The organism is Mesorhizobium sp. dw_380 (genome assembly GCF_018588885.1).
In the GTDB taxonomy this organism is placed as follows: Bacteria; Pseudomonadota; Alphaproteobacteria; order Rhizobiales; family Rhizobiaceae; genus Mesorhizobium.
In genome coordinates this window covers 1-43,520 of the sequence record NZ_JAFFIW010000048.1, presented here as the reverse complement: position 1 = coordinate 43,520, position 43,520 = coordinate 1, and the positions used below count along the sequence as shown (strand labels likewise).

The 43,520-nt window shown below is 63.6% G+C and carries 44 protein-coding genes and 3 pseudogenes; 25 read left to right on the top strand and 22 right to left on the bottom strand.

What is annotated here, in order from left to right; genetic code table 11:
• A pseudogene (locus JT360_RS33830) lies at positions 1-355 on the bottom strand (hypothetical protein); the annotation flags it as partial.
• A gap of 115 nt (positions 356-470) precedes the next feature.
• On the opposite strand from JT360_RS33830, the gene JT360_RS29185 reads away from it, so the two are divergent.
• The 8 genes and pseudogenes from JT360_RS29185 to JT360_RS29150 all read left to right on the top strand — a co-directional run bounded on the left by JT360_RS29185 (position 471) and on the right by JT360_RS29150 (position 6,624).
• Positions 471-1,349, top strand: coding sequence for a methylated-DNA--[protein]-cysteine S-methyltransferase (locus JT360_RS29185; protein WP_214476221.1), 879 nt, complete (start codon positions 471-473; stop codon positions 1,347-1,349).
• A 222-nt stretch (positions 1,350-1,571) separates the two neighbouring features.
• Positions 1,572-2,042: a hypothetical protein gene (locus tag JT360_RS29180; RefSeq protein WP_214476219.1), complete on the top strand. Its 471-nt coding sequence runs from the start codon at positions 1,572-1,574 to the stop codon at positions 2,040-2,042.
• Between the two features lie 92 nt (positions 2,043-2,134).
• Positions 2,135-2,455, top strand: coding sequence for a hypothetical protein (locus tag JT360_RS29175; protein WP_250889154.1), 321 nt, complete (start codon positions 2,135-2,137; stop codon positions 2,453-2,455).
• Positions 2,422-2,940 (top strand): annotated as a pseudogene (locus JT360_RS29170) (hypothetical protein). Before JT360_RS29175 ends, JT360_RS29170 begins: the two are co-directional and overlap by 34 nt.
• Positions 2,915-3,397 (top strand): hypothetical protein, encoded by a 483-nt coding sequence (locus tag JT360_RS29165; protein WP_214476215.1) that lies wholly within the window; start codon positions 2,915-2,917, stop codon positions 3,395-3,397. The pseudogene JT360_RS29170 and the gene JT360_RS29165 overlap by 26 nt, the downstream one beginning before the upstream one ends.
• A gap of 152 nt (positions 3,398-3,549) precedes the next feature.
• On the top strand, positions 3,550-4,455 hold the full coding sequence (locus JT360_RS29160) for a ribokinase (RefSeq protein WP_214476214.1): 906 nt from the start codon (positions 3,550-3,552) through the stop codon (positions 4,453-4,455).
• A 1-nt stretch (position 4,456) separates the two neighbouring features.
• The gene (locus tag JT360_RS29155) at positions 4,457-5,902 is read left to right on the top strand and encodes an amidase (protein WP_214476212.1); all 1,446 of its coding nucleotides are present in this window, start codon (positions 4,457-4,459) and stop codon (positions 5,900-5,902) included.
• 107 nt (positions 5,903-6,009) lie between these two features.
• Positions 6,010-6,624, top strand: a complete 615-nt coding sequence (locus JT360_RS29150; protein WP_214476210.1) for a LysE family translocator — start codon at positions 6,010-6,012, stop codon at positions 6,622-6,624.
• A gap of 168 nt (positions 6,625-6,792) precedes the next feature.
• On the opposite strand, the gene JT360_RS29145 is transcribed toward JT360_RS29150, so the two are convergent.
• A complete protein-coding gene (locus JT360_RS29145) occupies positions 6,793-7,734 on the bottom strand; it encodes a nucleoside hydrolase (RefSeq protein WP_214476207.1) in 942 nt (313 codons plus the stop codon).
• Between the two features lie 303 nt (positions 7,735-8,037).
• Here JT360_RS29145 and JT360_RS29140 point away from each other — a divergent pair, with 303 nt between their 5' ends.
• Together JT360_RS29140 and JT360_RS29135 are read left to right on the top strand one after the other, a co-directional pair.
• A complete protein-coding gene (locus tag JT360_RS29140) occupies positions 8,038-8,463 on the top strand; it encodes an Hsp20 family protein (protein WP_013893014.1) in 426 nt (141 codons plus the stop codon).
• 76 nt (positions 8,464-8,539) lie between these two features.
• The gene (locus JT360_RS29135; RefSeq protein WP_214476206.1) at positions 8,540-8,794 is read left to right on the top strand and encodes a BQ00720 family protein; all 255 of its coding nucleotides are present in this window, start codon (positions 8,540-8,542) and stop codon (positions 8,792-8,794) included.
• Positions 8,795-8,861: 67 nt separating this feature from the next.
• Here the strand turns inward: JT360_RS29135 and ptsN are convergent, their stop codons facing one another.
• The 6 genes from ptsN to lptC form a co-directional block, all read right to left on the bottom strand.
• The gene (gene ptsN, locus JT360_RS29130) at positions 8,862-9,326 is read right to left on the bottom strand and encodes a PTS IIA-like nitrogen regulatory protein PtsN (RefSeq protein ID WP_010911486.1); all 465 of its coding nucleotides are present in this window, start codon (positions 9,324-9,326) and stop codon (positions 8,862-8,864) included.
• A gap of 57 nt (positions 9,327-9,383) precedes the next feature.
• Positions 9,384-9,968 (bottom strand): ribosome hibernation-promoting factor, HPF/YfiA family, encoded by a 585-nt coding sequence (hpf, locus tag JT360_RS29125; protein WP_214476204.1) that lies wholly within the window; start codon positions 9,966-9,968, stop codon positions 9,384-9,386.
• A gap of 265 nt (positions 9,969-10,233) precedes the next feature.
• The gene (rpoN, locus tag JT360_RS29120) at positions 10,234-11,760 is read right to left on the bottom strand and encodes an RNA polymerase factor sigma-54 (RefSeq protein ID WP_214476202.1); all 1,527 of its coding nucleotides are present in this window, start codon (positions 11,758-11,760) and stop codon (positions 10,234-10,236) included.
• Positions 11,761-12,036: 276 nt separating this feature from the next.
• Positions 12,037-12,855 carry an LPS export ABC transporter ATP-binding protein gene (gene lptB, locus JT360_RS29115; protein WP_214476200.1) on the bottom strand — a complete coding sequence of 273 codons (819 nt, stop codon included), beginning with the start codon at positions 12,853-12,855 and terminating at the stop codon, positions 12,037-12,039.
• Complete coding sequence (locus JT360_RS29110) at positions 12,855-13,448, bottom strand: LptA/OstA family protein (RefSeq protein ID WP_214476198.1); 594 nt, start codon at positions 13,446-13,448, stop codon at positions 12,855-12,857. The genes lptB and JT360_RS29110 overlap by 1 nt, the downstream gene beginning before the upstream one ends.
• A complete protein-coding gene (lptC, locus tag JT360_RS29105) occupies positions 13,435-14,148 on the bottom strand; it encodes an LPS export ABC transporter periplasmic protein LptC (RefSeq protein ID WP_214476197.1) in 714 nt (237 codons plus the stop codon). The genes JT360_RS29110 and lptC overlap by 14 nt, the downstream gene beginning before the upstream one ends.
• A 359-nt stretch (positions 14,149-14,507) precedes the next feature.
• On the opposite strand from lptC, the gene sppA reads away from it, so the two are divergent.
• The 4 genes from sppA (at position 14,508) to lhpI (ending at position 17,242) form a co-directional block, all read left to right on the top strand.
• Entirely contained in the window at positions 14,508-15,464 is a 957-nt protein-coding gene (gene sppA / locus JT360_RS29100) for a signal peptide peptidase SppA (protein WP_214476193.1), read from the top strand.
• Positions 15,465-15,543: 79 nt separating this feature from the next.
• Positions 15,544-15,828: an integration host factor subunit beta gene (locus tag JT360_RS29095; RefSeq protein WP_006200394.1), complete on the top strand. Its 285-nt coding sequence runs from the start codon at positions 15,544-15,546 to the stop codon at positions 15,826-15,828.
• 54 nt (positions 15,829-15,882) lie between these two features.
• On the top strand, positions 15,883-16,239 hold the full coding sequence (locus tag JT360_RS29090) for a DUF1049 domain-containing protein (RefSeq protein ID WP_214476192.1): 357 nt from the start codon (positions 15,883-15,885) through the stop codon (positions 16,237-16,239).
• 37 nt (positions 16,240-16,276) lie between these two features.
• Positions 16,277-17,242, top strand: coding sequence for a bifunctional Delta(1)-pyrroline-2-carboxylate/Delta(1)-piperideine-2-carboxylate reductase (gene lhpI / locus JT360_RS29085; RefSeq protein WP_214476190.1), 966 nt, complete (start codon positions 16,277-16,279; stop codon positions 17,240-17,242).
• Here lhpI and JT360_RS29080 read toward each other — a convergent pair.
• The 3 genes from JT360_RS29080 to JT360_RS29070 all read right to left on the bottom strand — a co-directional run bounded on the left by JT360_RS29080 (position 17,232) and on the right by JT360_RS29070 (position 18,832).
• Entirely contained in the window at positions 17,232-17,675 is a 444-nt protein-coding gene (locus tag JT360_RS29080) for an EVE domain-containing protein (RefSeq protein ID WP_214476188.1), read from the bottom strand. The genes lhpI and JT360_RS29080 overlap by 11 nt on opposite strands.
• Complete coding sequence (locus JT360_RS29075; protein WP_214476186.1) at positions 17,672-18,067, bottom strand: VOC family protein; 396 nt, start codon at positions 18,065-18,067, stop codon at positions 17,672-17,674. Before JT360_RS29075 ends, JT360_RS29080 begins: the two co-directional genes overlap by 4 nt.
• A gap of 75 nt (positions 18,068-18,142) precedes the next feature.
• Positions 18,143-18,832, bottom strand: coding sequence for a helix-turn-helix transcriptional regulator (locus JT360_RS29070; RefSeq protein WP_214476184.1), 690 nt, complete (start codon positions 18,830-18,832; stop codon positions 18,143-18,145).
• Positions 18,833-18,967: 135 nt separating this feature from the next.
• Between JT360_RS29070 and JT360_RS29065 the strand changes: the two genes are divergently transcribed.
• From JT360_RS29065 to olsB, 6 genes are all read left to right on the top strand, one after another.
• Entirely contained in the window at positions 18,968-20,053 is a 1,086-nt protein-coding gene (locus JT360_RS29065; protein WP_214476181.1) for an RsmD family RNA methyltransferase, read from the top strand.
• A 17-nt stretch (positions 20,054-20,070) separates the two neighbouring features.
• A complete protein-coding gene (locus tag JT360_RS29060; protein ID WP_214476179.1) occupies positions 20,071-20,928 on the top strand; it encodes a TrmH family RNA methyltransferase in 858 nt (285 codons plus the stop codon).
• A gap of 13 nt (positions 20,929-20,941) precedes the next feature.
• Complete coding sequence (gene lspA / locus JT360_RS29055; RefSeq protein WP_214476177.1) at positions 20,942-21,424, top strand: signal peptidase II; 483 nt, start codon at positions 20,942-20,944, stop codon at positions 21,422-21,424.
• A gap of 55 nt (positions 21,425-21,479) precedes the next feature.
• Positions 21,480-22,469 carry an acrylyl-CoA reductase (NADPH) gene (gene acuI, locus JT360_RS29050; RefSeq protein ID WP_214476175.1) on the top strand — a complete coding sequence of 330 codons (990 nt, stop codon included), beginning with the start codon at positions 21,480-21,482 and terminating at the stop codon, positions 22,467-22,469.
• A gap of 145 nt (positions 22,470-22,614) precedes the next feature.
• Positions 22,615-24,903: a hybrid sensor histidine kinase/response regulator gene (locus tag JT360_RS29045; RefSeq protein WP_214476173.1), complete on the top strand. Its 2,289-nt coding sequence runs from the start codon at positions 22,615-22,617 to the stop codon at positions 24,901-24,903.
• A gap of 287 nt (positions 24,904-25,190) precedes the next feature.
• Positions 25,191-26,066 carry a l-ornithine N(alpha)-acyltransferase gene (olsB, locus tag JT360_RS29040; RefSeq protein ID WP_250889153.1) on the top strand — a complete coding sequence of 292 codons (876 nt, stop codon included), beginning with the start codon at positions 25,191-25,193 and terminating at the stop codon, positions 26,064-26,066.
• A 144-nt stretch (positions 26,067-26,210) separates the two neighbouring features.
• On the opposite strand, the pseudogene JT360_RS29035 reads toward olsB, so the two are convergent.
• Positions 26,211-26,845 (bottom strand): annotated as a pseudogene (locus JT360_RS29035) (trimeric intracellular cation channel family protein).
• 104 nt (positions 26,846-26,949) lie between these two features.
• Complete coding sequence (grpE, locus tag JT360_RS29030; RefSeq protein WP_214476169.1) at positions 26,950-27,582, bottom strand: nucleotide exchange factor GrpE; 633 nt, start codon at positions 27,580-27,582, stop codon at positions 26,950-26,952.
• 238 nt (positions 27,583-27,820) lie between these two features.
• On the opposite strand from grpE, the gene JT360_RS29025 reads away from it, so the two are divergent.
• Both JT360_RS29025 and JT360_RS29020 read left to right on the top strand, forming a co-directional pair.
• Entirely contained in the window at positions 27,821-28,021 is a 201-nt protein-coding gene (locus JT360_RS29025; protein ID WP_214476167.1) for a NepR family anti-sigma factor, read from the top strand.
• Positions 28,022-28,119: 98 nt separating this feature from the next.
• Entirely contained in the window at positions 28,120-29,142 is a 1,023-nt protein-coding gene (locus JT360_RS29020; RefSeq protein WP_214476165.1) for a fatty acid desaturase, read from the top strand.
• Positions 29,143-29,276: 134 nt separating this feature from the next.
• Here the strand turns inward: JT360_RS29020 and JT360_RS29015 are convergent, their stop codons facing one another.
• From JT360_RS29015 to cysG, 6 genes are all read right to left on the bottom strand, one after another.
• On the bottom strand, positions 29,277-29,897 hold the full coding sequence (locus JT360_RS29015) for a DJ-1/PfpI family protein (RefSeq protein WP_140772059.1): 621 nt from the start codon (positions 29,895-29,897) through the stop codon (positions 29,277-29,279).
• Positions 29,898-30,192: 295 nt separating this feature from the next.
• Complete coding sequence (locus JT360_RS29010) at positions 30,193-30,726, bottom strand: DUF934 domain-containing protein (RefSeq protein WP_214476163.1); 534 nt, start codon at positions 30,724-30,726, stop codon at positions 30,193-30,195.
• Between the two features lie 111 nt (positions 30,727-30,837).
• Positions 30,838-31,602: a phosphoadenylyl-sulfate reductase gene (locus JT360_RS29005; RefSeq protein WP_214476161.1), complete on the bottom strand. Its 765-nt coding sequence runs from the start codon at positions 31,600-31,602 to the stop codon at positions 30,838-30,840.
• A complete protein-coding gene (locus JT360_RS29000; protein WP_214476159.1) occupies positions 31,577-33,247 on the bottom strand; it encodes a nitrite/sulfite reductase in 1,671 nt (556 codons plus the stop codon). Before JT360_RS29000 ends, JT360_RS29005 begins: the two co-directional genes overlap by 26 nt.
• Positions 33,248-33,293: 46 nt before the next feature.
• Positions 33,294-33,587, bottom strand: coding sequence for a DUF2849 domain-containing protein (locus JT360_RS28995; RefSeq protein WP_214476157.1), 294 nt, complete (start codon positions 33,585-33,587; stop codon positions 33,294-33,296).
• Complete coding sequence (cysG, locus tag JT360_RS28990) at positions 33,584-35,050, bottom strand: siroheme synthase CysG (protein WP_214476154.1); 1,467 nt, start codon at positions 35,048-35,050, stop codon at positions 33,584-33,586. The genes JT360_RS28995 and cysG overlap by 4 nt, the downstream gene beginning before the upstream one ends.
• A 383-nt stretch (positions 35,051-35,433) precedes the next feature.
• On the opposite strand from cysG, the gene JT360_RS28985 reads away from it, so the two are divergent.
• Together JT360_RS28985 and JT360_RS28980 are read left to right on the top strand one after the other, a co-directional pair.
• Positions 35,434-35,901, top strand: a complete 468-nt coding sequence (locus tag JT360_RS28985; protein ID WP_250889151.1) for a baeRF12 domain-containing protein — start codon at positions 35,434-35,436, stop codon at positions 35,899-35,901.
• 208 nt (positions 35,902-36,109) lie between these two features.
• The gene (locus JT360_RS28980) at positions 36,110-37,906 is read left to right on the top strand and encodes a cation:proton antiporter domain-containing protein (protein WP_214476152.1); all 1,797 of its coding nucleotides are present in this window, start codon (positions 36,110-36,112) and stop codon (positions 37,904-37,906) included.
• A 68-nt stretch (positions 37,907-37,974) separates the two neighbouring features.
• Here the strand turns inward: JT360_RS28980 and JT360_RS28975 are convergent, their stop codons facing one another.
• On the bottom strand, positions 37,975-38,784 hold the full coding sequence (locus tag JT360_RS28975) for an AraC family transcriptional regulator (RefSeq protein WP_214476149.1): 810 nt from the start codon (positions 38,782-38,784) through the stop codon (positions 37,975-37,977).
• 169 nt (positions 38,785-38,953) lie between these two features.
• Here JT360_RS28975 and JT360_RS28970 point away from each other — a divergent pair, with 169 nt between their 5' ends.
• Entirely contained in the window at positions 38,954-39,883 is a 930-nt protein-coding gene (locus JT360_RS28970) for a zinc-binding dehydrogenase (protein ID WP_214476147.1), read from the top strand.
• A gap of 21 nt (positions 39,884-39,904) precedes the next feature.
• On the opposite strand, the gene JT360_RS28965 is transcribed toward JT360_RS28970, so the two are convergent.
• Together JT360_RS28965 and JT360_RS28960 are read right to left on the bottom strand one after the other, a co-directional pair.
• Complete coding sequence (locus JT360_RS28965; protein WP_214476145.1) at positions 39,905-40,657, bottom strand: SDR family NAD(P)-dependent oxidoreductase; 753 nt, start codon at positions 40,655-40,657, stop codon at positions 39,905-39,907.
• Positions 40,658-40,727: 70 nt separating this feature from the next.
• A complete protein-coding gene (locus JT360_RS28960) occupies positions 40,728-43,007 on the bottom strand; it encodes a transglycosylase domain-containing protein (RefSeq protein ID WP_214476143.1) in 2,280 nt (759 codons plus the stop codon).
• Positions 43,008-43,520: the final 513 nt, after the last annotated feature.

The window sequence follows — 43,520 nt, the reverse complement described above, 5'->3', positions numbered from 1 at the left end:
GGCGGCCGCCTCCACAGGACCTCCCTGGTTTTCGTGGGGGTGCACCGGCAGCAGCCAGCGCACCTAGACTCACATGGTGAACGAAGGCTAGAGCAATTCCAGGAAAAGGTGTGAACGGTTTTCCGCCCGGAATTGCGTCAAAACAAAGAGTTAGAGCAGTTCGCCGTTTCCGTGAAACGGTGAACTGCTCTAGGTCAAGCCCGCAGCCAGATGCAGCACGATCGCGCCGGGATTTCTCGAGCGTCTTTGCCCTGATCGCCAGGCCGATGCCGAGATTATCGTCGACCTTGAGCGCCTTGCCGTAGAGGGTCAAGGTCTCTTTTGCCCCGCTCAGATGCACCTTCTCCCCAGCCATCAGCGACTCCTCGGCTCGAAACGCGAATCTATCTGGGCTTGCGCCGCAGGAAGGCAAGTTTCGGGTGGCGATCGGCGCCCCGAGGGGCGATATTCCTGGCCAAGGAGACGGTTCGATGAGCACACAGACAGCAGTCCTCAAGAAGGATATCACGCCGCAGGGCAGCGATTATGAGATCGTGCGCCGCGCCATCGAGAAGATCAGCCTCGACTACCGCGACCAGCCATCGCTCGAGGAACTTGCGGAAGAGGTCGGCGAGACGCCGACCGGCCTGCAAAAACTTTTCACCCGCTGGGCAGGCCTGTCGCCAAAAGCGTTCCTGCAGGCGGTGACGCTCGACCATGCGCGCCGGCTGCTCGATTCTGGCATGCCGCTGCTCGAAACCTCGTTCGAACTGGGCATGTCGGGTCCCGGCCGGCTGCATGACCTGTTCGTCACCCACGAGGCGATGTCGCCGGGCGACTACAAGACGCGCGGCGCCGGGCTCACCATCCGCTACGGCTACCATCCCTCGCCATTCGGCACCGCGTTGATCATGGCCACCGATCGCGGGCTTGCCGGCCTTGCCTTCAGCGATCCCGGCGAGGAGCGCGCCGCCTTCACCGACATGTCCAGCCGCTGGCCGAACGCCATCTATGTCGAGGACATGGCCGCGACGGGGCCTTATGCCGTACGGATCTTCGATCCGACGCTGTGGCGCCCCGATCAGCCGCTGCATGTCGTCATGATCGGCACCGACTTCCAGGTTCGCGTCTGGGAGGCGCTGCTCCAGATTCCGATGGGCAAGGCCCGCACCTATTCCTCGATCGCCGCCAGCATTGGCGCGCCAAGCGCCAGCCGCGCGGTCGGTGCCGCCAACGGCGCCAACCCGCTCTCTTTCGTGGTGCCATGCCATCGCGCCATCGGTAAGTCCGGCGACCTCACCGGCTACCACTGGGGCCTGACCCGCAAGCGCGCCATCCTGGGTTGGGAGGCGGGGCAGATTTCGTCCTGAAATGTCGAGTTTTCTATTTCTGCTGAAGAAATGTGTGAATATTCGTTTCAGAAAGTATTCGTACGATTTCTTGGTCAGAATTTCTGGATACAACCAGGGACAACCATCGGTTTCTTCATGGCTGTTATTGCTCCATGATATTTAAGTTTACGCTAAATTAACCACGATAAAGCGATGGTGACTCCTATTAATTCGGGCGATCCGACTTAATAGGAGGTCCCTATGAAGTGGTTACGCACCAGTTTTGGTGCAGCCTTGCTGGCCGCGTGCCTGGATCAGGCCGCAATGGCCACAACGCAGAATGTGATTTTCAATGGCACGGTGACCGCGACCTGCACGCTTGTTGTCGCCACCAACGGCACGATGATGGTGAGCCCCGACCTTCAGTCGCTGAGCTCGCACAACAGCGGCGGCTCCGCGGGAACGGTCACGCTCACCACCACGGGAGGCGTGGCGCTCAGCGTCGATCCGGTGACCACCACCACCGCCCCGGCGGCCGACGCCACGGCCACCACATGGACGCCGACCTATTCGGCCAGCGGCGCCCACACGATCGTCGAAACAGGCTCCGCCACCAATCTGACCGTTCCGGGCGCCTCGCTCGTTTCGGTCAATCTCGCCGGCACCAAGGGCGGCAGCAACCGCTTCGCCTCCGGAAATTATCAGGCGACGGTGACGCTGCGCTGCGAATAGCCCTCGGGAAGGAGGCCTCCGTGACACTTTTTGGAACCCTGGCGGCGGCACTGGCCGTCGGCCTGATCCCTGTTGCCGCCAGCGCTCAGTCGATGTCGCCGATGCGAGGTGAGGTCAACAGCTTCACCGACGCCTTCGCCGTCCGCGTTTTCCCCGCCAATCCCTACGACCAGAAGATCAAGGTCGAAATCCATGTCTATGACCAGGACTTTCAGCCGGTGGACGCCAGGATCTCTCCCGGTGTCTTTCAGCTCGCTTCCCAAGCTTCCCGTCCTGTCCTTGTGGTCGTGCCCTTCGGCGGCGCCGCCGAGCGTAAAGTGCGTATCTGTACCGAGAGCATTCCCTTTCCCAATCAACAGACGCAGATAAAGGCACAGATATGCGGAAAGTTTTTTGGGCACCGCAAGTCCTGACAATCGCGCTTGCGGCGATGTCGACGGGGATCTCGCCGGTTCTCGCCGAGGACGTCTATAATCTCAATCAGAATGAGAGCGGTTTCAACCTGCCCGGTGTGACCTTGCCTCAGGGCCAGGACGAGGTGCACGCTTCCGATGGCACCACCTGCCGTTCCGCGGTATCGGGCAGCGGCGCTTATTTCGACCTCGGCGTCATCAGAGGCAACAACCGATCGAACAATGACGTCGCCACCTACGGCCGCGTGGTGATCCCGATCGGGCGCACGCCCAAGCGCGTCGATTGCAGCCGCCTCTATGAGCTTGAGGTCGAGCGCCTGCAGCTGGAGCTGAAACTCCTCAAGATGGGCCTCAATGTCGACGGCGGCCAGACGGGGAGCGTGGCCGCAGCTTCAGCTCCCGCATCCGCCTCACCCGGATGAGCCAACGAAGGCTGGAGCATCAGGACCGGAATTGGCGATGGCAAGAAAAAGAAGAGGAAATAATCGCGCGCTGCTTGCGATGGCAGCGCTTGCCGGCTTCTGTCTTCCGGCGCAAGCGGCGATCATCAGCACCTGCACGATCATGGTCGGCGCGTCCGGAACGATGACCGCAAATCCCAGCATCGGGGTACTGAGCTCCAGACAGGCAGGCGGGTCGAGCGCCAGCGTCACCGTCGTGGCAAGCTCGCTCCTGTGCTCCGTGCTCAATCTGCTGGACTGTTATTCCGTCTCGGCGCCGGCGCCCGCCGCATTCTCCTCCGCGCCGAGCGGTGGCGGCACCAACGTGACCTTCGCCTCGGTCTTCCGCCTCGATGGCTCGGGGGCCGACAACAACGGAAGCGTGCCGCAAAGGGTCGGCAACGGCACCCATGCCATCCAGGTCGACCTTACCGCGACCAAATCGGCGGGCATCTTTCCTACCGGCAGCTATCAGGGCACGGTCACAATACGCTGCGAATAGGCCATGATACGACAAATCGAGCTGGACCATTCGCGTGGTCTGGCAAGCCGCGGCCTTACAGGTTAGCTTCCCGCGCGAATGGGCGAGGGTGCGTTCGCCGGATGGCTAAGGACGCTCCCGCACCTTGAATTCGTGCAGGCAGGAGGCCTTGTTTGATAATCGTCATCGGCTCGATCAACCTCGACCTTATCGCCAATGTCGACCGCTTGCCGAGTCCCGGCGAAACTGTGAGCGGCTCCGGCTTCGTTACCGCGCCCGGCGGCAAGGGTGCCAACCAGGCGCTGGCAGCCGCGCGCGCCGGCGCCTCGGTGCGCATGGTGGGCGCTGTCGGCAAGGACAGCTTCGCCGCCGAGGCGTTGGCGTTGCTGCGCGACGGCAAGGTCGACCTGTCCGGTGTCGCCGAGACCTTTGCCTCGACCGGTACGGCGCTGATCATGGTCGGCGACGACGGCGAGAACATCATTGCCGTCGTGTCGGGCGCCAATGCCTCGGTCCTGCCCGGCGACCTCGCCAAGGCCCTTCTGGAAAAAGGCGATGTCGTGCTGCTGCAGCACGAGATCCCGCTTGCGACCGTCGATGCCGCACTCGACCAGGTAAGGGCGGCAGGTGCCATCACCGTGCTCAACACCGCGCCCTTCCAGAGCGACGCGGCGGCCTTCCTCGGCAAGGCCGACTACGTCGTCGCCAACGAGACGGAGTTCGACCTCTACGGCGAGGCACTGGCGCTGAGCGGCCGCGACCGTGCAGCGCGCATGCGCGACTTCGCGGCGAAAACCGGCCGCACCATCGTCGTCACGCTCGGCGGCGACGGCGTCATGGCGGCAACACCGACCGATTTCCTGACCATTCCGGCAATGAAGATCACGCCTGTCGACACGGTCGGCGCCGGCGACACCTTCTGCGGTTATTTCGCCGCCGGCCTGTCGTCCGGCCTCGCGCTCGACAAGGCACTGGAGCGCGCCGGTGTGGCCGGCTCGCTGGCCTGCCTGAAGCCCGGCGCCCAGCCGGCAATCCCACAGGCCGCCGATGTCGACAAGGCATTAAAGGAAAAGCGCTGAGATGATGCGCCCCCGCACCAAGCACGCCATACCACCGGCCGGCGATATCTGCCGCCTGACCGCTGTCGAACTGGCCGACGCGATCCGCCGCAAGACGCTTTCCGTGCGCGAGGTGGTGATGGCCTTCCTCGACCGCATCGAGGCGGTCAATCCGTTGGTCAACGCCATCGTCTCGTTGCGCGATCGCAACGACATCCTGCGCGAGGCCGACGCCGCCGATAGCCGGCAGGCGAGCGAAGCCGGGACGCTCTTCGGCCTGCCGATCGCCATCAAGGACCTTGCCTCGACCACAGGGCTCAGGACCTCCTTCGGCTCGCCGATCTTTGCCGATTTCGTGCCGCAGGAAGATGATTTCTTCGTCGAACGCATCCGCGACGCCGGCGCCATCATCATCGGCAAGACCAATGTCCCGGAATTCGGCCTCGGCTCCAACACCTACAACAATGTCTTCGGGCCGACGCTCAACGCCTTCGATCCGGCACTCGCCGCCGGCGGCTCAAGCGGCGGTGCGGCGGTGGCGCTGGCGCTCGACATGGTGCCCGTCGCCGACGGCAGCGACTTCGGCGGCTCGCTGCGCAACCCGGCCGCCTGGAACAATGTCTACGGTTTCCGGCCGTCGCAGGGACTTGTTCCCGGCGGGCCGGATATCGAGGTCTTTCATGCGCAGATGGGGGTCGAGGGGCCGATGGGCCGCAACGTCGCCGACATGGCGCTGCTGCTCGACGTGCAGGCGGGCTATCACCCGCATGCGCCCTTATCCTATGACAAGCCGGGTTCGTTCCTCGAGGGACTTGGAATAGCCGCCGCCGGCGGGCGCGTCGCCTGGTTCGGCGACCTCGGCGGACATCTGCCGGTCGAACCGGGCATCCTCGAGCTGTGCGAGGCCGCGCTGAGCCGGTTTGCCGCTGCTTCCTTCCTGACCGAGCCCTTGCTGCCGGATTTCGACTTCGAAGCGCTGTGGCAAGCCTTCGTGACGCTGCGCCAGGCCAGCAGTGGCTGTGCCCTCAAAATCCACTACGACGACCCCGCGAAGCGCGGCTTGCTGAAGCCGGAAGCCATCTGGGAGGTGGAAAACGCGATGCGGCTTACGGCGCCGCAGATCCGCGCCGCCTCGGTCATCCGCACCTCCTGGCATCGCACGCTGCTGTCGATCTTCGATCGTTTCGATCTCATCGCGCTGCCGACCGCGCAGGTCTTTCCCTTCGATGTTCGCACCCACTGGCCACATGAGGTCGCCGGACGAGCGATGGACAGCTATCATCGCTGGATGCAGGTTTCCGCCCTCGCCACGCTGGGCGGCTGTCCGGCGGTCAACGTGCCTGTCGGCTTCGACGACAGGGGCCGGCCGATGGGCATGCAGCTGATCGGCCGGCCGCGCGGGGACCTCGCGGTGCTGAGGGCGGCGGCAGCCTATGAGGCGACATTGCCCTGGCAGGCGGGCGCTTGAAGCCGGCGCATCGGCACAGCGCTTCGCGCACGGCTTGCGCAGAGATTGTTGCCATGCATTGATTATCCCGTTCGCGCCGCATCGGCGGCATTCCAAGGGAAAAATCCATGTCGCTGGAACTCTACGCCGCCTATGTCCTCGCCTGCATCGTCATCATCCTGGTGCCCGGCCCGACGGTCACGCTGATCATCGCCAACAGCATCCGCCATGGCTCACGCGCCGGTCTCGCCAATGTCGCCGGCACGCAGGCCGGCCTTGCCATCATGATCGCCATCGTCGGCATCGGCCTCAACACGCTGATCTCGGGCATGGGCCACTGGTTCGAATGGGTCAGGCTGATCGGCGCCGCCTACCTGATCTGGATGGGCGTGCAGATGTTCCGTTCCAAGGGCGCGCTGAATGCCGACGGCACGGCGCGGAAGCCGCGCGGCGGCTTTTTCCTGCAGGGCCTGCTGGTGGCGCTCAGCAATCCCAAGACGCTGGTGTTCTTCGGCGCTTTCTTCCCGCAGTTCATCGCACCGCAAGGCAACTATTCGCTGCAGATCGTCGTCATGGGCCTCACCGCCATGATCTTCGCGGCCATGTCGGATTCGACCTATGCGCTCGCCGCCAGCCGCGCCGGGCGTCTGCTGTCGGCCAGCCGCATCAAGCTCATGTCGAGGATCAGCGGCAGCTTCCTGGTCGGCGGCGGCCTGTGGCTGGCGTTTTCTCGGTCGAAGTGAGGCGCCCCTTGCCTTCTCCCCTTTGTGGGAGAAGGTGGATCGGCGCGCAGCGCCGAGACGGTTGAGGGGTGTTCCAGCGGAGTGAGACGTTTGCGTTCCCTGGAACACCCCTCATCCGTCGCCTTCGGCGACACCTTCTCCCGCAAGGGGAGAAGGCCAAAAGTGGCCCTAAAGCCGCCCCAGCCTTTCCACCAGCAGCGCGAAGAAGCCGTCGTGATCGATGTCGCGTATCACCATGGCGTTCTTTTCCCGCTTGGTCACGCCCCACCAGTCGATCACGGTCATGCCCATGGTCAGTTCCGAGGCGGTTTCCACGCTGACGTTGCAGTTGCGGCCCCTGAACAGCTCCGGCTTCAACAGATAGGCGATGACGCAGGGGTCGTGCAGCGGCCCGCCGTCGGTGCCGTATTTGCCCTCGTCGTAGCGCTCGAAGAACTCCAGCATCTCGGCGGCCGCGATGCCGACCTTGGTGCCGAGCGCGCGGAAGGCTTGGATGCGCTTGGCGGTGGTCAGCGCCTTGTGGGTGACGTCGAGCGGCATCATCACGATCGGGATGCCTGACTTGAACACCAGATCGGCGGCCTGCGGATCGACATAGATGTTGAATTCGGCCGCCGGGGTGACGTTGCCGCCCTCGAAGAAGCCACCGCCCATCAGCACGATTTCCTTGATGCGCGGCGCGATCCGCGGCTCGCGGATCAGTGCCAGCGCGATGTTGGTGAGCGGCCCGAGCGGGCAGAGCGTGATGGTGCCGCTCTCTTCCTTCATCAGCGTCTCGACGATGAAGTCGACCGCATACTGCTCCTGCAGCTTCATGGTCGGCTCGGGCAATTGCGGGCCGTTGAGACCGGTCTTGCCGTGCACTTCCTCGGCGGTGACCAGTTCGCGCGCCAGAGGACGGATGGCTCCTGCATAGACCTTGATATCGGGCCGGCCGGCCAGTTCGCAGATCTTGCGGGCATTCTTTTCGGTAAGCTTCAGCGGCACGTTGCCGGCAACGGCTGATATGCCGACTATATCCAGCTCGCTGCTGCCAAGCGCCAGCAGAATGGCGACGGCGTCGTCCTGGCCGGGGTCGGTGTCGATGATGATCTTGCGTGGTTGAGGCATTTCAATTCCTTGTTTAGCTGGCCGTGAACTCACCGGGCAGATCGCACGCCGCAAGGACGCCAAACCGGCTGCAAACTGCCGAACCGCTCGACCGGGGAACGATCCCGGCCCAGCGCTTCTCCTTGCATCCGCGCATCGTTTCAAGCGCCATGTCGATTATTCCTGTGAGTCCACGGCCGGGTCTTTTTGGGCGGGTCTTTTGACGGCTTGAACTTGGTCGTGGGGCGGACCATATCAAGAGCATCGGGAAAAATGCCATCTGGGTTTTTCCAGTTTATGTCGCTCTTGAGAGGACAGTGTAACATGAGCCGAATGACGCCTTTCTCCAGCCCGCTTCTCCTGGGCTTCGACGCCATGGAAAAGACCTTGGAACGTCTGGCGAAATCCGGTGACAGCTACCCTCCCTATAACATCGAGCGCCTCAGCGGCGCCGACGGCAAGGCCGAAAGGCTGCGCATCACGCTCGCCGTCGCCGGTTTCGCCGAAAGCGATCTCGATGTGACAACGGAGGAAAACCAGCTGGTCGTGCGCGGCCGTCAGACTGACGATACCGAGCGCGAATTCCTTCATCGCGGTATAGCCGCGCGCCAGTTCCAGCGCTGTTTCGTGCTGGCCGACGGCATGCGGGTGATCGCGGCGGAGCTGAAGAACGGTCTTTTGTCGATCGACCTCGATCGGCCGGAGTCCGAACGGCTGGTACGGAAAATAAACATATCGGTGAAAGACTGATCTTTACCGATGGCTCTCATGCGGGATGGCCTATTGCCCCGGAAAGGGCGGCGTCCTTGCGCCAAGGAGGCTTGAAATGACCAGAACTGAAAATATCACCATGAGCAATGGCGAGTTCGCCCATCTCGGCGAGGGCTCCGTCGCTTATCTGCGCAAGGTCTCGAGCGATGAACTGCTCGGCCGCTTCCCCAACATCGGTGAAATCGCGCCCGGCCTGGAGCTGTGGGCTTTGTTTGCCGCCAACGGCCAGCCGATCCTGCTTTCCGATGCGCGTGACCGCGCACTGGCCGGCGCCATGGAAAACGATCTGACCACCGTCGCCATTCATTAAGGGCGATCGGCAGGCTGAACGAAAAGGGCCGTCAGGGCCCTTGGGGCGATTAGCTTAAAAAGATGCTTCAGGCCGCGTGCGAGGCCTGCGTGTCCGACAAAAGCGCGTGGATAGCCGTGGCATCGCGCGTGCCCCTGATCTTGGCCACCGTGTCGGCATCGCGCAGCACGCGCGCGATGCGCGACAGCGCCTTCAGATGATCGGCGCCCGCGCCTTCCGGCGCCAGCAGCAGAAACACCAGATCGACAGGCTGGTCGTCCAGCGACTCGAAATCGACCGGCGTCTCCAGCCGGGCGAAAACGCCGGCAATGCGCTTCACGCCGGCGAGCTTGCCGTGCGGAATGGCGATGCCATTGCCGACGCCGGTCGAACCCAGCCGCTCGCGCTGCAGGATGGTATCGAACACTTCCCTCTCCGGAATGCCCGAAATCGCTGCTGCCCGTTCGGACAGCAGTTGCAGAAGCTGCTTCTTGGAGTTCGCCTTCAACGCCGGCAAAATCGCCGGAACGCTGATAAGATCGCTCAGATCCATGCTTGAAATCCCTTGTTCGCCTGCCGTAACCAGTCCCCACCCCTCGTGCGGCTGGCTTTATCCCTGTGCGACCTTGGTCGTGGACGGGTCGATCCAGCCAATGTTTCCGTCGGGCCGGCGATAGACGATATTGAGATGGTCGGTTCCGGCGTTGCGGAAAACGAACACCGGACTGTCCTTGGTATCGAGTTCGATGACCGCCGAGGCCACCGACATAGTCTTCAGCGTCATGGTCGATTCGGCGATGATGGCGGGCGCGAAATCCTCGGCGATCTCCTCTTCATCATCGGCAAGCGGCGCCATCACCGTATAGGCGATGTCGGTCAACTCGCCGTTGCCGCCGCCCGAATTGTGCGATTTGAGGCGGCGCTTGTAGCGCCGAAGCCGGGTCTCCAGCCGATCGGCGGCGGCCTCGAAGGCGAGCGTCGGATCCTGGGCATCGCCGGTGGCCTGCAGCGAAGCGCCGGAATCCAGCCGGATCATGCAATCCGCCGAATAGCGCGAGCCCGATTTGATGACCGTGACGTGTCCCGCAAAGCCACGATCGAAATATTTGCCGATCGCTTCGCCGACACGATCGTTGATGCGTGTGCGGAACGCATCGCCGATGTCCATGTGTTTTCCCGATATGCGCAGATTCATCTGAAAACTGACCTTCCTTGCTCAGGCTTCAAACTGGCCCGAGTTTATACTCGTGATCCGTGCGCACAAGCTTTGCGGCGTCACTCGCGCCGATTTAAATCCGAACTTTCCGGTTGATCACAAGCCGCCTTTTTGACCGTCCCGAGGCCATTGTCGTGACGGACCATCCGCTAGCGGGCATCGGGCCCGTCTCATGCGGGCGGGCTTCTAGCCACTTCACCGCAGCTTGTCAATGAAGCTCGAAAGTTGTGGAAAATCGCAAGTGCTAGCGGCCGGCGCTTGCCAGCGCCCGCTTCTCGCGCCGGCGCTGCACCGAAGATGGAATATTCATGCCTTCCCGGTACTTGGCGACCGTGCGCCGGGCGATATCGACGCCGCTATCCCTGAGCATGTCGACGATCGCATCGTCCGACAGCACATCGACAGGTTTCTCCTCGTCGATCAGTTGCTTGATGCGGTCACGCACCGCTTCCGAGGAATGCGCGTCGCCGCCGCCCGATGACGCGATCGAGGCGGTGAAGAAATAGCGCAGCTCGAACACGCCGCGCGGGGTCAGCATGTATTTGTTCGCGGTGACGCGGCTGACGGTCGATTCGTGCATGCCGATGGCGTCGGCCACCGTGCGCAGGTTGAGCGGCTTCAGATGGCGCACGCCATGGACCAGGAACGCATCCTGCTGGCGCACGATTTCAGAGGCCACCTTGAGGATCGTCTTTGCCCGCTGGTCGAGGCTGCGCGTCAGCCAGTTGGCGTTTTGCAGGCACTCGGCCAGAAAATCCTTTTCCGCCTGGTTCTTCGCGTGCGGCGAGACCTGGGCGAAATAGATATGGTCGACCAGCACGCGCGGCAGCGTTTCGGCATTGAGCTCGACGGTCCAGCTGCCGTCATTGGCCGCACGCACCTCGACATCGGCGACGACGGCGTCGCTGGCGCCGCCCGAAAACGCCATGCCCGGGCGCGGATCGAGTGCCCGGATCTCGGCCAGCATGTCGAGCAAATCCTCTTCGTCGACGCCGCAGATCCGCTTCAGCGCCTGGAAATCGCGCCGCGCCAGAAGCTCCAGATTGGCCACCAGCGCCTTCATCGCCGGATCGAGGCGGTCGCGCACGGCAAGCTGCAGCGACAGGCATTCGGCAAGATCGCGGGCGAACAGGCCGGCCGGCTCGAAGGTCTGGCACACCGCCAGCACCTTGGCCACGGCCGCAACGACGGTGCCCAGACGCGTGGCGATCTCGGTGAAATCGGCGCGCACATAGCCGGTCTCGTCCAGAGCATCGGCGAGTTCCCCGGCGATCAGCCGCGCCGCGGGATCAGCGAAGGCGAGTGCGACCTGCTCGCCGACATGGTCGCGCAACGTGATGGCGCTCGCCGCCATGTCGCCGGCGTCCAGCCCCTCGGACGAGGAGCCGCCGCCGCTGCCCGAAGCCGACTTCCATTGCGCCGTCAGGTCGGGCCCGAGCCGCTCGCTGGTGCCGGGATCGTCGGGGAACAGGTTCTCCAGCGACGTATCGAGTTTTTCCGAGATCGCCTCCGCGCTCCACCCCGCCTCGTTCTCGAACCAGTCGCCCTCGACGGCTGCTTGCGGCTCCGCTTCGGTCTTCTGCGCATGGTCGCTCGCGGCGTCATCCTGCGGCTCGGCACGCTCCAAAAGCGGGTTGCGCTCGATCTCCTCGTCGATGAAGTGCTCGAGTTCGACATGGGTGAACTGCAGCAGCCGAATCGACTGCATCAGCTGCGGCGTCATCACCAGCGACTGCGATTGTCGAAGCTGTAGTTTCGCCGCCAACGCCATGGTTCGGTTTCAAACGCCTCCTCTACGCGTCCGGGCTTCCGGAATGAATTTCGCGGCCGGCCATAGAAACTGGCCCGGCTTTTGCCTGTCAAGGCAAAGCTAGCAAAAGTCGCTTACCGGAGCGTTATCCCGGATCAAAATCGCGGAAAAACATCCCTGAACGCGCAAAAAATCGTGTTAGGAAACAAATTTCACGCTTGGGAGCAATTTTAGGAAAAGTGTGAAGCGGCGTTCCGTCCGGAATTGCGTCGGCGTTTTCGTGAAACGGTGAACCACCTAAAGGGTAAAACCCTCGCCGAGATAAAGCCGCCGCACATCCGCGTTCGCCACCACTTCGTCGGCGCGGCCATGGGTCAGAACCTGGCCTGCATGGATGATGTAGGCGCGGTCGATCAGACCAAGCGTCTCGCGCACATTGTGGTCGGTGATCAGCACGCCGATGCCGCGTGCCGTCAGATGGCGGACCAATTGCTGGATATCGGCGACGGCGATCGGATCGATGCCGGCAAAGGGCTCGTCGAGCAGCATGTAGGCCGGGCGCGTCGCCAGCGCGCGCGCGATTTCCAGGCGCCTCCGCTCGCCGCCGGAGAGCGACATTGACGGCGCCTTGCGCAGATGGCTGATGTGAAACTCCTCGAGCAGTTCGTCGAGGCTGCGCTCGCGCGCCTTGCGGTCCTTTTCGACCACTTCGAGCACGGCGCGGATATTCTGCTCGACATTGAGGCCGCGGAAGATCGAGGCCTCCTGCGGCAGATAGCCGATGCCGAGCCGCGCACGGCGGTACATCGGCATCGAGGTGACGTCGAAGCCGTCGATCTCGATCGTGCCTTCATCCACCGGCACCAGGCCGGTGACCATGTAGAAACAGGTGGTCTTGCCGGCGCCGTTGGGACCGAGCAGCCCGACCGCCTCACCGGCACGCACGCCGAGCGTAACGCCGCTGACGACCTTGCGGCCCTTGTAGCTCTTGGTCAGGCCCTTGGCGATCAAGGTTCCCTTGAACTTCGCCTTGTCGGCGGTGAGCGTGGCCGGAGCCGAAAGCTTAGCTGCGGCCCGTCCCGGAAGACGCGCCGTCAGCGACGACAAGCTGGCCATCAGGGGTTCGTCGCTCCCGATTTCGGCGGCGGGGTGATCGACATCTGGACACGCTGCCCCGCGCATGGATCGACCTGGGCCAATCCGCTTTTCATCTGCACGGTGAGCTTGCAGCCGACCAGGACGTTGTCGTTTTGCGACAGGACGACCTTTTTGCCCGAAAGCACCAGCACCTGGCTCTTCATATCGAAACTGCCCTGGTCGCCGGTCGCGACCTGCTGATCCGACTTGATGTAAACCTTCTCGGAGATCTCCAGGTGGTCGATGTTGGCCGAACCGGTCATGGCTGCCGCCCCGGCGGCTTCCGTGCCCTTGGCGCCTGCGTTCGGATCCTTGACGTAATAGACCAGCATCTTGCCGGCCTTCATCAGCGTCGGCCCCTGGACGACGGTGACATTGCCCGTGAAGATGGCGACACTCTCGGCCTGCCGGACTTCCAGCTTGTCGCTTTCGATCTGGATCGGCTTGTCGCCGGCGAGCTTGAGGCCTGACACCTGGCTGGCGGCACCGGACTGCGCCAGCGACGGCGCCAGGCCCATCAGGAGAAGCGCCGAAGTCGCGGCCATCAGCCGTGTCGAACTATTGAGCCACATTCGCTTCTTCGCCCTTTGCCTCAGCCGCCTTCAGAACGGCGGGATCGATGTTGACGCGCACTTTGTTCTCGAACACCAGGATCCTGCCATTGTCCTGGACCGACATCGAATCCGCCGTGATCTGCGACCCGCCACGGCTGACATCGACGGGATCATCCGTCTTCATAGTGCCTTTGCCCATGTCGAGGAAGACCGATTTGAACTTGGCTTGCAAGCCGTCGGTCGTAGTGATCGTGACGTCGCTGTTCAGTTTCATCGTATTGCCGTCGCGATCGTAGGTGCCGTGCGAGGCTTTGACCGCCGCGACATTGTCGGGCGCGATCGGCACCTTGGCGTCTATGCCTTCGAGTTCGATGATGCCTTGCGTGCTGACGTCCTGTATCGCCCGCAGGGCCGTCATCGAATAGGGCTGCTTCAGCTTTGTGAAACCGTTGAGCTTGGGATTGGCCATCACCAGCTTGCCATTCGAAAAGGCGGTACCTTCCGCCTGCACCGCGACGGAGACGGGTGCGGCCAGATAGGAATAGACCGGGAAGGCGACGGCGATCAACGCGGCAGCCAGGGGCACTGCGAATTTGAGCACGCGCACGCGGCGCGAATGACGCTGGGCACGGTCGAACGCATCGCTCCGCGTCGCGCCACCCGCCGGGGGAGCCAGCTCCGTCTCCGGGCTGGTCGGTTCATTCGGTCGCGCTAACATGACTGCTTTCTTCTAAAACCCGCCCCCAGGGAGCACCGCCTATAGGTGGGGGGCCGGTGCCCTCAAGCAAGCACAAGCCCACGAAAACCGCAAAAATGTGACAACTGTCGTTGTACAAACGAAAACGAGGTCAGCACAACAGCCGGTACTTCATAGCAGAAATGGACGTGTTTGCGCCGTTTTTTCATCACCGCCGTTGCGCCCACTTATCTTGCGTCCATTGCGCAGGCCAGTCACAAAAACGGACAGCGCTGGGATGGCCGCGAGCGGATTGCCGCGCCATATGGGAGACGGAACTGCTTCCCGATGGGGAGATCATGGTCTAAAAGCGTTTTTTCCCGCCGACTGTGAGGCTGACCATGGCATTGAGAGCCGACGACCTGATCGACCGCCGCCGTCTGCGGCGCAAGCTGACATTCTGGCGTGTTGCGGCCTTCTGCATCGTGGCACTCGGGGTGGTTGCGCTGTCGGCCTGGTTCTATCGCGACGATCTCGGCGGCTCGGCTGTCGATCATATCGCCAAGGTCAGGATCGAAGGTACGATCACCGAGGACGAGGAACTGATCAAGCGGCTGGAGAGCATCCGCAAGTCATCGAAGGTCAAAGGCGTGATCCTTGCGATCGATTCACCCGGCGGCACCACTGTCGGCGGTGAATCGATCTATGACGAGGTGCGCAAGGTGGCCGCCGACAAACCGGTCGTGGCGGAGGTCGGCACGCTCGCCGCATCGGCGGGTTATATGATCGCGAGTGCCGCCGATCACATAGTCGCCCGCAAAACCTCGATCGTCGGCTCGATCGGCGTGCTGATCCAGTACCCCGACGTCAGCGGCCTCATGGACAAGCTCGGCGTCAAGCTCGAGGAGGTGAAATCCTCGCCGCTCAAGGCCTCGCCCTCTCCCTTCAAGCCGACCAATGACGACGAGCGCGCCATGGTCCGTAAGCTCATCCTCGACAGCTACGACTGGTTCGTCGGCATCGTCGCGGAGCGCCGTAAGATGACCCACGAACAGGCGCTGGCGCTCGCCGACGGTTCGATCTTCACCGGCCGCCAGGGTGTCGCCAACGGGCTGATCGATGCCGTCGGCGGCGAGACCGAGGCGATCGACTGGCTGGCGACCAAGGGTGTCGACGACAAACTCAAGGTTGTCGAATGGAAGGACACGGAACGGCGCGGAAGCTTCCTGTGGTCGAAAACCATGGTGAAAACGATCGGCAGCGCGCTCGGCCTGCCGGACTACAGCGGCGATGTCATCCACGAACTTGGCGCCGACCGCTTGTTTCTTGACGGTCTCGTTTCCGTCTGGCACCCTTGAGCGCCGTTTGGGACAGCTGAAAAGCAAATAAAATCATCCTCATAATTCTGACCGCACCGCTTTCAAGGGGACCCGTCTGATGATCAAGTCCGAACTTGTGCAGATTATTGCCACGCGCAATCCGCATCTTTTCCTGCGCGACGTCGAAAACATTGTCGGCGCGATCTTCGATGAGATCACCGACGCGCTGGCCGAAGGCAACCGCGTCGAGCTGCGCGGCTTCGGGGCTTTTTCGGTGAAAAACCGCCCCGCCCGCACCGGCCGCAATCCGCGCACCGGCGAATCCGTCGAGGTCGAGGAGAAATGGGTGCCGTTCTTCAAGACCGGCAAGGAACTGCGCGAAAGGCTGAACGGCGGCAAGTAGGCGCGGCGTCAGCGCCAGACGGCCTTATCCGGCCCGCTTGCGACGGAAGAAATCATGCTCAATCGTTTCATGCTCATCGTGATCTTCGTGCCCCTGGCGATCATCCTGATCGCCTTGGCCGTCGCCAACCGCGAACTCGTCGCCTTCACGCTGGACCCGTTCAATCCCGGCAATCCGAAGCTGACGCTCACCTTGCCGCTGTTCATTTTCCTGTTCCTGGCGCTTGCCATCGGCATGATCGTCGGCAGCCTGGCGACCTGGGTCAAGCAGGGCCGCTACCGCAAGCTGGCGCGCCAGCGCGGCGTCGAGGCGGAAAACCTGCGCCAGGCCGTCAGCCGCGCGCCATCGGCGCCACAGGGGCCGGTTCAAGGGTCAGCCCAAGGGCCGGTATTGCCGAAGCCGACCAGTTGAGCAGCGAGCGCGCGCCTTTCTTTCCACGGAGCTTTCCATGCTGACCATTTCGGCCGCCGAGGTCGATCGTGCGCTGACCTTTCTTGGACTGGTCGAGACGTTGCGCACGGCGTTTCTCGAGGGTGCGGTGCAGCCCGTCAGGCATCATCACGCGGTCGAGCGGCCTGATGGTGCGGCCTCGACCTTGCTGCTGATGCCGGCATGGACCGATTTCAAAGCTGCCGGCACCTCGGCCGGCGGTCACATCGGCGTCAAGATCGTCACCGTCTCGCCCGACAACAACGCCATCGGCAAGCCGGCGGTGATGGGGCTCTATCTCCTGCTCAATGGCAGCACCGGCGAACCCGAGGCCCTGATCGACGGCCAACGGCTGACCCAGTGGCGCACGGCCTGCGCCTCGGCGCTCGCGGCGTCCTATCTCGCCCGCGACGATGCCTCGCGGCTGCTCGTGGTCGGCGCCGGCGCATTGTCGCCCTTCCTGGCCAGGGCGCATTGCGCGGTGCGGCCGATCAAAACCATCCGTATCTGGAACCGCACCCCGGCCAATGCCGAAAAGGTCGCGGCCGATTTGCGCGCCGAGGGCTTCGCCGCCAGCGCCGCGACCGATCTCGATGCCGAGCTTGGCCAGGCCGACATCGTCTCCTCGGCGACGATCACCACCACGCCGCTTATCAAGGGAGCGCTGTTGCGGCCGGGAACCCATGTCGACCTGGTCGGCGGCTTTACCCCGACGATGCGCGAAAGCGATGACGACGCGATCGCGCGCGCCCGCGTCTATGTCGACACCCGTGCCGGCGCCACCAAGGAAGCCGGCGATATCGTCCAGCCATTGGCCTCCGGCCTGCTGAAGCCGGAGGCCATCGTCGCCGATTTGCACGAACTGACGCGCGGCCAGAAGAAGGGCCGCGGCAGCCCTGACGAGATCACGCTGTTCAAGTCGGTCGGTGCCGCGCTCGAGGATCTTGCCGCGGGCATTGCCGTCTACAAGGCGCTCAAGCCGTAGCGCCTGCAAACTTCGTCGCGGCACCCATCGCCTCGGCGATCAGACGAAAATCGTGATCGTTGATTTCGAAAAGACCAAAGCGAAGCTGGTACCCCCAGTTCGACTTGCCTGCGGTGAAGTCCAGCCGGTCGAGCAGCAGCTTGATCGGCGTTTCTTCAGCCGCCATCCACTCGACATCGCGACGGAACGGCGTGAAGCCGCCGCCCATGTCGCCCTGATAGGGCTCGCCTTCCCGCACGGTGCCGATTGCCGTGAACGCCTGCAGGCCATCCTTTTCGCCCAGAACGGTCGTAGGCGAATAATAGATGATGCCGTCGCCAGGCTTGACGCGACGCAAAGGTGCCGCCTTGCCGTGGTTGACCTGCATGAAGCCTTCCTTGCGGCCGCGCCGGACATGTTGCACCGACGCAACCGCGATCCAACACGCGCTCATTTCCGTTCTCCATTGGCCTGTTCTGCGTCGGACAGCCAATAGACACGCAGGCGGTGATCGTCGGGATCGAGCGCAACGAAAGTGCGGCCGAAATCCATGTCGGTCGGGGCCTGCAGGATCTTCAGGCCGCGTCCGGACCAGTCGGCATGGGTGGCGTCGACCGCATCGGGCGTCTCCAGCGCGAACACGATCTCGGCACCGCCACCCGCCGCTTCTGCCGCCGGTTCCACCGTATGCCGCGACCAGAGGCCGAGCTTGAAGCCATTGTCGAGCACGAACAGCACGAAGGTCGGTGCGCTTTCGACCGGCTCGCGCCCCAGCAGCGCACTGTAGAAGGCGCCGCTCCGCAGCGGTTGGTCGACATAGAGGATAACGAAATTTGGGGTGGTCATGATCGGCACTCCAGGGTTCGGCGTTTCGATGTGCCTGATATAGAACAGCCTACTGTCAGATTCTGGCAGTAGCCGTCATGATCCGCGTGGCTTCTCGATGGTCGCCCGCCATTCCCTAAGCATTGCCTGACGGCGTCGGGGATAGCGTGTATCGATGGCGTTGAGCTCAGCGATGCGATCGGCGCGAAAATGGCGGAAATCCTGCCGCATCTCGCACCACGCCACCACCACCCGCACCTTGTCGAAGAAGCCGAGCGCAAACGGCCAGACGATGCGTTGCGACGCGGCGCCGCCGGCGTCGCGATAGAGAAAGGCGAGCTTGCGTTCGTTGCGGATGGCCTGCCGCACGACGCCGAGGTCGATGCCCTCGATGGCTGCAGCGGGCGGCCCGACCAGCAGCGTCGAAGCATCGAGTTCCTCGCGCAGATCGTCTGGCAGCACAGCTGCGATCTTGGCCAGTGCATTGGCGGCAGCGGCCGAGAGACGCCGGTCCGGCTGCTTGGCGACCCAGCGCGAGCCGAGCACGATGGCTTCGATCTCCTCGTCGCTGAACATCAGCGGCGGCAGCATGAAGCCGGGCTTGAGCACATAGCCCAACCCCGCCTCGCCCTCGATCGGCGCGCCCTGCCCCTGCAGCGTGGCGATGTCGCGGTAGAGCGTACGGATCGAAATCCCAAGCTCATTGGCCAGCGTCTGCCCGCTCACCGGCCGGCGGTGCCGGCGCAGGCACTGGATCAGGTCGAGCAGGCGTTCGGAGCGGGACATGCAGCAGATTTGCCTGTTTCTTTGACATTGGTCCATCGCTGACCGACATGAACAGGAGAGGCGGTCACGGCAGACTTGGTTGCGAAGCCGGTTGCCCTATGCCAAAAGCGGCACGCCGCTCGGAGATGCGCCTGCTTGAAGTCTTTTCGCGACAAACGCCGCGACAACCGCCCGCCCGCGAAAAGCGGAACCGGAGAGGCGCGCCCGCACGAGATGCGTGGAGCGGCACGGCCGGACGCCAGGCCGCGCGAACCGCGTGACTTGAAACCGGAAAACCAGCCCACACCGAAATCCGTGCCGCGCGTCCTCGCCCGTCGCGACGGCGCCCTGCCCGCGGAGCAGCTTCCGCTGATCCTCGAAGTGGCGCCCAATGCCGATTATGCACTGCTCGACAGCGGCGCCGGCCAAAAACTGGAACAGTACGGCCCCTACCGCATCGTGCGGCCCGAGGGCCAGGCAATCTGGCGGAAGGCCTTGCCGGCGAAGGACTGGGAGCGAGCCGACGCTATCTTCACCGGCGACACCGACGAGGAGGGCCTCGGCCGCTGGCGTTTTCCGAAAACGCCGCTCGGCGAGACCTGGCCGATGAAGCATGACGGCATCGACTATCTCGGCCGTTTCACCTCGTTTCGCCATGTCGGCGTCTTTCCCGAACAGGCCTCGCACTGGGACCACATGGCGGGCCTGATCGCGGCGGCCAAACGGCCGGTCAAGGTGCTCAACCTGTTCGGCTATACCGGGCTCGCGTCTCTGGTGGCAGCCCGCGCGGGCGCCGAGGTCACCCATGTCGACGCCTCGAAGAAGGCGATCGGCTGGGCTCGTGAAAACCAGGAGATGGCCGGGCTCGGCGGCAAGCCGATCCGCTGGATCGTCGACGACGCCGTGAAGTTCGCCGAGCGCGAGGAGCGCCGCGGCAGCTGCTACGACATCATCCTGTTCGACCCGCCGGCCTATGGCCGCGGCCCCAAGGGCGAGGTCTGGCAATTGTTCGAGGACCTGCCTGATTTGACTGACCTTTGCCGCGCGATCCTGACGCCGAAACCGCTTGCCGTGGTGCTGACCGCCTATTCGATCCGCGCCTCCTTCTTCGCCATCCATGCCTTGATGCGCGACACCTTCGCCGGCATGGGCGGCAGGGTTGAATCGGGTGAGCTGATCATTCGCGAAAAGTCCGCCGGCAGGGCGCTTTCGACCTCACTGTTTTCGCGTTGGGTGGCCTGAATGCCCGGGAGTCCTGAATGAACGAGCGGCAGGCAGGCGCTCCCGGCCAGGTGAAGGAAGTCACCAGCCTCGCCAATCCACTGGTCAAGGACATCAAGGCACTTGCCTTGAAGAAATTCCGCGACCAGCAGAACGCCTTCATGGCCGAGGGGCTGAAGCTGGTCATCGATGCGCTCGACCTTGGCTGGCAGATCAGGACATTGGTTTTCGCCAAGGCCGGACGCGGCAATGCAGCCGTGGAAAAGGTCGCGGCGCGCACGGTTGCCGCCGGCGGCACGGTGCTTGAAGTGTCGGAAAAGGTGCTTGTCGCCATCACCCGCCGCGACAATCCGCAAATGGTGGTCGGCGTCTTCTCGCAGAAGTTCCTGGCCCTGAAGGACATCCGCGCCGACAATGGCGATGTCTGGGTGGCTCTCGACCGGGTGCGCGATCCCGGCAACCTCGGCACCGTTATCCGCACCGTCGATGCCGTCGGTGCCAAGGGCGTCATCCTGGTCGGCGACACCACCGATCCGTTTTCCGTGGAGACGGTGCGGGCCACAATGGGTTCGATCTTTGCCGTGCCGGTGGCGAAGGCCACGACCGAGGCTTTCCTGGCCTGGCGCGGCGGGTTTTCAGGCCTCGTCGCCGGCACGCATCTGAAAGGCGCGGTCGACTACCGCTCGATCGATTTTTCCCGCGGCCCCGTGCTCCTGATGATGGGCAACGAGCAGCAAGGCCTGCCCGAAAGCCTGGCGGCGAGTTGCGACAGGCTGCTCAGGATTCCGCAAGCGGGTCGCGCCGATTCGCTCAATCTCGCCGTCGCCACCGGCATCATGCTGTTCGAGATCCGGCGCGGCGCGCTGAAACTCGAACCATTAGTCGACCAGCAATGAAGGTTGTCCGCCCTTGAGATCATGGTCCCCCTACGCGCTGCTTGTCGCCGCGGCAATAGCGCTCGATCAGTGGATAAAGCATCTGGTCGAAACCGGCCTGCCCTTTCAGGAAAAGCTCGATCTGCTGCCATTCCTGGCGCTGTTCCGCACCTACAACACCGGCATCGCCTTCTCGATGTTCTCCTCCTTGGGCGACATCGGCCTGGTGGTCATCGCCGTGCTGGTCGTCGGTTTCGTGCTCTATCTCGCCACCCGTACGCCGTCGGGCCATGTCGTCGCCCGCACCGGCTTCGCCCTGATCATCGGCGGCGCGCTAGGCAATCTAATCGACCGCGCGATCCACGGCCACGTCATCGACTACATCCTGTTCCACACGCCGGTCTGGTCCTTTGCCGTCTTCAACCTTGCCGACGCTTTCATTTCCGTCGGCGCGGCATTGATCGTCTTCGACGAGCTCATCGGCTGGCGGCGCGAGCCTACGCCTTCGAACGATTGACCCTGCGCGCCCATCGCCGCACAGTCCGGACGCCAAGCAGATCGCGGAGAAAAAGATGACCAAAACCTTCAAAGCCATCCTCGTTTCGCGCGACGCCGACAAGGAACAGTCCGTCGCCGTGACAGATCTCACCGACTCCGACTTGATGGAGGGCGACGTCACCGTCGCGGTCGAGGCGACGACCGTCAACTACAAGGATGGGCTGGCAATCACCGGCAAGGCGCCGGTGGTTCGCCGTTGGCCGCTGGTGCCGGGCATCGACTTTGCCGGCACCGTCATCTCGTCGTCCAATCCCGATTGGCGCAAGGGAGACAAGGTCATCCTGAACGGCTGGGGTGTCGGCGAAACCCATTTCGGCGCCTATGCCGGGCGCGCCCGCGTCAAGGGTGATTGGCTGGTGCCGCTGCCGGACGGCATGAGCCCGCATGACGCGATGGCGGTCGGCACCGCCGGCTACACCGCCATGCTCTGCGTCATGGCGCTGGAGCGGCACGGCATCCTGCCCGACCGTGGCCCGGTGGTGGTGACGGGCGCCGCCGGCGGCGTCGGTTCTGTCGCGGTCTCCATCCTGTCCAGCCTCGGCTATCATGTCGTTGCGTCGACCGGCCGCAATGCCGAAAGCCCCTATCTGATCAACCTTGGCGCCGCGGAGGTGATCTCGCGCGACGAGCTCAACCAACCGGCCAAACCGTTGGCCAAGGAACGCTGGGCCGGCGGCATCGATTCGGTCGGCAGCCACACGCTGGCCAATGTGCTGTCGATGACCTCCTATGGTGGCGCGGTCGCCGCCTGCGGCCTGGCCGGCGGCATGGATCTGCCGTCGAGCGTGGCCCCCTTCATCCTGCGCGGCGTTTCGCTGCTCGGCATCGATTCGGTGATGGCGCCGAAGGCTGTACGTCTTGAGGCCTGGCGGCGCATTGGCTCCGATCTCGACCTGCAGAAGCTCGCCAGCCTGTCCAGGACCATCGGCTTCGACGGCATCATCGATGCGGCACGCGACATCGTTGACGGCAAGATCCGCGGACGAGTCGTCGTCGACATGTGACCCGCCTCGGCGGGCTTGCAGCCAGCGGATTGAATTGCCGAAGCCGGTGGCTAATCCGCCGCTGCCGGGACAAAAAACGCGTATTGCCTAAAATTCGAACGATCAGCCGCAATTTTCCATAATCTCTGTCTGGCAAGGATTTCGCATGATCGCGGAATCCGGCAGCCAACAGGCGGACACTGGCGACGACGTCGATGCGATTGCCGCGCCGGCGCCGGCGCGGCGGTTTATCGCTGCGCCTCCGTTGGTGCCCGAGCAGCAGGTGGCCAGGCGGGAAGGCCTGCCGTTCCTGACCTTCGTTGCCATCGTCATACTGGCGGGCCTCGCCCATCTGACCGGGGCGCCGGTCTTCATCAGCCTCGCATTGCTGGCAACCGGCCTCGCCGGACTTGCCATGCATCTGCATGCCAGACGCAGAGTACACCGCACCGTGGTGCTGCTTGACGAGACCACCGCCCGCAGCCGCGCCGAGATCGAGACGCTGGCCGACCGCATGTGGGAAATGCAGGAAAGCGAGGAGCGCTTTCGCGGTCTCATCGACGCGCTTGGCGACCTCGTCATCCACCGCGATCGCGACGGCTACATCGTCTATGCCAACAAGGTGTTCGCCGATCTCGTCGAAACCGATCAGCGCGACCTTGCCGGCAAGACCCTGACCGAACTCGGCATCGAGGTCGGCATCGTCCCCGATGCTGCCTTCTCCGACCATGAGTGCCTAAGTTCCACCGACGTTGCCATCCGCACGCCAAGCGGGCCGCGCTGGTTCTCCTGGATCGAATTGTCGGTGCGCGACAAGGACAGCGGTTCGGTTTCGCATCGTGCCATCGCCCGCGACATCACCGCCCGCAAACGCGCCGAATCCTCGCTGATCACAGCGCGCGAGCGGGCCGAATACGCAAGCCAGGCCAAATCGCGCTTCCTCGCCACTGTCAGCCATGAAATCCGCACGCCAATGAACGGCATCATGGGCATGGCAAGGCTGCTCGCCGACACCAGCCTGTCGCCGGAACAGCAGACCTATGTCGGCGCTATCTCGACTTCGGCCAGCGCCTTGCTCGCCCTGATCGAGGACCTGCTCGACTATTCCAAGATCGAGGCCGGCCGCTTCGATCCGGAACCGCAGCCCATGTCGGTGCGCGAGATCGCCGACAACATCATCGAATTGCTCGCCGCGCGTGCGTTCGCCAAGGATATTGGCCTCGGCTGCCACGTCGAACCGGATGTACCGCAATTGATCACCGCCGATCCGGGCCGGGTCAGGCAGGTGTTGCTCAACCTCATCGGCAACGCCATCAAGTTCACCGACAGCGGCGGCGTGCTGGTCACCGTCGCGCGCGCTCGCACAGAGAGCCGCGACCGCATCTGCTTCACCATCGCCGATACCGGTCCCGGCCTGCGCGAGGAGGACATGGAGCGCATCTTCGAGGAATTCGAGCAGGCCGACGGCACCTCGACGCGCGCGCATGGCGGGGCGGGGCTCGGACTGACCATCTCGAAGCGCCTCGTGGCTGCGATGGGCGGCACCATTTCGGTGTCCAGCCGGCTTGGCCAAGGGTCGGAATTCGTCTTCGAAATTCCGGCCACGGAGGCCACGGAAGCGCCGCAGGGCCGGCTGAACGCGCTTGCCGGCAGGCGCGCGGTGATCCTGTCCAGGAACACTGTCGAGGCCGACGCCATCGCCCGCACCATCCGCGCCAATGGCGGCACCGCCGGGATCGCCACCACCGTCGCGCAGGCCGCCTCCTTCGCCGACGGCTGTGACGTTCTTCTCGTCGACGCGGCCATGGAAGATGGTGACGGAAGGCTGCTCAAGCGGTTGCGCCAAGGCGGCTTTTCCGATTGCGAGGCCATCACCCTGATCGCGCCGACCGACCGCGGCATGCTCGGCGAGTTCCGCGCCAGCGGTTACGCGACCTTCCTTGCCCGGCCGGTGCGCGGGGGAACACTTTTGCGTGTCCTTTTGACCAGCCATGCACCGGCGTTTGCCCAGCCGCAGCCGGAAAAGCGCCGCACCCCCGCGCTTCGCGCCTCGAGTGACCGCCTGCAGGGCCTCTCGGTGCTGATTGCCGAAGACAACGACATCAATGCCATGCTGGCCCGCGCCACGCTGTTGAAGGCGGGGCATCGCGTGAAGGTGGTCGGCAATGGCAAGGCCGCCGTCGAGGCCGTCACCAGCGCCGGGCACAAGCATCGATTCGACGTGGTGCTGATGGACCTGCATATGCCCGTCATGGATGGACTGGACGCGATTGCCGCGATCCGCCGCCATGAGGAGGAAACGTCCGCGCCGCCTGTGCCGATCATGGTGCTGTCGGCCGACAGCCAGGAAAAGACCCGTCATGCCGTGCTCGCCCACGGCGCCAGCGGCTTCGTCACCAAGCCGCTCGACCCCGACGCGCTGGTCAACGCCGTCGAGGGCCAGGTCGCCGCTTGAGTCGACTTTTTCCGGCGCGCGGCTGATGCATTTTGCCCCAAAACTGGCTTCGGCTTCTGGAAAACGACAAGCATGAAAACAAAGGCCTGGAGCGCGGTGCCTGACCCCGAGCGGACGCGCCGCACCTCAAGTCTCCTCACCTAACATAGCCGGTTGACCGTTTTCGCCAGCCGACGAAGTATTGCCCGCGACGCCGTATCACGGTACTGTCACAATCCTGTTGCACCTACACCGTATCCCCGTGCCAAGAGGGATGGCTCGAAGGAGAATCACTCGTGCATACAGTTATGCCGGAATGTGACACTCGGCCGAACGCCAGCAGCGCCTTGCTTGCCGGACGTAATGTCGATTCCGTCATAAAAGGCGCAGCACTCGGCCGTATCGGCAATCTCGAAGTGCGGCTCGCCCGCAACGAGGCCGAGATCGCGGCCGCGCAGGAAGTGCGCTACCGGGTGTTTTACGACGAGCTTGGCGCCAGGAAGGATCTGTTCCAGGCGCAGGACCGTCGTGACGCCGACCGATTCGATCCGCTCTGCGATCACCTGCTTGTCTTCGACCACTCAATTTCCGGCCCCGAGCATCGCCGCATCGTCGGCACCTATCGGCTGCTGCGGCAAGAAATCGCGGCTGCCGCCGGCGGTTTCTATTCCGAAGGCGAGTTCGAGCTGACCAAGCTCATCGCCCGCCATCCCGGACAGCGTTTTCTCGAGCTCGGCCGTTCCTGTGTTTTGCCCGAGTACCGCTCGAAGCGCACCATCGAGGCGCTCTGGCAAGGCATCTGGGCCTATATCAACCACTACGAAATCGGCGTGATGACCGGCTGTGCCTCCTTCCATGGCACCGTACCGGCGGCACACGCCGAGGCGCTCACCTATCTCGCTCACCACTGCCGCACGAACTCGGCCTGGGACGTGCGCGCGGTGTCCGGGCGCTACTGCTCCATGGACCTGATGCCGATCGAGGCGGTCAACGCCAAGGCGGCGATCGCGGCGATGCCGCCTTTGGTCAAAGGCTATCTCAGGGTCGGTGCCCGCATCGGCGACGGCTGCGTCATCGACCGCGAATTTTCGACGGTAGATGTCTTCGTGGTGATGCCGGTCAAGGAGATCGGCGCCCGCTACGTCAACTACTATGGTGGGGAAGTGCAGCGCTTCGCCGCCTGACGAATAGCGAATAGCGAATAGCGAATAGCGAATAGCGAATAGCGAATAGCGAATAGCGAATAGCGAATAGCGAATAGCGAGGGCTAGTCCGCAATCCTGCGATCCGCAATCCCTATTCGCTACTCCCTATTCGCCACTCACTTCTCACTTAATATCTTCCGGCCGCCGGCCGGGCCGGCTCTTGTAGGATGCAAACGACCAGCCGAAACGCAGCGCACCGCCGCGCACGGCGAACGCCACGGCAAAGCCGGCCAATCCAGAGACAATCTGCGCCAGCCCGGCAACGTCGCCCAGTGTGAAGATGGTGGCGCCCGCCAGGGCGGCCGTGACATAGATTTCGGGTCTCAGCAGCACCGATGGCTCGCCGGCCAGGAGATCGCGCAATATGCCGCCGAAGGTCGCGGTCAGCATGCCGGTGATGATCGAAACCACCGGCGAACCGGTGATGGCCAGCCCCTTGGCCGCGCCCATCACCGAAAAGGCGGACAGCCCGATGGCGTCGAGCCAGAGCAGCAGCTTGTAGCGGGATTCGACGCGGTGCGCGGTGAAGAAGACCAGGACCGCAACCACCGCGCAGATCAGCACATAGTCGCGGTTTCCCACCCAGAAGACAGGCACGTTGATAGGATGAGGTCGCGAAAAGTGCCGCCGCCAATGCCGGTGACGCTGGCCAGGAACAGGAAACCGATGACGTCGAGCTGCTTGCGCGACGCTGCCAACGCCCCGGTCGCCGCAAAAACGGCGACGCCGGCATAGTCGAGAAGGGCGATGGGGTGCATGGAAGGCCAGGCAGTAGGGGAATAGGGCAGTAGGGCAGTATGTCTAACACGAACCCGCGCGGTTGGTGGGACTCCCTTTTTCCCTACTCCCCTACTGCCTTTAATTACGCATCCTTCTCGGCCTGCTCATTGACCGGCCCCGGCTCAACCGGCGCCTCGGCGGCAACCTTGGGGCCGCCCTTGGCGACACCGACCATGGCCGGGCGAAGCACCCGCTCGCCGATCGAATAGCCCGGCTGCACGACCTGGACCACGGTGTTGGCCGGAACATCGGGATTGGGCACTTCGAACATTGCCTGGTGGAAGTTGGGATCGAACTTCTCGCCTTCGGGAGCAAGCTTCTTGACCCCGTGCCGTTCCAGCGCCGACAGCATGGCGCGCTCGGTCAGGTCGACGCCTTCGATCAGCGCCTTGAAGCCGGCGTCCTCCGACGCCTTGGCCTCGGCCGGAATGGCATCCAGTGCGCGGCGCAGATTGTCAGACACCGACAGCATGTCGCGGGCGAAGTTCGCGACTGCATAGGTACGCGCGTCGTGCACGTCGCGTGCGGTGCGGCGGCGCAGGTTCTCCATCTCGGCCGCGACGCGCAGAGCGCGGTCCTTCAGCTCTTCATTTTCCTTCAGCAACCGAACAAGCGCTTCATAGTCGCCATCGACGCTGCCTTCCGTGCGTTCGGCATTGGCTTCGGTCGCCTCGACTTCATCGGGCGCGCGTTCGTCTTTTGCCTGGTCGCTCATCGCCGTTTCCCGTCATCTCGAATGGTTTGGATTTTGTGCCCGATATCGAGGTTCGGCAGGCAAAAATCAAGGGGTAAGCGACCGTGAAGGGCCTCGGCCGGGCCCAGAACGATGATGCGACGACACTTCGATTTTAAATCAAAATTTACCGTACTCCCGCCTTTGCTCGCCATAGAGGTATGATGCGGGAACCATTCCCTTGCCGGAGGAGTTTGGGAGCCGACACAGGATTTTTGAAATGAAGACCCGCAACAAGGCTGAAAAGGGAAAACGGCTCGCCACGGAGGTCCGGCGCCAGCTCGGTGCCGAGGCAATGACGCGCTTTCTGCGCACCTTGCCCGCCTTCCGCATCGAAGCCGACATTCCCGACCGTTTCAGGGATTTGCTCGACCGCCTTGATCGGGTCGAGAACGAGGAAGCCGGCTGGCAACGCCAGTAGGCTCCCACAAGGCTCTCTCTATCGCGCGACAATTACACACAGTAATTTCGCGTGAGTGCTATCTTGCGCGAGGGCAGCGCCTCCGCCTATGCTTCCTGATGAACATGATTTCCCTCGATGCGGCCGCCAACAGCAAGCGCGCCTGGTTGAAGATTCTGGCGCGCTACAAGAAGCCGGACCGGCGACGCAGCGCCGTCGAACTCGCCATCACCCTCATTCCGTTTGCCACGCTCTGGGCGCTGTCTTCGGCCGCCTATGCCTACGGCCATTGGTGGGGTCTGATCCTGATCCTTCCGGCGGCCGGGTTCCTGGTGCGCATCTTCATGATCCAGCACGATTGCGGCCATGGCTCCTTCTTCGCCAACCGCGCCGCTGACGACTGGATCGGCCGCGTGCTCGGCGTCCTGACGCTGACGCCCTATGATTGCTGGCGGCGCGCCCATGCGACACACCATGCCAGCGCCGGCAATCTCGACGAGCGCGGCATGGGCGACATCAGGACGCTGACGGTTGCCGAATATCGCCAATTGTCCTGGCGCGGGCGCCTCGCCTACCGTCTCTATCGCCACCCGCTGGTAATGTTCGGGCTTGGCCCGATCTGGCTGTTCATCTTCTCGCAAAGGCTGCCGATCGGCATGATGCGCGGCGGCCTGACGCCCTGGGTATCATCGATGACCACCAATCTTGCCATCGTGCTCGCGGCGGCCGCCCTCATCTGGGCGATCGGGCCGGGTGCATTCCTTGTTGTCCATCTGCCGATCGTCATTCTGGCGGGTTCCGCCGGCATCTGGCTGTTCTACGTCCAGCACCAGTTCGAGGAGACGGAATGGGCGAAGGATGACGATTGGGAATTCCAGCATGCCGCCCTGCACGGATCGTCCTACTACGACCTGCCGCCGGTACTGAACTGGTTCACCGGCAACATCGGCGTCCACCACGTCCATCACCTCTCCGCCAAAGTGCCGGGCTACAGGCTGCAGGAAGTGCTGCGGGATTATCCGGAGCTGCGCGGCATCGGTCGCATCACGCTGCTCGACAGCCTGCGCTGCGTCAAACTGGCTTTGTGGGATGAAAACCGCCGCAAGCTGGTATCGTTTCGCGAAGCACGGGCGGCGGTCTAGGCTATTCCAGGAAAAGTGTGAACGGTTTTCCCCGGAAAAGCGCGTAGCGCTTTCCATGGGGAATTGCGTCAAAACAAGAAAGCAGAACGATGGCCGCCGTGCCACGGCGCGGCGGCCAGAAGCAAAAATCCTGTTCAGGCTGCCTGGCGCTCGTCGCGCATCAGGATTTCGCCATGGCGGATTTCGGTGCCCAGCACCTTCAGGCATTCGCGGATGAAATTGGACAGGCCCGGCCAGCCCTTGGCCGACACCAGGTTGCCGTCGACATGGGCGCCGGTCGGCGCGACGTCGATATAGATCCCGCCGGCCAGCGTCACCTCCGGCTCGCAATAATGCAGTGCCGCCACTTCCCTGCCACGCACCACGCCATCGACGGCGATCAGGATCTGCACGCCATGGCAAATGGTGAAGATCGGCTTGCCGGCCTCGTGGAAATGCCGCACCAGCGCCTGCACGCGCTTGTCGATGCGGATGTATTCCGGTCCGCGCCCGCCCGCCGCGTAGACGGCGTCGTATTTAGCCGGGTCCACCTCGGAAAACGTCTTGTTCAGGATGTAGTCGTGGCCGGGCTTCTCCGTGTAGGTCTGGTGGCCTTCGAAATCGTGCAGCGAGGTCTTCAGGACGTCGCCCGCCTTCTTGTCCGGGCACACGACATGCACGGTGTGTCCGACGGCATGCATGGCCTGTTCAAAGACGAAAATCTCATACTCCTCGCTGAACTCGCCAACGAGCATCAATATCTTCTTGCCAGCCATTCCCGTTTCCTCCCTTGGGCTATTTATTTCGGGCCGCGAAATAATAGGCCTATCCTAAGGACAGGACGGCGAAAGGGAAAGCGCAAATTGCACAATTGGTAAGACCAGTTTCGCTCGGCGCCGGCCGAAGTCGTCCCGCGGGCCTCTGTGGCACATGAAAACAGCATCATTGGTTCGACCAGCAGTCAGGCGGCAAGCTTGATCATATCCGCCGCCTTTTCGGCGATCGCGGGTCGACGACGGCCATCGCGTCCACGCCCATCCCGATGTAAAGACGCGCGCAATTACCGCCGCGTCAGCTGTTGCGAAGGCGCCGCCAGGGATATTTCGGGCCTTTGGGCTCCGATACGGCGGTCGGCTGGTAGTAGAGCCCCAAGCCGCCGGTGCGACCCTCTTCGAGACGCTTCAACAACACCGGATTCGAAATCTCGAACTCGTCGAAGCCCAGGCGCAGCATGTGCGGCAGCTGGTCGACGAGAACCTGCCCGGTGGCGCGCACCGCGCCTTCGAAATGATAGCGGCTGCGCAGCAATTCGCCTTTGGAGAAGGAGCGGCCGTCGCTGAAGGCCGGGAACGCGAGCGCTACCAGCGACAGTTGGTCAAGCAGGTCGGCGATCTTCTCGAGCTGATCGCCGGGCAGCAGCAAGACGCCGAGCCGCTCTTTGGCGGACCGGCGCACCTCCGGCTCGAGATCGAGGAACGCCTGCAGCGGCAGGATGAAGCGGCCATTGCCCGACAGCGCGTCAGCGCTTTCGGCATGAGACCACTCGTCCTCGCGAAAACCCTCCGGGGTCCAGAGGCGGGGCTCCGGTGTCGTCGTTTCAGTCATCAAAATTCCTAAAGCCCCAAGATCCAAGTCCGCTGAAAGTCCCTTCCGCGCAAAGCCGGCGGCCTCCGGGTGGAGGTCGCCGTTCGCAGGCCGGCTGGATATCAGCATACCCTATAGTGATGCATCGGTCAGCGACTTCTCCAGTCCCGACAGGTGAATGCCGCACTCGGTCTTGGCATGACCGGCCCAGCGGCCGCTGCGCGCGTCCTCGCCCGGCTGCACCGGCTGTGTGCACGGGAAGCAGCCGATCGACAGATAGCCATAGGCAACCAGCGGATTTTCGCGCAGCGCATGCGCGCGCATATAGTCGGCCTGGTCCGAAGTCGTCCAATGCGCCAGCGGATTGATGCGGATGCGCGGGCCGACCGCCTCGAACACCGGCAGCGCTGACCGTGTCGAAGCCTGGAAGCGCTTGCGGCCGGTCAACCAGGCGCGGAAGGGCGCGACGCCACGCGCCAGCGGCTCGACCTTGCGGACGTCGCAGCAGGCGTCGGTGTCGCTCTGGTGAAGGTTACCCGTCGGGTCGATCCGTTCGAGCGCCGCTTCCTCAGGCTTGATCACCCTTATATTGGTCAGTCCGAAATCGGCGGCAAGCGCGTCGCGGTAGCCGAGCGTCTCCTCGAAATGCTTGCCGGTGTCGAGGAAGATGACAGGGAGTGACCGGTCGATCTCGGAGATCATGTGCAGCAGCACCGCCGAGTCCGCGCCGAAGGACGACACGGCCGCGATCTCGTCGTGAAACAGGTCGCGCGCCGCGCGTTCGATGATCTCGAGCGGCTTCAGATGACCATAGAGCGCGTCGAGCCCCGCCGCCTTGGCGGCGACGCCGTCATCGACATCGACGATACGGTCAAGCGGCCTTGGCTTCGCCAGCATAGAGCGCCTCCTTGAACGGCGCGGGACCGACACGGCGGTAGGCGTCGATGAATTTTTCCTGCGGGTTGAGCCGAAGGCCGAGATAGGTGTCGACGATCTGCTCGATGGCATCGGTGATCTCCTCCGATGAGAAGCCGCGGCCGATGATCTCGCCGACCGACGTGTTCTCGTCGGCCGAGCCGCCCAGCGTCACCTGGTAGAGCTCGGAGCCCTTCTTCTCGACCCCGAGGATGCCGATATGGCCGACATGGTGATGGCCGCAGGCATTGATGCAGCCGGAAATCTTGAGCTTCAGTTCGCCGATCTCGCGCTGTCGCTCCAGCGAGGCGAAACGGCGCGAGATTTCCTGCGCGATCGGGATCGAGCGTGCGGTGGCCAACGCGCAATAGTCGAGCCCCGGGCACGAGATGATGTCCGATATCAAATTGGAATTGGCCGTCGCCAGCTCGATGTCGACCAGCGCGTCGTAGACAGCTTTGAGGTCGGCTCTCGCCACATGCGGCAGGATCAGGTTCTGCTCATGGCTGACGCGAAGCTCGTCGAAGGCGTATTTTTCGGCGATGTCGGCGACCGCCTCCATCTGGCTGTCAGAAGCGTCGCCAGGCACCTCGCCGATGCCCTTGAGCGAGATCGTCACCGCCGCGTAGTCGGGATGGCGGTGCGTCACCACGTTCTGGTCGAGCCACTCCGAGAATCCCTTGGAATCGAGGCGCGCCAGCTTGACGGCCTCGTCGCCGTCCGGCCGCCCGGTCAGTTCCGGCGGCGCGAAATAGGCCTCGATGGCGCGGATGTCGGCATCCGGCAGCTTCAGCTCGGCGTCCTTCAACTCCTGCCACTCGGCTTCGACCTGGCGGGTGATTTCCTCAACGCCGGTCTCGTGGACCAGGATCTTGATACGCGCCTTGTATTTGTTGTCACGGCGGCCATAGAGATTGTAAACGCGCAGGATCGCCGTGCAGTAGGACAGAAGATCGGCTTCCGGCAGGAAGTCGCGGATCTTCCTCGCCACCATCGGCGTGCGGCCCTGTCCACCGCCGATATAGACGGCAAAGCCAAGCTCGCCGGCGGCGTTCTTCTTCAGATGCAGGCCGATGTCATGCGTCTGGATGGCGGCGCGGTCACGCTCCGCACCGGTCACCGCGATCTTGAATTTTCTGGGCAGGAACGAGAATTCCGGATGCACCGACGACCATTGGCGCAGGATTTCCGCGTAGGGGCGCGGATCGGCGACCTCGTCGGCGGCAGCCCCGGCAAAGTGATCGGCAGTGACGTTGCGGATGCAGTTGCCGCTGGTCTGGATGGCGTGCATCTCCACACTTGCGAGATCGGCCAGGATCGCCGGAATGTCCGACAGTGCCGGCCAATTGAACTGGATGTTCTGGCGCGTGGTGAAATGGCCGTAGCCCTTGTCGTATTTGCGGGCGATGTGGCCGAGCATGCGCAACTGCTTGCTGTTCAACGTGCCATAGGGCACCGCGATGCGCAGCATGTAGGCGTGCAGCTGGAGATAGACGCCGTTCATCAGCCGGAGCGGCCGGAACTGGTCTTCTGTGATCTCGCCGGACAGCCGGCGCTGGACCTGGTCGCTGAACTCGGCGACGCGGGCCTGGACAAAATCGTGATCGAACTCATCGTAACGGTACATGCTTCGTCTTTCAGGGCGTGTCCGCCCGTTTCGCTTGATATCCTGGCTATGCTGCCTGCTCGGCCTGCTTGCCAAGGTCACCGCGGATGGTCGGGCCCGCGGCGCGGATTTTTTCGCGCAGCCGCACCGGCTCTACGACGCCGTCGACGATATCCGCGTCGATCAGATTGACGTCGACCACTTCATTGTCGGCATAGGCCTTTGCGCCGATCGCCTCCAGGCGATCTTCCGCTGCCTTGTCATGGGCAAGGTCCGCCTGACCCACCGCCTCGGCCCAGCCGCCATCGGCATACCAGACGGCAATGCCATCGCTCAGGCGGTTGGCGGTCAGTATCTTCATGGCTGAACTCTCTCAGAGGCGGCTTTGACCGCGCCTTCATGCCCCAAATCTTCATGCCGATGTGCCGCGAGCGGCTCGGATCGTTCAAAATTGGCGCCGGCAACGGCATCGCCGATGATGGTCATGACCGGCCCGGAAAGATCGGCGCGTGCCTCCAGCGACGGCAGGTCGGCAAGCGTGCCGTGGAAACGGCGGCGGTTGGCAAGGCTGGCATTCTCGACCACGGCGACCGCCGTATCCGGCGACAGGCCGGCTTCGATCAGCCGGCCGGCAACCTCGGCCGCGACCGAGCGACCCATATAGACGGCAACCGTGGCGCCGGAAATCGCGAGCTTGGCCCAATCGGGCAATGAATTGCCCTTGAGGTCATGACCGGTGGTGAAGACCATCGACGACGACACGCCGCGCAGGGTGAGCGGCAATTCGAAATCGGCAGCGGCGGCAAAGGCAGCGGTAACGCCCGGAACCACCTCATAGGCAATGCCGGCATCGCGAAGTGCCGCCATCTCCTCGCCGGCCCGGCCGAACACCAGCGGATCGCCCGACTTCAGCCGTACCACGCGCTTGCCCTGGCGGCCAAGTTCGACCAGCAGCGCATTGATTTCGGCCTGGCTCTTGGTGTGGCAGCCCTTGCGTTTTCCGACCGGCAGGCGCTCGGCATCGCGGCGGCCCATGGCGACGACCGCCTCCGGGACCAGCGCGTCATGGACGATGACATCGGCCTCCATCAGCAGGCGATGGGCACGAAGGGTCAAAAGGTCCTCGGCGCCAGGACCAGCACCGACGAGCGCAATATGGCCGGAAGCAGGCGCGTTCGACAGCAACAAGTCAACGGCAACATCATGCGCGTGCAACAGTTGCCCGGCCTCGACGGCTCGGGCCGGAGCACCCTGGAAAAAACTGCTCCAGAAACGGCGGCGGGCATTGCCTTTCGGCAGCAATTTCTCGACGGCACCCCGCAACGAAGCAGCGAGCATCGCCAGCGAACCTAACGACGGCGACAGCATCTGATCGATGCGGCTGCGCAACATCTGGGCAAGCACCGGACCGGCGCCTTCTGTGCCGATGGCGATAGCGACCGGTGCGCGGTTGACCAGCGCCGGGGTGAAGAAATCGCAGAGCTCCGGCCGGTCGACGGCATTGACCGGAATTCCCAGCCGGCGCGCGTCGGCCGCGACGCGGCGGTCGAGTTCCTCGTTGCCGCTGGCGGCAAACACCATGACCGCGCCTTCGAGCTGCGAGGCGTCATAAGCCACCGCAACATGGCTCGCGCCGGACTGAGCGATGAAGATAAGCAAATCCGGTTCGGCGTTCTCAGCGATGATGCGAAGGACCGCACTCGACTGTCCGATCAGCCGCGCCTTGGCCAATGCCTCCTCGCCGCCGCCGACGATGGCCACGGCTTCGCCCTCGACCCGCACGAAGACGGGAAAGGCATTGAGCTTGGGCGTGGCGTGCGGCATGACGAATGCAATCCGGGAAGGGTTTAGCAGTTTTACGCCCGGGCGCGAAAAATCAGAAGCAAAGCACTCGCGCATCCTGTGATGGCAGGCAATCGCTTTTTCGCAACTGCGAAAGGCAAGAGAAAAATATTCCACATCCGCACAAAGAGCGGATTCAAGCCGCCAAGGCTAGGCTTTGATTTCAGGTCTTTTTAGCCATTGGCGCGCCATCCCGCAAAACAGTTTTTTCTAATTTCTACCAATTTAGTAGATTAAAGCCGCCTCCGGCCGCCTCTGCCTTTCGGCCCCCGGCGCCCGGGCGTTCGGACCGATTCTAGAGGTGGAACATTAACGGTTCGCCACGCGTTCCCCTGATGCCCGAAGTCGAACTATAGCAGGCGCCAATGGCGAAGAAAGGAACCCGCCACATGATTAACCTGAAGCACGGTATCTGGATCATGGTGGCTGATGGCGAAAAGGCGCTTTTCCTCAGGAATGCCGGTGACAACAAGTTTCCGGACTTTCGGGTCGTGCAGGAAATGGAACAGGAAAATCCGCCCACGCGCGAGCAAGGCAGTGACAGTCCGGGCCGCTACAATGACGGTCCCTCGGTGCACCGCAGCGCGGTCGAGGACACGGACTGGCACCGCATCGGCAAGGAACGCTTCGCCGACGAGATCGCCGACAGGCTCTATAAGCTCGCCCATGGCGGCGAATTCAAGGAGATCGTGCTCGTCGCGCCGCCACTGGTGCTCGGAACCATGCGCAAGAAATTGCACAAGGAGGTTGAGGACAAGGTCACCGCTGAAATCCCCAAGACCTTGACCAATCACGCCATACCAGAGATCGAGGCCCTGCTGCGGTCCGCCTGATCGGCGGCCGCGGATCGCCGAGAGCAGCAACATCGCCGAATTCAGATCGGATCGGCGGCCGCTCGGCCTGAGCATTTGTCTTCTCGCCCGCGATTTCGCCGCCTTGCGGGTTGCATCGCCGATGCCGCATCCACCATATTGCAAAACAGGCGGCGGCTCCGGGCGGCGCATATCCGACATCGCTAACTCGAAAGGCGCTCCATAGACAATGCCGCATGACACGCCCCTTATCGCCACCATCGTCGCCGGTCTGGGGCTGGCTTTCGTCTTCGGGGCTCTCGCCAATCGGTTCCGCATCCCGCCGCTGGTCGGTTATCTCGTAGCCGGCGTGCTGGTTGGGCCGAATACGCCCGGTTTCGTCGCCGACGCCGGCCTTGCCAATGAACTGGCCGAGATCGGCGTCATCCTCCTGATGTTCGGCGTCGGCCTGCATTTCTCCTTGAAGGATCTGCTGTCGGTCCGCGCCATTGCGGTGCCTGGCGCCATTGTCCAGATCGGCTTTGCCACCGCGCTCGGTGCCGGGCTTTCCTGGATCCTCGGCTGGTCGATGGGCGCGGGTCTGGTGTTCGGCCTGGCGCTGTCGGTCGCCTCGACCGTGGTGCTGCTGCGCGCGCTTCAGGAGCGCCGCCTGATCGAAACCGAGCGCGGCCGCATCGCCGTCGGCTGGCTGATCGTCGAGGATTTGGCCATGGTGCTGGCGCTGGTGCTGCTGCCGGCCCTTGCCGGCGTGCTGGGTGGCCAGGAGCAGGCGGATGTGCACTCGATCGGCATGCTGTCGCTGCCGGCCAGCTACGGCATCTGGGGCATCGTCGGCATCACGCTCGCCAAGGTCGCCGCCTTCGTCGTCGTCATGCTGGTGGTCGGCCGCAGGGTCATTCCCTGGATTCTGCACTATGTCGCCCATACCGGGTCGCGGGAGCTCTTCCGTCTCTCGGTGCTCGCCATAGCGCTTGGCGTCGCCTTCGGCGCGGCCAAGCTCTTCGGCGTCTCACTGGCGCTGGGCGCCTTCTTCGCCGGCATGATCATGAGTGAATCCGAGCTCAGCCACCGCGCCGCGGAAGAATCGCTGCCGCTGCGCGATGCCTTTTCGGTGCTGTTCTTCGTCTCCGTCGGCATGCTGTTCGACCCGCTCAGCCTGATCAGCAATGGCTTGCCGATCCTGGCGACGCTGGCCATCATCGTCATCGGCAAGTCGCTGGCGGCATTCCTCATCGTCCTCGCCTTCGGTTATCCCCTGGCCACGGCCTTGATGATTTCGGCCAGCCTTGCCCAGATCGGCGAATTCTCCTTCATCCTGGCCGAACTCGGCGTCGGGCTGAAACTTCTGCCCGAACAGGGCCGCGACCTGATCCTGGCCGGCGCTATCCTGTCGATCGTGCTCAACCCGCTGATGTTCCTGGTCATTGACTGGATGAAGCCATGGCTGGAAGCCCGCACCGCCAGGACGACGCCGCCGGCGGACGCAAAGCCGGTCGGGCCGGCAACGGAACCCGGCCAGGTCGCATCGGTCGCTGCAACGGCCAAAAAGGAAGACGGCGCGCCGCCGAAGACGGAACTTGCCGGTCATGCCATCCTGATCGGCTACGGCCGCGTCGGCGGCCTTGTCGGCGTGGCGTTGAAAGAAGCCGCCCTGCCCTTCCTCGTCATCGAGGACGCCGACAAGACGTTGGCCAAGCTGAAAGCGGACGGCATCGAAACCGTCGCCGGCAATGCGGCCAACGCAGAAGTGTTCGCCGCCGCCAATCCCGAAGGCGCCAAACGGCTGATCCTCGCCATTCCCAATGCGTTCGAAGCCGGCCAGATCGTGCTGCGGGCACGCGCCGCCAATCCCAACATCAACGTCGTCGCCCGGGCGCACTCCGATGCGGAGGTCGAGCATCTCAAGGGGCTCGGCGCCGACACGGTGATCATGGGCGAGCGCGAAATCGCGCGCGGCATCGTGGAAGAGGTGCTCGGTCACAAACCGGCGTCCAAACCCGAGGCTGCAGAGCCGTCCACGGCCTGAATCCGGTGCCTGCACGCTCACACTCACCGACAGTGAGATCGTCTGGTCTGCACGCACGGACTGATTGATCACGCCACGAATGCAGAGCCGCCATTTTGCGCGATGCTGCCGAGGTATTTTGCCGGGGGCTTGCCAAGCGCCTTCTTGAACATGGTGATGAAGGCGGTGACGGAACCGTAGCCGAGATCGCCCGAGACCTGCTGGACACTCGCACCGGAGGCCAGCTCCCGTATTGCGACGATCAGGTGCAATTGCTGGCGCCAGCGCCCGAAGCTCAAGCCGGTCTCCTTTGCCACGAGGCGCGCGAGACTGCTCTCGCTGAGCGCAACACGGTTGGCCCATTCCGCCAGTGTGCTGCGGTCGGCTGGATCTTGCGCCAGCGCTTCGGCGATCCGCCTCAAGCGCGGCTCGGACGAAATCGGCAGATGCAGCTGCTGGACAGGCATACGCGGCAGCTCGCTTAGCAGCGTCCCGATCAGAAGCCCGTCCCTTGCCGGATCGTCCTGCACGCTATCGGACAGCTCGATGATCAGTTCGCGCAGCAGCGGCGAGATCGAAAGGGTGCAGCACCGGTCCGGCAGTTCGGCGGCTCCCGGCTCGATGTACACGAAGAAAATCCGGGCATTGGCGGTCGCGACATTGCTGTGCTCCATGCCACCTGGGATCCACACCCCGCAATGAGGTGGCACCATCCACAAGCCACTGGGGACATGGCATGTGACGCCGCCTCCGAGCGCGAAGACGAGTTGGCCCTTGCGGTGCCAATGGGCTGATACCTCCGCCCTGGTTTCGGGGACGTCGACGCGCACGGCAATCGCCGGCGCTGAAAGCTCATCCACATCGAAATCGAGCCAGGGGTAGCGAAGGGGCTGTTTCATGATTGACGGCTTTTAGCGATCATTTGCTCCGATATCTAAATTATCCAAGCGACAAAATCGATAGGATCCGCCTGCGAATGAGCAACCTAGGGCGTGCGGAGTTCGGTTGAGCTTTCTTCGGTTGCCCGAAGACCTGTGCGTCCACCACGCGGCAATGAGGTATAGAACCATGCTCGCCCTAGTCATCTCTCCCGACAGCGCCACCGGACTTACGCTCGCCGAGGTCGAGAACCCCAGGCCCCTCGCGAACGAAGCTCTGGTCTCGGTCCACGCAACCTCGTTGAACCGTGGCGAACTGCGCCTGCTCAGCATACGCCCGAGCGGCTGGATACCCGGCCAGGACATCGTGGGCATTGTCGAACGGGTGGCAGCCGATGGCTCCGGGCCAGCCGAGGGCACCCGGATTGTGGCTTTGGTCGACGAGGCCGGCTGGGCCGAACGCGTCGCCGTTTCAACAGATCGTCTTGCGATCATCCCGGATGAGGTCAGCTTCGGTTCCGCAGCCACGCTTCCGGTCGCGGGAACGACGGCGCTGAGGACCTTGCGCCATGGCGGAGACCTCACCGGCCAGCGGGTGCTGATCACCGGCGCAAGCGGCGCGGTCGGTCGTTTCCAGGTCCAGATCGCCCGCGAGCAGGGCGCGTCGGTGACCGCAATTGCCGCCGCCCGGCATGCCGAGGATCTCCGCAGCCTTGGAGCGGAGCAGATTGTCGAAACAATCGAGCTGGCCGAAGGGCCGTTTTCTCTGATCACCGAATCGGTCGGCGGCGAAAGCCTCGCACACGCGATCGAACGGGTCGCGCCTGGCGGGGCCATCGTCATGTTCGGTTCGAGCAGCGGCGAACTCACGCCGGTCGGATTCCGCCAGTTCGTTCCGGGTCACGAGGGGGCGAGGCTTCAGACATTCGCCTACTACACGTCCGGTGCGGGCATCGGCGCGGACATCGCCTCGCTGCTCGCCCTGGTCGCGGCTGGCCGGCTGGAAACCCGCGTCGCCATGACGGTGCCCTGGACGGACATCGCCCAGGCTCTGGACGCACTGCGGCAGCGTAGCTTCAGCGGCAAAGCCGTTCTCACCATGACCGGTGAGCGGGCTTAATTTAGCCTGAAATCGACCGGCTCACACGTGCTGGCCGCCATTGATGTGGATTTCCGAGCCGGTGACATAGGACGCCTGCTGCGAGCACAGGAAGAAGATGATGTCGGCGACCTCCGCGGTGGTGCCGAGGCGCCTGAGCGGGATGGTCTCGACGATCTTGTCCGTGCCCGGCGACAGGATCGCGGTATCGATCTCGCCCGGCGCGATGGCGTTGACGCGGATGCCGTGTGGGCCGAAATCATGCGCCATCTCACGCGTCAGCGAACCGAGAGCCGCCTTCGAGGTCGCATAGGCGGTGCCGGCAAAGGGATGCACGCGCGTGCCGGCGATCGAGGTGACGTTGACGATCGAACCCTTGGCCGCCGCCAATTCCTTGAACAGGCCGCGCGCCAGCATGATCGGCGCGAAGAAATTGACCTGGAAAACATCGCGCCAGACATGCATCGGCGTGTCGATCGAGTTCATGCGGCTGTTGCCATCGCTGAGCTTGGGCGAAATGCCGGCATTGTTGACCAGCGCGTGCAGCTGGCCGCCATGCGCTTCCAGCCGGTGGCGGATTTCCGAGACGGCGATGCCGACATCTTCCTGGTCCGCGAGGTCGACCTTGATGTGGTCCTCGGGGCCGGCCGGCCACGGGCAATCCTCGGCAAAGGCCTGGCGCGAACAGGTGATGACGCGCCAGCCCTCGCGCGAAAAGCGCTTGACCGTGGCATGGCCGATGCCCCGGCTGGCGCCGGTCAGCACGATGGTCTTTCGGGTGTCGAGTTCAGCCATGTCGCGGTCTCCGGCCGGAGATGTAGCCGAACACTGTGGCGCTGGCGAGAGGCGGATTGACGCCGCAGCGTCAGCCGCCGCCCAGAATGTCCAGGATCGATGTCTGCCGCTTCTTCCGCGGACCGCCGACATTGCCTGGCGGAACAGGATGCCCGACCGAAGCGGTTGTGCCGCCGTCCGCCGGCATGTCGAAGCCATCGGCATCGACGGTCTGGGCAGGCCGCGCGGCGCGGACCGGCGTTGGCGATTGGGCCGCCGGCGCGTTTGCCTGGACAGCCGGCGCCTGCTGGCCAACGGACGTGGACGGGACCGGCGCCGGCTGGTTGTTGTCGGCCGACGGTATCTCGTCGGGCACGATGGTGTCGGCCGGTGTCGATTTCCAGGTGCCGGGCAGCGGCCGCACCGGTACGCCCTCATGAGCCGCGACCATGAATTCGTGCCAGGCCTGCGCCGGCAGCGCGCCGCCGGTGACCTTCTTCATCGCCGTGCCGTCATCATTGCCGAACCACACACCGGTGGTGAGATTGGCGGTGTAGCCGACGAACCAGGCATCGCGCGAATTCTGGCTGGTGCCGGTCTTGCCGGCCGAGGGCCAGGCGAAAGCCGCCTTTTTCGCGGTGCCGATTTCGACCGTGCCGGTCATCATCGAGTTCATCATCCCGACGATCTCCGGCTTGACCACACGCGGCGCGTTGCCGCCACTGCTGTCGTAAAGCACCTTGCCCTCGGTGGTCGTGATGCGGCGGATGAAATGGATGTCCGGCTTGTAGCCGCCATTGGCGAAAGGCACATAGGCCGAGGTCAGCTCCAGCGGCGTCACCTCCGAGGTGCCGAGCGCGATCGAGGTGTTGGCCTGCAGGTCGGACTGGATGCCCATGCGGTGCGCGGCTTCCACCACCGCGTTCGGCCCGACTTCCATGGTCAGTTGCGCGGCCACCGAATTCAGCGATTTGGCCAGTGCCGTCGCCAGGGTGACCTTGCCGAAGTATTTGCCGCCGTAATTGTCAGGCGTCCAGTTACCGATCTTGATCGGCGCGTCATTGCGTATGCTGTCGGGCGTGCGGCCGGCTTCAAGCGCCGCCATGTAGACGAACGGCTTGAACGCCGAGCCTGGCTGCCGGCGCGCCTCCGAGGCGCGGTCGAACTGGCTGGTCGAATAATCGTAGCCGCCGACCATGGCGCGCACCGCACCGGAATCGTCGATCGACACCAGCGCGCCCTGGGTGACGTTGAGCTTCTTGCCGCTGTCGTCGATAAGCCGGCGGATCGACTGCTCGGCGAGCTTCTGCAGGTTCAGGTCGACGGTAGAGTCGATGACGATGTCGCTGCGCACGTCGCCGATCAGGTCGGGCAGTTCCTCCATGATGGTGTCGGCGACATAGTTCTCCGAGCCGGTCCAGTAGGACGGCGAGCGCGTTGCCGGCGCGCTCAGTGCCGTCTTCAATTCTTTCTCGCTGATCTTGCCCTCCTCGCGCATGGCGGCGAGCACGAGCTGCGACCGTTCCTCGGCGGCCTTGGGATCGCGCGCCGGCGACAGCCGCGACGGCGCTTTCAGCAAGCCGGCAAGCAGCGCTGCTTCCGACAAGGTGACGTCGCGCGCGCTCTTGCCGAAATAGCGCCGCGAAGCCGCTTCGACGCCATAGGCGCCGGAGCCGAAATAAACCCGGTTGAGGTACATTTCGAGGATCTGGTCCTTGGTGTGCTTGTGCTCCAGCCATAGTGCCAGCAGCACCTCCTGCACCTTGCGCTCCAGCGTGCGATCCGGCGTCAGGAACAGGTTTTTGGCCAATTGCTGCGTCAGCGTCGAACCGCCTTGCGAGAAATGCCCGCCCAGCAGATTGGTCACCATGGCGCGCGACAGGCCGATCGGATCGACGCCGAAATGCGAATAGAAACGGCGGTCCTCGATGGCGATCACCGCCTCGGGAATATAGGGCGACATCTCGTGCAGACCGACGGCCTCGCCGCCGCTCATGCCCCTGTTGGCGAGCAACTGACCGTCGGCCGAGACGATCTTGATGTTGGGGGCGCGGTCCGGGATCGACCAGGTCGTGGCCGCCGGCATCTTGGCACCGTAATAGATAAGGACGCCCGCCACCGCGATGCCGCCCCAGATGGCGAGCACGAAGCACCAGTAGAACAGCCGGCTAAACACGCCGAACAGGCCGCGCCGGCTTCCGCCGCGCCTGGCCCGCGACGATTTCGCCTTCGACGATTTGCGTTTTGCGGAGGCTTTGCGGTTGCTCGGCACGACGCGGTCCTCTTCGCTGACCGAAAGACCCGCCGAGGATCGCGCCGACGGCGGTCCCTCGAAACTCGGTTCGATGCGGTTGTCCCTGCGGTTCGCCATGCCTGCGCTTGATATCCCCGGTGCCAATGGCGTCCGGGTTGAAGAGTAGATGCGGCGATTTAAGGGCGGGTTAAATTGATGGCTGGCCAGCGGTTTGAAATTCCTTGCGAATTTCTTAATCCGTTACCGCGCGTTACCACCGCCGTTACCGCTCTGTTCGCGGCGCTTAAGCCGAGCCTCGGCGCGTCCGGGCAAGCATCCTCGAAATCTCTCCAATAGCGCATAGCCGTTGTGTACGCTCCTGCCTCCTTTTCTGCTCCGATTTTTGTTTCCAGAGGCAGAGATTCAGCCCCCTCTGAAAGCGACAGCGAGCGCGCCGCCGTCGTGTCCGCCGAAACCCAGGACAGGATCCGCGCTGTCCTGAGGCCGAGGGCGTGGAATTCACGAACGGCAATCACCCGGGCGTCAGATTTCGGCGACCGTGACAAATCAACGAACGTCTGGTGGACTGGCGTCGCAGTTGAGGTAGGATACTAGCGGCCGATCGGGCGAGTTTACGCAATGACCGCAACG

Excerpts from the sequence above, each read along its gene's own strand:
- JT360_RS28965 (WP_214476145.1), bottom strand. The coding sequence starts at position 40,657 with ATGGCTGAACTCGACACCCGAAAGACCATCGTGCTGACCGGCGCCAGC.
- JT360_RS28970 (WP_214476147.1), top strand. The coding sequence starts at position 38,954 with ATGCTCGCCCTAGTCATCTCTCCCGACAGCGCCACCGGACTTACGCTC.
- JT360_RS29145 (WP_214476207.1), bottom strand. The coding sequence starts at position 7,734 with ATGCCTCAACCACGCAAGATCATCATCGACACCGACCCCGGCCAGGAC.
- JT360_RS29180 (WP_214476219.1), top strand. The coding sequence starts at position 1,572 with ATGAAGTGGTTACGCACCAGTTTTGGTGCAGCCTTGCTGGCCGCGTGC.
- JT360_RS29110 (WP_214476198.1), bottom strand. The coding sequence starts at position 13,448 with ATGTGGCTCAATAGTTCGACACGGCTGATGGCCGCGACTTCGGCGCTT.
- lptB (WP_214476200.1), bottom strand. The coding sequence starts at position 12,855 with ATGGCCAGCTTGTCGTCGCTGACGGCGCGTCTTCCGGGACGGGCCGCA.
- cysG (WP_214476154.1), bottom strand. The coding sequence starts at position 35,050 with ATGCCGCACGCCACGCCCAAGCTCAATGCCTTTCCCGTCTTCGTGCGG.
- lhpI (WP_214476190.1), top strand. The coding sequence starts at position 16,277 with ATGCTGACCATTTCGGCCGCCGAGGTCGATCGTGCGCTGACCTTTCTT.
- JT360_RS29005 (WP_214476161.1), bottom strand. The coding sequence starts at position 31,602 with ATGCTGGCGAAGCCAAGGCCGCTTGACCGTATCGTCGATGTCGATGAC.
- JT360_RS28980 (WP_214476152.1), top strand. The coding sequence starts at position 36,110 with ATGCCGCATGACACGCCCCTTATCGCCACCATCGTCGCCGGTCTGGGG.
- JT360_RS29045 (WP_214476173.1), top strand. The coding sequence starts at position 22,615 with ATGATCGCGGAATCCGGCAGCCAACAGGCGGACACTGGCGACGACGTC.
- grpE (WP_214476169.1), bottom strand. The coding sequence starts at position 27,582 with ATGAGCGACCAGGCAAAAGACGAACGCGCGCCCGATGAAGTCGAGGCG.
- JT360_RS28975 (WP_214476149.1), bottom strand. The coding sequence starts at position 38,784 with ATGAAACAGCCCCTTCGCTACCCCTGGCTCGATTTCGATGTGGATGAG.
- olsB (WP_250889153.1), top strand. The coding sequence starts at position 25,191 with ATGCCGGAATGTGACACTCGGCCGAACGCCAGCAGCGCCTTGCTTGCC.
- JT360_RS29155 (WP_214476212.1), top strand. The coding sequence starts at position 4,457 with ATGATGCGCCCCCGCACCAAGCACGCCATACCACCGGCCGGCGATATC.
- JT360_RS29140 (WP_013893014.1), top strand. The coding sequence starts at position 8,038 with ATGAGCCGAATGACGCCTTTCTCCAGCCCGCTTCTCCTGGGCTTCGAC.
- JT360_RS29015 (WP_140772059.1), bottom strand. The coding sequence starts at position 29,897 with ATGGCTGGCAAGAAGATATTGATGCTCGTTGGCGAGTTCAGCGAGGAG.
- JT360_RS29095 (WP_006200394.1), top strand. The coding sequence starts at position 15,544 with ATGATCAAGTCCGAACTTGTGCAGATTATTGCCACGCGCAATCCGCAT.
- JT360_RS28995 (WP_214476157.1), bottom strand. The coding sequence starts at position 33,587 with ATGAAGATACTGACCGCCAACCGCCTGAGCGATGGCATTGCCGTCTGG.
- hpf (WP_214476204.1), bottom strand. The coding sequence starts at position 9,968 with ATGAATCTGCGCATATCGGGAAAACACATGGACATCGGCGATGCGTTC.
- JT360_RS29075 (WP_214476186.1), bottom strand. The coding sequence starts at position 18,067 with ATGACCACCCCAAATTTCGTTATCCTCTATGTCGACCAACCGCTGCGG.
- JT360_RS29020 (WP_214476165.1), top strand. The coding sequence starts at position 28,120 with ATGAACATGATTTCCCTCGATGCGGCCGCCAACAGCAAGCGCGCCTGG.
- JT360_RS29165 (WP_214476215.1), top strand. The coding sequence starts at position 2,915 with ATGGCAAGAAAAAGAAGAGGAAATAATCGCGCGCTGCTTGCGATGGCA.
- JT360_RS29060 (WP_214476179.1), top strand. The coding sequence starts at position 20,071 with ATGAACGAGCGGCAGGCAGGCGCTCCCGGCCAGGTGAAGGAAGTCACC.
- lptC (WP_214476197.1), bottom strand. The coding sequence starts at position 14,148 with ATGTTAGCGCGACCGAATGAACCGACCAGCCCGGAGACGGAGCTGGCT.
- JT360_RS28985 (WP_250889151.1), top strand. The coding sequence starts at position 35,434 with ATGGCGAAGAAAGGAACCCGCCACATGATTAACCTGAAGCACGGTATC.
- JT360_RS29090 (WP_214476192.1), top strand. The coding sequence starts at position 15,883 with ATGCTCAATCGTTTCATGCTCATCGTGATCTTCGTGCCCCTGGCGATC.
- JT360_RS29135 (WP_214476206.1), top strand. The coding sequence starts at position 8,540 with ATGACCAGAACTGAAAATATCACCATGAGCAATGGCGAGTTCGCCCAT.
- JT360_RS29010 (WP_214476163.1), bottom strand. The coding sequence starts at position 30,726 with ATGACTGAAACGACGACACCGGAGCCCCGCCTCTGGACCCCGGAGGGT.
- rpoN (WP_214476202.1), bottom strand. The coding sequence starts at position 11,760 with ATGGCGTTGGCGGCGAAACTACAGCTTCGACAATCGCAGTCGCTGGTG.
- JT360_RS29000 (WP_214476159.1), bottom strand. The coding sequence starts at position 33,247 with ATGTACCGTTACGATGAGTTCGATCACGATTTTGTCCAGGCCCGCGTC.
- JT360_RS29025 (WP_214476167.1), top strand. The coding sequence starts at position 27,821 with ATGAAGACCCGCAACAAGGCTGAAAAGGGAAAACGGCTCGCCACGGAG.
- JT360_RS28960 (WP_214476143.1), bottom strand. The coding sequence starts at position 43,007 with ATGGCGAACCGCAGGGACAACCGCATCGAACCGAGTTTCGAGGGACCG.
- sppA (WP_214476193.1), top strand. The coding sequence starts at position 14,508 with ATGGCATTGAGAGCCGACGACCTGATCGACCGCCGCCGTCTGCGGCGC.
- JT360_RS29150 (WP_214476210.1), top strand. The coding sequence starts at position 6,010 with ATGTCGCTGGAACTCTACGCCGCCTATGTCCTCGCCTGCATCGTCATC.
- acuI (WP_214476175.1), top strand. The coding sequence starts at position 21,480 with ATGACCAAAACCTTCAAAGCCATCCTCGTTTCGCGCGACGCCGACAAG.
- JT360_RS29070 (WP_214476184.1), bottom strand. The coding sequence starts at position 18,832 with ATGTCCCGCTCCGAACGCCTGCTCGACCTGATCCAGTGCCTGCGCCGG.
- JT360_RS29185 (WP_214476221.1), top strand. The coding sequence starts at position 471 with ATGAGCACACAGACAGCAGTCCTCAAGAAGGATATCACGCCGCAGGGC.
- ptsN (WP_010911486.1), bottom strand. The coding sequence starts at position 9,326 with ATGGATCTGAGCGATCTTATCAGCGTTCCGGCGATTTTGCCGGCGTTG.
- JT360_RS29080 (WP_214476188.1), bottom strand. The coding sequence starts at position 17,675 with ATGAGCGCGTGTTGGATCGCGGTTGCGTCGGTGCAACATGTCCGGCGC.
- JT360_RS29175 (WP_250889154.1), top strand. The coding sequence starts at position 2,135 with ATGTCGCCGATGCGAGGTGAGGTCAACAGCTTCACCGACGCCTTCGCC.